Source organism: Acinetobacter lwoffii (assembly GCF_019343495.1).
GTDB lineage: Bacteria > Pseudomonadota > Gammaproteobacteria > Pseudomonadales > Moraxellaceae > Acinetobacter > Acinetobacter lwoffii_P.
The window spans coordinates 692059-749729 of the sequence record NZ_CP072549.1 but is presented as its reverse complement, the minus strand read 5'-3'; the positions used below and the strand labels follow the sequence as shown (position 1 = coordinate 749729).

The 57671-nt window shown below is 43.6% G+C and carries 46 protein-coding genes and 1 pseudogene (1 of these 47 running past the window's edge); 14 read left to right on the top strand and 33 right to left on the bottom strand.

The features are described from left to right. Positions 1–148 precede the first annotated feature (148 nt). Entirely contained in the window at positions 149–985 is an 837-nt protein-coding gene (locus J7649_RS03525; RefSeq protein ID WP_004280319.1) for an IclR family transcriptional regulator, read from the top strand. Between the two features lie 223 nt (positions 986–1208). Beyond that, complete coding sequence (locus J7649_RS03520; protein WP_004280320.1) at positions 1209–2921, top strand: electron transfer flavoprotein-ubiquinone oxidoreductase; 1713 nt, start codon at positions 1209–1211, stop codon at positions 2919–2921. A 259-nt stretch (positions 2922–3180) separates the two neighbouring features. Here the strand turns inward: J7649_RS03520 and J7649_RS03515 are convergent, their stop codons facing one another. The 6 genes from J7649_RS03515 to betI all read right to left on the bottom strand — a co-directional run bounded on the left by J7649_RS03515 (position 3181) and on the right by betI (position 11207). Further along, positions 3181–5382: an OsmC domain/YcaO domain-containing protein gene (locus J7649_RS03515; protein WP_219309403.1), complete on the bottom strand. Its 2202-nt coding sequence runs from the start codon at positions 5380–5382 to the stop codon at positions 3181–3183. Between the two features lie 341 nt (positions 5383–5723). Continuing rightward, complete coding sequence (locus J7649_RS03510; protein WP_219309401.1) at positions 5724–6494, bottom strand: TorF family putative porin; 771 nt, start codon at positions 6492–6494, stop codon at positions 5724–5726. A 27-nt stretch (positions 6495–6521) separates the two neighbouring features. Then, positions 6522–7273 (bottom strand): IS5 family transposase gene (locus tag J7649_RS03505; protein ID WP_411800830.1). Its coding sequence is split into 2 segments (ribosomal slippage): positions 6522–7039 and positions 7039–7273, totalling 753 coding nucleotides; the frame shifts between segments, so codons are not numbered across the junction. Between the two features lie 191 nt (positions 7274–7464). Then, complete coding sequence (gene betA, locus J7649_RS03500; protein ID WP_219309398.1) at positions 7465–9120, bottom strand: choline dehydrogenase; 1656 nt, start codon at positions 9118–9120, stop codon at positions 7465–7467. Positions 9121–9131: 11 nt separating this feature from the next. Next, complete coding sequence (gene betB, locus J7649_RS03495) at positions 9132–10607, bottom strand: betaine-aldehyde dehydrogenase (protein WP_219309397.1); 1476 nt, start codon at positions 10605–10607, stop codon at positions 9132–9134. A 21-nt stretch (positions 10608–10628) separates the two neighbouring features. Beyond that, positions 10629–11207: a transcriptional regulator BetI gene (gene betI, locus J7649_RS03490; protein ID WP_005266375.1), complete on the bottom strand. Its 579-nt coding sequence runs from the start codon at positions 11205–11207 to the stop codon at positions 10629–10631. Between the two features lie 270 nt (positions 11208–11477). On the opposite strand from betI, the gene J7649_RS03485 reads away from it, so the two are divergent. Together J7649_RS03485 and J7649_RS03480 are read left to right on the top strand one after the other, a co-directional pair. Continuing rightward, positions 11478–13514, top strand: a complete 2037-nt coding sequence (locus J7649_RS03485) for a choline transporter (protein WP_005246314.1) — start codon at positions 11478–11480, stop codon at positions 13512–13514. Positions 13515–13542: 28 nt separating this feature from the next. Further along, positions 13543–14151, top strand: coding sequence for a MarC family protein (locus J7649_RS03480; protein WP_004646981.1), 609 nt, complete (start codon positions 13543–13545; stop codon positions 14149–14151). A 77-nt stretch (positions 14152–14228) separates the two neighbouring features. Here J7649_RS03480 and J7649_RS03475 read toward each other — a convergent pair. From J7649_RS03475 to J7649_RS03460, 4 genes and pseudogenes are all read right to left on the bottom strand, one after another. Continuing rightward, positions 14229–14994 (bottom strand): IS5-like element ISAba31 family transposase gene (locus J7649_RS03475; RefSeq protein ID WP_228738660.1). Its coding sequence is split into 2 segments (ribosomal slippage): positions 14229–14261 and positions 14263–14994, totalling 765 coding nucleotides; the frame shifts between segments, so codons are not numbered across the junction. Positions 14995–15075: 81 nt separating this feature from the next. Further along, entirely contained in the window at positions 15076–17241 is a 2166-nt protein-coding gene (locus J7649_RS03470; RefSeq protein WP_219309396.1) for a TonB-dependent receptor family protein, read from the bottom strand. A 501-nt stretch (positions 17242–17742) separates the two neighbouring features. Next, positions 17743–18660, bottom strand: coding sequence for a LysR family transcriptional regulator (locus tag J7649_RS03465; protein WP_219309395.1), 918 nt, complete (start codon positions 18658–18660; stop codon positions 17743–17745). Between the two features lie 196 nt (positions 18661–18856). Further along, positions 18857–19622, bottom strand: a pseudogene (locus tag J7649_RS03460) (IS5-like element ISAba31 family transposase). A 228-nt stretch (positions 19623–19850) separates the two neighbouring features. Between J7649_RS03460 and J7649_RS03455 the strand changes: the two are divergent. After that, the gene (locus tag J7649_RS03455; protein WP_005100295.1) at positions 19851–20018 is read left to right on the top strand and encodes a hypothetical protein; all 168 of its coding nucleotides are present in this window, start codon (positions 19851–19853) and stop codon (positions 20016–20018) included. Positions 20019–20178: 160 nt separating this feature from the next. Here the strand turns inward: J7649_RS03455 and J7649_RS03450 are convergent, their stop codons facing one another. The 3 genes from J7649_RS03450 to J7649_RS03440 form a co-directional block, all read right to left on the bottom strand. Beyond that, positions 20179–20376 (bottom strand): hypothetical protein, encoded by a 198-nt coding sequence (locus J7649_RS03450; protein WP_044110922.1) that lies wholly within the window; start codon positions 20374–20376, stop codon positions 20179–20181. Between the two features lie 253 nt (positions 20377–20629). Continuing rightward, the gene (locus J7649_RS03445) at positions 20630–22360 is read right to left on the bottom strand and encodes a bifunctional protein-serine/threonine kinase/phosphatase (RefSeq protein ID WP_219309394.1); all 1731 of its coding nucleotides are present in this window, start codon (positions 22358–22360) and stop codon (positions 20630–20632) included. A gap of 66 nt (positions 22361–22426) precedes the next feature. Continuing rightward, positions 22427–23236, bottom strand: a complete 810-nt coding sequence (locus J7649_RS03440) for a formate/nitrite transporter family protein (RefSeq protein WP_219309393.1) — start codon at positions 23234–23236, stop codon at positions 22427–22429. A gap of 286 nt (positions 23237–23522) precedes the next feature. Between J7649_RS03440 and cynS the strand changes: the two genes are divergently transcribed. Beyond that, complete coding sequence (gene cynS, locus J7649_RS03435; RefSeq protein WP_219309392.1) at positions 23523–23972, top strand: cyanase; 450 nt, start codon at positions 23523–23525, stop codon at positions 23970–23972. 302 nt (positions 23973–24274) lie between these two features. On the opposite strand, the gene J7649_RS03430 is transcribed toward cynS, so the two are convergent. The 13 genes from J7649_RS03430 to nirB all read right to left on the bottom strand — a co-directional run bounded on the left by J7649_RS03430 (position 24275) and on the right by nirB (position 40162). After that, positions 24275–25624: an MFS transporter gene (locus tag J7649_RS03430; RefSeq protein WP_219309391.1), complete on the bottom strand. Its 1350-nt coding sequence runs from the start codon at positions 25622–25624 to the stop codon at positions 24275–24277. 328 nt (positions 25625–25952) lie between these two features. After that, positions 25953–26594, bottom strand: coding sequence for an ATP-binding cassette domain-containing protein (locus J7649_RS03425; protein ID WP_219309390.1), 642 nt, complete (start codon positions 26592–26594; stop codon positions 25953–25955). 1 nt (position 26595) lies between these two features. Continuing rightward, positions 26596–27279 (bottom strand): molybdate ABC transporter permease subunit, encoded by a 684-nt coding sequence (modB, locus tag J7649_RS03420; RefSeq protein WP_219309389.1) that lies wholly within the window; start codon positions 27277–27279, stop codon positions 26596–26598. Positions 27280–27285: 6 nt separating this feature from the next. Further along, complete coding sequence (modA, locus tag J7649_RS03415) at positions 27286–28050, bottom strand: molybdate ABC transporter substrate-binding protein (RefSeq protein ID WP_219309387.1); 765 nt, start codon at positions 28048–28050, stop codon at positions 27286–27288. Between the two features lie 47 nt (positions 28051–28097). Next, positions 28098–29339: a molybdopterin molybdotransferase MoeA gene (locus J7649_RS03410; RefSeq protein ID WP_219309385.1), complete on the bottom strand. Its 1242-nt coding sequence runs from the start codon at positions 29337–29339 to the stop codon at positions 28098–28100. Next, positions 29336–30259: a bifunctional molybdenum cofactor biosynthesis protein MoaC/MoaB gene (gene moaCB, locus J7649_RS03405; protein ID WP_219309382.1), complete on the bottom strand. Its 924-nt coding sequence runs from the start codon at positions 30257–30259 to the stop codon at positions 29336–29338. Before moaCB ends, J7649_RS03410 begins: the two co-directional genes overlap by 4 nt. A 69-nt stretch (positions 30260–30328) precedes the next feature. After that, positions 30329–30871 (bottom strand): molybdenum cofactor biosynthesis protein MoaE, encoded by a 543-nt coding sequence (locus J7649_RS03400; RefSeq protein WP_219309380.1) that lies wholly within the window; start codon positions 30869–30871, stop codon positions 30329–30331. Position 30872: 1 nt separating this feature from the next. Next, positions 30873–31139 carry a MoaD/ThiS family protein gene (locus J7649_RS03395; protein WP_219309378.1) on the bottom strand — a complete coding sequence of 89 codons (267 nt, stop codon included), beginning with the start codon at positions 31137–31139 and terminating at the stop codon, positions 30873–30875. Between the two features lie 2 nt (positions 31140–31141). After that, positions 31142–32167 carry a GTP 3',8-cyclase MoaA gene (moaA, locus tag J7649_RS03390; RefSeq protein WP_219309376.1) on the bottom strand — a complete coding sequence of 342 codons (1026 nt, stop codon included), beginning with the start codon at positions 32165–32167 and terminating at the stop codon, positions 31142–31144. A gap of 230 nt (positions 32168–32397) precedes the next feature. Continuing rightward, a complete protein-coding gene (mobA, locus tag J7649_RS03385) occupies positions 32398–33024 on the bottom strand; it encodes a molybdenum cofactor guanylyltransferase (protein ID WP_219309374.1) in 627 nt (208 codons plus the stop codon). Further along, positions 33021–35798: a nitrate reductase gene (locus J7649_RS03380; RefSeq protein WP_219309373.1), complete on the bottom strand. Its 2778-nt coding sequence runs from the start codon at positions 35796–35798 to the stop codon at positions 33021–33023. The genes mobA and J7649_RS03380 overlap by 4 nt, the downstream gene beginning before the upstream one ends. A gap of 182 nt (positions 35799–35980) precedes the next feature. Then, complete coding sequence (nirD, locus tag J7649_RS03375) at positions 35981–37591, bottom strand: nitrite reductase small subunit NirD (protein ID WP_219309372.1); 1611 nt, start codon at positions 37589–37591, stop codon at positions 35981–35983. A 24-nt stretch (positions 37592–37615) separates the two neighbouring features. Further along, positions 37616–40162 carry a nitrite reductase large subunit NirB gene (nirB, locus tag J7649_RS03370; RefSeq protein ID WP_219309371.1) on the bottom strand — a complete coding sequence of 849 codons (2547 nt, stop codon included), beginning with the start codon at positions 40160–40162 and terminating at the stop codon, positions 37616–37618. Between the two features lie 503 nt (positions 40163–40665). On the opposite strand from nirB, the gene J7649_RS03365 reads away from it, so the two are divergent. The 7 genes from J7649_RS03365 (at position 40666) to J7649_RS03335 (ending at position 46643) form a co-directional block, all read left to right on the top strand. Then, entirely contained in the window at positions 40666–41244 is a 579-nt protein-coding gene (locus J7649_RS03365) for an ANTAR domain-containing response regulator (protein WP_070154220.1), read from the top strand. A 10-nt stretch (positions 41245–41254) separates the two neighbouring features. Then, a complete protein-coding gene (locus J7649_RS03360) occupies positions 41255–42271 on the top strand; it encodes a CmpA/NrtA family ABC transporter substrate-binding protein (RefSeq protein WP_219309370.1) in 1017 nt (338 codons plus the stop codon). 245 nt (positions 42272–42516) lie between these two features. Then, the gene (locus J7649_RS03355; RefSeq protein ID WP_005100255.1) at positions 42517–43461 is read left to right on the top strand and encodes an ABC transporter permease; all 945 of its coding nucleotides are present in this window, start codon (positions 42517–42519) and stop codon (positions 43459–43461) included. Continuing rightward, positions 43461–44342 carry an ABC transporter ATP-binding protein gene (locus J7649_RS03350; RefSeq protein WP_064096740.1) on the top strand — a complete coding sequence of 294 codons (882 nt, stop codon included), beginning with the start codon at positions 43461–43463 and terminating at the stop codon, positions 44340–44342. The genes J7649_RS03355 and J7649_RS03350 overlap by 1 nt, the downstream gene beginning before the upstream one ends. A gap of 77 nt (positions 44343–44419) precedes the next feature. After that, positions 44420–45427, top strand: coding sequence for an isopenicillin N synthase family dioxygenase (locus tag J7649_RS03345; RefSeq protein ID WP_219309369.1), 1008 nt, complete (start codon positions 44420–44422; stop codon positions 45425–45427). Then, positions 45424–46305, top strand: coding sequence for a hypothetical protein (locus J7649_RS03340; RefSeq protein WP_219309368.1), 882 nt, complete (start codon positions 45424–45426; stop codon positions 46303–46305). Before J7649_RS03345 ends, J7649_RS03340 begins: the two co-directional genes overlap by 4 nt. 8 nt (positions 46306–46313) lie before the next feature. Continuing rightward, entirely contained in the window at positions 46314–46643 is a 330-nt protein-coding gene (locus J7649_RS03335; protein WP_004280373.1) for a DMT family transporter, read from the top strand. A gap of 269 nt (positions 46644–46912) precedes the next feature. On the opposite strand, the gene J7649_RS03330 is transcribed toward J7649_RS03335, so the two are convergent. From J7649_RS03330 to J7649_RS16890, 4 genes are read right to left on the bottom strand one after another with little or no spacing between them, the layout of a single operon-like run. Further along, on the bottom strand, positions 46913–47935 hold the full coding sequence (locus J7649_RS03330; RefSeq protein ID WP_219309367.1) for an ABC transporter substrate-binding protein: 1023 nt from the start codon (positions 47933–47935) through the stop codon (positions 46913–46915). Further along, positions 47932–49740, bottom strand: coding sequence for an allophanate hydrolase (gene atzF / locus J7649_RS03325; protein ID WP_219309366.1), 1809 nt, complete (start codon positions 49738–49740; stop codon positions 47932–47934). The genes J7649_RS03330 and atzF overlap by 4 nt, the downstream gene beginning before the upstream one ends. 11 nt (positions 49741–49751) lie before the next feature. After that, positions 49752–50195 carry a CopG family ribbon-helix-helix protein gene (locus J7649_RS03320; RefSeq protein WP_219309363.1) on the bottom strand — a complete coding sequence of 148 codons (444 nt, stop codon included), beginning with the start codon at positions 50193–50195 and terminating at the stop codon, positions 49752–49754. Continuing rightward, positions 50188–50319, bottom strand: coding sequence for a hypothetical protein (locus J7649_RS16890; protein ID WP_004647016.1), 132 nt, complete (start codon positions 50317–50319; stop codon positions 50188–50190). Before J7649_RS16890 ends, J7649_RS03320 begins: the two co-directional genes overlap by 8 nt. A gap of 613 nt (positions 50320–50932) precedes the next feature. Here J7649_RS16890 and J7649_RS03315 point away from each other — a divergent pair. After that, positions 50933–52819 (top strand): AAA family ATPase, encoded by a 1887-nt coding sequence (locus tag J7649_RS03315; RefSeq protein ID WP_219309361.1) that lies wholly within the window; start codon positions 50933–50935, stop codon positions 52817–52819. 72 nt (positions 52820–52891) lie between these two features. Here the strand turns inward: J7649_RS03315 and uca are convergent, their stop codons facing one another. The 3 genes in view from uca to J7649_RS03300 are tightly spaced (at most 11 nt apart) and all read right to left on the bottom strand, a layout consistent with a single transcriptional unit that may run on beyond the window. Further along, on the bottom strand, positions 52892–56512 hold the full coding sequence (gene uca, locus J7649_RS03310) for an urea carboxylase (protein ID WP_219309359.1): 3621 nt from the start codon (positions 56510–56512) through the stop codon (positions 52892–52894). Between the two features lie 4 nt (positions 56513–56516). After that, complete coding sequence (locus J7649_RS03305) at positions 56517–57167, bottom strand: urea amidolyase associated protein UAAP2 (RefSeq protein ID WP_219309356.1); 651 nt, start codon at positions 57165–57167, stop codon at positions 56517–56519. A gap of 11 nt (positions 57168–57178) precedes the next feature. Next, positions 57179–57671 carry the 3' portion of an urea amidolyase associated protein UAAP1 gene (locus tag J7649_RS03300; RefSeq protein ID WP_219309354.1) on the bottom strand. 245 nt of this gene lie beyond the right edge of the window, so 493 of the gene's 738 nt are visible here — the last part of the coding sequence; the start codon falls outside the window, past its right edge; its stop codon occupies positions 57179–57181.

Genomic DNA, 57671 nt, shown 5'->3' with positions numbered 1-57671 from the left:
TCTTCAAAGTTGGGTAACAGGATTCTTTTCGACCACAAATAATTTCGGCACTTTTTCCTATATTTTATCTTTTGTAGAAGTGTTTTATTTTGTATCGTGAAATTATGTTGCTATCATATTCATTAATTTAACTTTAATTGCCCTGACCATGACAAAAAATAAAACTGGTGAAATTCCCAACTTTGATGAAATCCGTTTAGATCCGATTTCACATATTCATAGAGAAAATAATCCTCAATTTATTGCGTCTATTGCGCGTGGATTGGAAATCTTACGTTGCTTTTCAGCGACCAATCAATTGCTTGGCAATCAGGAAATTGCACAATTAACCAACTTACCCAAGCCAACTGTGGCCCGTATTACCAGCACCCTGGTTTCTTTAGGTTATTTAAAACAACTACCGAATACCACGAAATATCTGTTGGATGTTGGCGTATTGGCTTTGGGTTATGCAGCTTTGAGTAATATTTCTGCGCGGACTCAGGCTTATCCGTTTATGGAAGAAATGTCCCGTTATTCCCAAGCCCCTGTGGCAATGGCTACCCGTGACCGTTTGAGCATGATTTATCTGGAAGTGGTACATACAGAATCGACGCTAACCATGCGCCGCCCTGTCGGTTCGACTTTACCGATTCATAGCAGTGCCATGGGACGGGCCTGTCTGGCAGCGATGGATGTGAAGGAACGCGAATATTTATTTGATGCCATCAAGAAAAGAAACGAAGATCAGTGGCCAACCATCAAGCGTAATCTGGAACGTGCAATCCGTGATTATCAGGATTATGGCTACTGTCTGTCTTTAGGTGACTGGGCTAAGGATGTGAATTCCGTGGCAGTTCCGTTGGTTCACCCCAAACATGGGATATTAACGTTTAACTGTGGTGCCCCAAGTTATCTGTTAAATCAGGAAAAACTGGAAAATGAAATTGGACCGCGTCTGATTCACATGGTGAATAATATTGCAATGAATCTCAATAACATATAAAAAATTAATTATCAGAGCGACATTAAGTCGCTCTTTTATTGAATACCCAATCTACACATCTTCTTCCTTTATCCAGAATTCTCAGCAAACCTTTTTAATGCTGCGAAATAGATAAGCTTTAAAAAAGATAAATTCCTATTCCAAATAAAAAGATCAAAAATAAGCTTCATAACCGATTTAGATAATGCTATAAATATCGTATAGCGAAATTGGATTTTATATTATGGAAGATATAACAAGAGAATCGATGGAGTTTGACGTCGTCATCGTAGGCGCAGGCCCTGCGGGTCTTTCTGCTGCGATCAAAATCCGTCAACTTGCAATTGAAAACAACTTAAACGATTTGTCCGTTTGTGTCGTAGAAAAAGGCTCCGAAGTCGGTGCACATATTCTGTCTGGTGCGGTACTTGAACCGCGTGCCATGAACGAGCTGTTCCCGGACTGGAAAGAACAGGGTGCCCCGCTAAATGTCCCAGTGACTGAAGATAAAACCTTCTTCCTGCTGTCAGATGAAAAATCACAGGAAGCACCACACTGGATGGTACCTAAAACCATGCATAACGATGGCAACTATGTCATCTCGCTCGGCAACGTGGTGCGCTGGTTAGGCCAGAAAGCCGAAGAACTGGAAGTGTCGATCTTCCCAGGCTTTGCAGCCTCGGAAATTCTGTATCATGCCGATGGCACAGTCAAAGGCATCCAGACCGGTGACATGGGCATTGGTAAAGATGGCGAACCGACGCATAACTTTACCCCGGGTTATGAACTGCATGCCAAATACACGTTATTTGCTGAAGGTTGCCGCGGTCACTTAGGTAAGCGTTTAATCCAGAAGTTCAACCTGGACAAGGACGCTGATCCGCAACACTACGGTATCGGCATTAAAGAGTTGTGGGAAATCGATCCTGCCAAGCACAAACCGGGTCTGGTGATGCATGGTGCCGGTTGGCCACTTTCTGAAACCGGTTCTTCAGGTGGCTGGTGGTTGTACCATGCCGATAACAACCAGGTGACCTTGGGCATGATCGTGGATCTGTCTTACACCAACCCGCATATGTATCCATTCATGGAAATGCAGCGCTGGAAAACCCATCCGCTGATCAAGCAGTATCTGGAAGGCGGTAAGCGTATTTCTTATGGTGCCCGTGCTGTGACCAAAGGTGGTTTTAACTCACTACCAAAATTCACCTTCCCGGGTGGCTCTTTAATTGGTGATGATGCAGGCTTCCTGAACTTTGCCAAGATCAAAGGCTCACATACGGCGATGAAATCCGGCATGCTCTGCGGTGAAGCGGTGTTTGAAGCGATTGCTGCCGGTGTAGAAAAAGGCGGTGATCTGGCGGTGGCACGTGTTGTGGAAGGCGAAGATTTCTTTGTTAAGGAACTGACTGCTTATACCGACAAGTTTAACAACAGCTGGCTCAAAGAAGAGTTATACAACTCACGTAACTTCGGCCCGGCGATGCACAAGTTCGGCCAATGGATCGGTGGTGCCTTTAACTTTATCGACCAGAACGTGTTTAAAGTGCCTTTTACCTTGCATGATCTGGTTCAGGACCATGCTGCGCTAAAAACCCAGGCAGCTGAAAGCTTCAAGCCGACCTATCCAAAACCGGATGGCAAGCTGACCTTTGACCGTCTGTCTTCAGTATTTGTCTCGAATACGGTCCATGAAGAGAACCAGCCAGCGCACTTGAAACTGACCGATGCTTCGATTCCGGTGGAAGTAAATCTACCGAAATGGGATGAGCCTGCGCAGCGTTACTGCCCGGCGGGTGTCTATGAAATTATGGAAAATAATGACGGTTCCAAGCGTTTCCAGATCAATGCAGCCAACTGTGTACACTGCAAGACCTGTGACATTAAGGATCCGTCCCAGAACATCACCTGGGTAACACCGGAAGGTGGTGGTGGTCCGAATTACCCGAATATGTAAGGTAATTCCTGTGAATGAGAAAAATACATCTATTTCTCACATTCACATACCCAATCTTGAAGCAGTTAATATTAACACTTCACTTTAATTTTTTAGGTAATCCCAGTTCCCGAGGGAGCTGGGATTAATAAATTTTCAAATAGAAAAATAGAAAAGATTGCATATAGGGTCAGAGATAAAAATGGCCTACTCGAAACCGAGTAAGCCATCTTTAATATTTAAAACAAATGACGAAAACTTTTAGTCATTCATCTATGGATTATTGCTGAGCCACAAACTTTGCACGCGCCGCATGCAGTTTCTTGTAACTGTCAATCAGGCGCAAATGACGATCCAGCCCTTCTAGCTGCATGTTGGTTTCGGTCAAACCATAGAAACGAACTGTTCCTTCGATTGAACCTAGAACGACATCCATACGGGCATCACCAAACATACGACGGAAGTTGTGTTCATAATCTTCCAGTTCCATTTCATTATCCAGAATGACTTCCAGAACGACATTCATGCACTGGTAGAACAGGCCACGTTCAACGGTATTGGTATTGAACTGCAGGAACTGCTCAACCAGATCTTTAGCTTCTTCAAATTGCTGTAAAGCTACATAAATCAGAAGTTTCAGTTCCAGAATCGTCAGTTGGCCCCATTCAGTATTTTCATCGAACTCGATACCGATCAAGGTTTTGATTTCGGTATAGTCATCCTCATCTGCTTCTTCCAGACGCTCAACCAATGCTTCCAATTGTTCATCATCCAGACGGTGCAGATTCAGGATATCTTCACGATATAACAAAGCCTTGTTGGTATTGTCCCAAACCAGATCTTCTACCAGATAAATTTCCGAATAGCCCGGTACCAGAATACGGCAAGCTGTTGCACCTAGATGCTGATACACCGCCATATAAACTTCATGGCCCATGTCTTCCAGAATCGTGAATAATTCCTGAGCTTCGTCCGCATTCGAATTTTGACCGTTATTAGTGAAATCCCACTCGACAAAATCATAATCTGATTTCGCGCTGAAGAAACGCCAAGACACTACACCGCTCGAGTCGATGAAATGCTCGACGAAGTTATTTGGTTCAGTCACGGCATTACTGCTAAAGGTTGGTTTTGGCAGATCATTCAGACCTTCAAAACTACGGCCTTGCAATAACTCAGTCAGACTGCGTTCTAATGCTACTTCAAAGTTAGGATGGGCACCGAATGAGGCAAATACACCGCCGGTACGCGGGTTCATCAAGGTAACGCACATGACCGGGAACTGACCGCCTAGTGAAGCATCTTTGACCAGAACCGGGAAGCCCTGTTCTTCCAGACCTTTAATGCCTTCAACAATTTTTGGATATTTTGCCAGAACATGTTCAGGCACATCCGGTAGTGCCAGTTCACCTTCCAGAATTTCGCGTTTTACCCCACGTTCGAAAATTTCAGACAGACATTGTACTTGCGCTTCAGCCAAGGTATTGCCGGCACTCATCCCGTTACTTAAGTAAAGGTTTTCGATCAGATTCGACGGGAAATAAACGGTTTCACCATCAGACTGACGTACAAATGGCAATGAACAGATGCCACGTGCTTTATTACCAGAGTTGGTGTCGTAAAGATGGATACCCAATAATTCATCTTCAGGATCATAAATTTCACGGGTATGTTCATCTAAAATTTCTGCAGGTAGTTCGCCATTTGGACCTGGCTGGAACCATTTTTCATCTGGATAATGCACAAATTCGGCATTGGCAATATCCTCACCCCAGAACTGGTCGTTATAGAAAAAGTTGCAATTCAGACGCTCAATAAATTCGCCCAAGGCAGATGCCAGCGCACTTTCTTTGGTCGAACCCTTACCATTGGTAAAGCACATTGGTGACTGCGCATCACGGATATGTAGCGACCACACATTCGGCACGATATTACGCCAAGACGCGATTTCAATCTTCATGCCAAGGCCTGCCAGAATGGCAGACATATTGGCAATCGTTTCTTCCAGCGGAAGGTCCTTACCCGGAATGAAAGTCGTATGGTCAGAAGCCAGACTTGGCATTAACAAGGCCTGAGCATCTGCATCGATACTTTCTACTTCTTCAATGACAAATTCAGGACCGGTTTGAATTACTTTTTTGACGGTACAACGGTCGATCGAACGTAAAATTCCCTGGCGGTCTTTTTCAGAAATATCAGCCGGTAGTTCCACCTGAATTTTAAAAATCTGTTTATATCGGTTTTCAGGATCAACGATATTGTTTTGAGATAGGCGGATATTGTCGGTCGGAATATCACGTGCCGCGCAATAGACTTTGACAAAATAAGCCGCACATAAAGCTGAAGATGCCAGAAAATAATCGAATGGGCCGGGTGCCGAACCATCGCCTTTATAGCGGATCGGCTGATCGGCGATTACCGTGAAGTCATCGAACTTGGCTTCCTGACGAAGATTATCGAGATAATTGACCTTAATTTCCATGTGGATACCTAAATATTCTTATGTGCCGTCACGGACAGATAAGATGCTGAATCTGAATATACAAGCCGGTTCACGGAGGAGAACTTGAATGAAAAATAGAAAATGGTCAGGTTATACCATTTGACGAAGTGTCTGGATAACGCTGCCGAGAATGGGCGCTATTATAGAATTATTTTATGAAATTGATAATATTTGTCTGAAATTCTGGCAGATTAAACCAGATCCTCAGTCTTTCCTGAGCTGCCGGAGCATGAATCAACTTCAAGTCATGGCTTATACTATTAATCAAAGTTGCAGATAAGGCAGATTTTCACCCGCCTAGTCTGAATGATTTCATAATTTTAAAAATCATAACTCAGTGCAAATACTGCAAGATTACGCTGCTTGTCATCATAGCGGTCATAACCGCCAAAGATATATTCACCTGACACACTCAACTGCGGTAAAAGCGCATAACTGAGTCCGGCAGAAGCATAACGAAAGGCAAACTGCTTTTCGGTATCGCCCAGTTCACCGCCCTCATATTTGCCTTCATCGTTAAAATAGCTTCCCGCTGCCGTAACGCTGGCATTCAGGCGATCATTCAACTGATGATTCAGGTTAAGCGTATAAAAAGTATCGCCCTGATTGGCATAAGCCACATCATACAGATAGGTCGATACACTGGCGCCAATACTGATCTGATCATTCAATGCACGACTTATATTTAAACCCAGCTCATTTCCGGTAGTATGCTTGCCGCCCGGATAATAATAGGTTGCGTTCCATAGATCCCAATCATAATTTTCGCCGCTATGGGTATAACCCAGCAGAAAGTTATGCTCGAATTTGTCTGAACGATGTCCCTGACGCCCCTGCACTTCTGCATAAGAGTATCCAAGCGTAGATCCCCAATATCCGACATAAAAATTACCATAAGCCAGATTCAATGCAGCCTGTACAGCAACATCATCATTTTCAGGCGCATTGGTCAAACCGCGGGAGACGTATTTGGAGACCACACTCAAGTTTCCGCTTGCTTCTATTTGTTTTACTTCCGCATCATCGGCATAACAGTAAAAACTTGAAACAGCAGCACAGCCAAACAGCACTGTTTGATTGAATATTTTCATAAAATATAAATGTATTAGGGTGTGTCCTCATTTGGCTTTGCACCAAATAAATATACAGGCTATACGAATCATAGATTTATAATTGCGTGCCAGTTTATCAAATCGAGTTGCAATAGCACGGAAATGTTTTAATCTCGAAAATGCATTTTCAACTAAGTGTCTTAATTTATATAGATATTTATCAAATTCCTTATTCGATCTCTTACTGTTTGATCTCAATGGAATAATGGGAATCATATTCTTGTTCTTGGCATATATTCTAATGTACTCAGCATCATACCCCTTATCAGCAATGAGATAAGTTGCCTCGTCTACCGTATCAATCAGTTGTTTTGCAACTTGACTGTCGTGGACGTCACCCCCAGTGATTTTAAAATCAATCGGTAATCCATTCGCGTCGGTTGCAAGATGTATTTTTGTTGTTCGTCCACCACGTGATTGTCCAATTGCTCTTTCGAAACCATGCCGAGCTCCACTTGCATGTTGATGCACGCGTATGTAACTTCCGTCAATGAATACCCATTCTTGATCCAAGACGCCTCGTAATCTAAAAAAAATTTATCCCACAATCCCTTGCTTGCCCAACGATTAAAGCGATTGTAAGCAGTTTGCCAAGGACAAAATTCTTGGGGAATATCACGCCATGTGGCGCCTGTACGCAGTTTCCATAAGATCGCTTCCATGATATTTCTACTATTCTTTGAACAGTAACAACCGTGTAATCGCATAGTATCTTGAATTTGCTGCCAGATATCATCGGTGAGAAGAGTACGTGCCATTGAAAAAATATAGAAATCAAAAGAGCTTAAAGGAGGATTTTAAGTATTTAAAACCAATTTTTCAAATGAGGACACGCCCTAAGTAAAGCGGAGATAAAACCGAAAGCAGTCGAGGTTTTATCTCCGCTTTGGGACAAAATTGAAATTCGCTTTACTCCTGCTTTGCTAGGCGGCAGGAATAAAACCATAATTTAAGCGCGAGGCGCCTTGTAAAAAGGTGCAGATGAAGGCGCAAGAGCAGGTTTGCCACGAATATGGTCTGCCAGTTTTTCAGCGATCATAATCGTAGTTGCATTGAGGTTACCGGTAATGATCAAAGGCATAATCGAGGCGTCAATCACACGCAACCCCTGCATTTCATGTACGCGTCCATAACCATCGACAACCGCCATGTCATCCTCACCCATTTTACAGCTACATGATGGATGATACGCGGTTTCTGCATGATTACGAACAAACTCATCAATTTCAGCATCTGTTTGTAGATGTTTTCCCGGACTGATTTCTTCACCACGATAGGGATCCAATGCCGGCTGATGCATAATTTCCCGGGTAATCCGGATGGCATCGCGGAATTCACGCCAGTCCTGCTCGGTACTCATATAGTTGAACAGAATACTTGGATGCTCAAAGGGGTCTTTGGATTTCAGACGGACACGGCCACGTGACGGTGAACGCATAGAGCCCACATGTGCCTGAAAACCATGTTCATGAATGGCATTGGTGCCATTATAATTAATCGCTACAGGCAGGAAATGATACTGGATATTGGGCCAGTCAAATTCGTCTGAGGAGCGGATAAAACCACCGGCTTCAAACTGGTTACTGGCCCCAATACCTTTACCTAAAAACAGCCACTCCGCACCAATCATGGGCTGGTTATACCACTTGAGTGCCGGATATAAGCTAACCGGTCTTTTGCACTTATATTGCAGGTACATTTCCAGATGGTCCTGCAGATTTTCACCAACGCCTGGCAAATCCTGAACCACAGGAATATCCAGACTTTTTAACAGTTCGGCTGGACCTACACCGGAGCGTTGCAGGATTTGCGGTGAGGCAATCGCACCACCACATAATAAAACTTCACGATCCACAAAGACCTGAATCGGCTGTAAGGTATTTTGTCCTTCAAAATATTCCACACCAATTGCCTGATTACGATTAAACAGAATCCGGTTGGTCATAGCGTGGGTAATAATCGTGAGATTATCCCGGTCTTTGGCCATATCCAGATAACCACGTGCTGTACTGGAACGACGGCCTTGCGGCGTTACGGTACGGTCCATCGGTCCAAAACCTTCCTGCTGATAGCCATTCAGGTCATCAGTACGTGGATAGCCGGCCTGTACACCTGCCTCGACCATGGCATGGAACAGTTCATTATTGCCATTTTTAGGTGTTGCCACCGAAACCGGTCCAGAGTCACCATGATAATCATTGCCGCCAATATCGCGCGTTTCAGCTTTTTTATAATATGGCAGACATTCAGCATAGCTCCAGTGTTCTAGTCCCTTAAGGCTGGCCCACTGTTCAAGATCCATAGCATTACCACGAATGTAACACATGCCGTTAATTAACGAAGAACCGCCCAGACCTTTTCCGCGCCCGCACTCCATACGACGATTATTCATATGAGGTTCGGGGTCGGTCAGATAGGCCCAGTTATAGCGTCGTCCTTGTAATGGATAAGCCAATGCAGCCGGCATTTGTGTTCTGAAGTCTAGACGATAATCCGGCCCACCCGCTTCCAGCAACAGAACTTTCACATCCGGATCTTCAGTTAAACGCGCTGCGAGCACATTTCCTGCCGAACCTGCGCCGATAATAATATAATCGTACTTCATCCAATCCTCCCTTATGCGCTAAATACAGACTGGAAAGGACTAAGTTCGACCTGAACTGACTTGGTCTGGGTATATTGCTGTAGTGTGACAATACCGTTTTCGCGACCGACACCTGAATGTTTATAGCCACCAACTGGCATTTCTGCCGGTGATTCGCCCCAAGTATTAATCCAGCAAATGCCGGCTTCGATTTGATGAATAATACGATGCGCACGTGCCAGATTCGGTGTCACGACACCAGCTGCCAGACCATACTCGGTGTCATTGGCTCGACGAATCGCCTCTTCTTCTGAGTCATAACTTAGAATACTCATGACCGGACCAAATATTTCGTCACGGACAATCGTCATGTCGTCACGGCAATCGGTAAATACCGTTGGTAGCACATAAGCGCCTTGGGCAAATTGCTCATCTTCGGCACGGCCACCACCACACAATAAGCGTGCACCTTCGATCTTGCCCTTTTCAATATAGCCCAGCACTTTTTCCATATGAGAGAAGCTGGATACTGGACCAAAATTGGTCTCAGGATCGAGTGGGTCCCCCATACGAATATAAGGAATACGCTGCAGAATCTTTTCTTCGAATTCGGCTTTCAAGGCTAAAGGTATAAATACTCGAGTACCATTGGTACAGACCTGACCGGAACTATAGAAGTTGGCCATCATGGCAATATCTGCCGCCAGATCCAGATCGGCATCTTCACAGATAATCAGCGGGGATTTTCCGCCCAGCTCCATAGTTACTTCTTTCAGACTGGAATGCGCAGCTTGGGCCATGACTTTTTTGCCGGTCGCGACACCACCGGTAAATGAAACTTTGGCTATGTCCGAATGTGAAGTCAGATAGCCACCAATTTCACCACTGCCGGTCACCACATTGAATACGCCATGCGGCACACCTGCTTCAGTATAAATTTCTGCCAGTTTTAACGCACTTAAAGGCGTTATTTCACTGGCTTTAAAGATCATGGCATTGCCTGCTGCCAGTGCAGGTGAAGATTTCCATAAGGCGATTTGAATCGGGTAATTCCATGCACCAATCCCGGCAACCACACCCAAAGGTTCACGGCGAGTATAAACAAACGAACTACTTCTGAGCGGGATTTGCTGGCCTTCTAATGCTGGCAAAATACCTGCATAGTATTCAAGTACATCTGCACCTGTCGCAATATCGACGGTGGATGTTTCACTGAAAGCTTTACCACTGTCGAGACTTTCTAAACGTGCCAGCTCGTCATTACGTTCACGGAGGATGGTAACCGCCTTGTTCAAAATACGGGAACGTTGAATCGCCGTCATTTCTGCCCAGACTTTTTGTCCTTGCTGTGCCGATTCAACAGCGCGATCGATATCTTTTCGCGTACACACTTGCACGTCTGCCAGAACTTCGCCTGTTGCAGGATTAATCGTTTGAAACGTGCTATTGGACGTTGCATCGACATATTGTCCATGAATATAAGGACGTTGCAGTTTGAATGTTGTCAATGGAATTTCCTCGCAGGTGGGTTATTTGAGTTGTTGCCGGATATATTCACTACACAGTTCAATCGGCAGTTCTGGGTCAATTTCGCCATTTACCAAAGCACCTCTTAACCAGAATCCATCAATCAATGCTGCCAAACCTTGAGCGGCTTTCTCTGCCTGGTCTTTATTCAACTTTTTCATGAATTCATATTTAAGGTTGGAATGTAAGCGGTAATGATTGATCTGCTGTAACCGATGTAACTCAGGTTGATGCAAACTGCTAGCCCAGAACGCCAACCAGACTTTCATGGCCGCCTTGTCGGTTTGTGGAGCAGCAAAATTACCACGTACGATCGCCAGTAAGCGCTGCTCCGGTAAGTCATCAACCTGTATCTTTATCTGTGCAACAGATTTACCCAATTGCTGCAATAAGTAACGCATTGTGGCTTCAATCAAGCCATTTTTACCTCGAAAGTAATGACTTATGATGCCGGTTGAGACACCTGCTCTCTGGGCAATCTGACTAATTGAAGCTTCTGCAAAACCTAGCTCATTCACTGCAGCTAAGGTGGCATCGATCAGTTGCTGACGACGGATCGGTTGCATACCAACTTTGGGCATAGGACTAACCTGAATAACGGATGTAACAATAAAAAATCACTCTGCTAAAGCAAATAGCTGAATGATGTAACAATTCATAAACGCTTTTTTAATTGAACGTTCAATTAATAAAAATTATAGTGCCAGCTCACCCTTGATGTACAGCGCAGTTTGTTTTGGATTTGCAAAAGTTTGTAATTCACGAAAACAAGGAAGCTTTACCGCAGGCTTTTGCTTTTAAATCACACTGCACTGTAGATCATCCGGCAACAACACGATGGTCATGGATTTATGCAAAAGAAAAATGAAGAGATGCAAGATGGTCTGAATAAAGTAGTTTTTTATTTTTCGGCGACACTTATTCTGCTGTTTTCTATCATTACCATTTTATTTAATGAACAAGCCAATCAAGTCATTATCAATATTTTAAACTGGGTCAGTCGTACCTTTAGCTGGTATTACCTGCTAGCGGCAACGCTGTATCTGGTTTTTATCGTCTTTATCGCCTGTTCCCGTTATGGCGAGATTAAATTAGGCCCCAAACATTCCAAGCCAGAATTTAGCCTGTTGAGTTGGTCGGCGATGCTATTTTCTGCCGGAATCGGGATTGACCTGATGTTTTTCTCAGTGGCGGAACCGCTTTCGCATTATATAAATCCGCCTGTAGGCGAAGGTGAAACCTTCGAAGCTGCGCGCCAGTCCATGGTATGGACCCTGTTTCACTACGGTTTAACCGGCTGGAGTATGTATGCACTGATTGGGGTCGCGCTAGGTTATTTCAGCTATCGCTATAATTTACCGCTCACCATCCGATCAGCACTCTATCCTATTTTTGGAAAAAAAATTAATGGTCCAATTGGCCATACTGTGGATACGGCTGCAGTACTCGGCACGATTTTCGGGATTGCCACCACCTGCGGGATTGGCGTTGTGCAATTAAATTACGGCCTGCATGTATTGTTTGATTTACCAGAAAATATCTGGATTCAAACTGCACTCATCGCCGTTGCCGTGATTATTACTATTATTTCAGTCACTGCCGGTGTCAATAAAGGCATCCGGATCCTGTCTGAAATTAATATCTATGTATCAATTGGGCTGCTGCTATTCATTCTGTTTGTAGGAAATACCGAGTTTTTATTAGCCGCCTTGATTCAAAATTTTGGTGACTATATCAGCCAGTTCCCGAAACTTTCTTTAACCAGTTTTCCTTTTGAACAACCGAAAGAGTGGATGAATAGCTGGACCCTGTTCTTCTGGGCATGGTGGATCGCCTGGTCACCTTTTGTTGGTCTGTTCCTGGCCCGTATTTCCCGTGGTCGTACCATTCGCGAATTTGTCACCGGGACTTTGGTTATTCCTCTGTTATTTACCCTGACCTGGTTGTCTATTTTCGGTAACAGTGCTTTATACAGCGTGATTTTTGATGGTAATACTCAACTTGCTACGACAGTTTTAGAAAATCCGGCACATGGTTTTTATGATCTGCTGGCGCAGTATCCAGGCTTTATGTTTACTGCAGGTGTCGCCACCATTACCGGCTTACTGTTCTATGTGACCTCAGCGGACTCGGGGGCATTGGTATTGGGAAATTTCACGACCAAATTCACTAATATTGAACATGATTCACCGCGCTGGCTGAGTGTGTTCTGGGCCATTGCCATCGGTTTGCTGACTTTGGCAATGCTCATGGCGAATGGCGTAACAGCATTACAGAACACCACGATTATTATGGGCCTGCCTTTTAGTTTCGTGATTTTCTTTGTGATGGCCGGACTGTATAAGTCCTTGCGTCTGGAGGATTTTCGGCAGGCCAGTACCAGTCTGAATGCTGCGCCTGTGGTCGGTAATGTGGATATCCTGAACTGGAAGAAGCGTCTGAGCCGGGTCATGCTGCATCCAAGCCTGTCCCAGACCCGGACCATGCTGGATAATGTTTGCAAACCAGCCATTGAGGCCGTTGCAACCGAGTTAATTGACAAAGGCATTCAAGTCAATATTCAGGAAAAATCGCTTGAGGAAGAACCTGAACTGTATCACCTGGATCTGACCATTCAGCTCGATGAAGAAGAAAACTTTGTCTATGAAATATGGCCGGTACGCTATGACACGCCAAATTTCAGTTCACGTGGTAAACGAACCAAACGTTATTACTATCGTCTGGAAAGTTATCTGTTTGAAGGCTCTCAGGGCAACGATCTGGTCGGTTATAGTAAGGAACAGGTGATCAATGACATCCTGGATAAATATGAACGCCATATGATGTATCTGCATATTAACCGGATCAGCCCAGGTAAACGTCCGCTGTTCCCGGACCGTGAAATCTAGGATATCTCAACTACGGAAGGACTGAATGATGTCAGAAAGTTTGAATGCATTTGCCCTGTTTTTCTCCCTGCTCAACCCTTTTCTGATGAGTATTTATATGCTCGGAATTATCCGTAATTCCGACGCAAAAGTATTCAACATGGCATTGATTCAGGGCAGTCTGATCAGCTTTATTGTGTTCATCATTTTTGCAAAAACCGGTGAAGCCTTCTTTAATGAAGTCTTGCATGTACGGTTTGAGTCCTTCCAGATTTTTGGCGGTATTATTTTTCTGGTGATTGGCTATCGTTATGTCTTTGAAGGTGCTGATACGATTGGTGTGATGCGTGGAGCGCCCAGTCATCTGGCGGGTACGATTGCCATGCCGTTTATGATCGGTCCCGGCACCATTTCGGCTTCCGTGATTACCGGGATTCAGCTCAGTTTAATGCAAACCATTCTGGTGATTTTCTTTACCCTGTTTCTGACCTGTAGCTTGCTAATTCTGATGAAATACCTGCATGATCATTTACAGCATAAATATTCCAACTACATTGACCTGTATGTCGATATTGTCGGTCGTGTTGCAGCGCTTCTGATTGGTACGATTGCCATTGATATGATTGTCACAGGCGTTACCGGAATTTTGGAAACCTGATAAATCCTTTCTATCAATAAATAAAAAGAGCGGTTTTTACCGCTCTTTTTTTGATTTTAAATAGGGTCTGTTGACATTTACTGTTCATAATTAACCCTATAAAGGTAGCCACAAAAATATACAGGCTAAAGCAACAGAACTTTGATAATTTCTTTTGAGCTTGTCATATCGAGTAGCTATTCCTCTAAATTGCTTTAATCTACAAAACATATTTTCAACTAAATGCCTGATTTTATATAAACACCAGTCCATATGGTCATTGTTCGATTGGCTATTTGTTTTCTTTGGTATATTCGCTTTAGTCCCTGTTTTCCTGATCTGTTCACGCAGTGGTTCTGAATCATAGCCTTTATCTGCACATACCACTTTTGTCTCTTTTAAATCTAATGTTGATATTAAATCAGGTGCAACTTTAACATCATGTGTGGTTCCATCGGTAATCATGAAATCAATAGGATTGCCATGTGCATCAACAATCAAATGTATTTTTGAGGAGTTTCCTCCTACACTTTTAGAAATAGATTGATTCGCTATGCCGGCAGAATGTTGATGAGCACGTACATGAGAGCCATCAATAAAAATCCACTCCATATCGGGGCATGAGGCTAGTAATTTGAATAATCTAAGTAACTTACCGCTGCTTGACCAACGATTAAAACGTTTGAAAATAGAGTTTGAATGACCAAAACAACAAGGAATATCTCGCCACGGACAGCCTGTTCTAATTCTATAGAGAATAGCTTCAATAAAATTGCGTAAATTTGAGTTGTGGTGAATGGATAAATTACGCAGAATAACTTTCAACTTTTGCCAGTGTTGATCTGTCAGCATGGTACGAGGCATAGCGAATAGTAAAATTGGGTTTGGCGATTTGATTTTACTACTTCGCTATTTTTTTAAGCTAAAAGTGTCAACACACCCTAATTAAAATTTAAATGACACACCGGCATAAGTAGAAAAACCTTCACCTGGCGAAGATCGCGCTACATCAGCGCCTTGATCATTTAAACCAGGAATCACGACCGCAGCATATTTTTCATCGGTGATATTTTTAAAGTTGATCCAAGTTTTCCATGATTGATGTTCTGGTGCATAACCCAAGTCAATGCCCCAGATCTGATAGTCGTCACTGAATCGGCTATTGGCATAATCATGTGCCATTTTGGATGCATATTCGGTATTCAAACCAATATAGAGGCCATTATTCAAGGCATAACTTAGTTGAGCCTGATACAGATGTTTAGGGATTCCTGGCAACTGGTTCTTGCCAAACAATGGATCATTTTTGTACTGGAAATCGCTAAGGGTATAAGCCTGTTGCAGACGCAGTTCGCCATATTGGGATTCATGCAATGGCGTATCTAGACTTAGCTCCACCCCTTGATGAATCGTTGGCGTGGCATTCGATTCAACAGCAATTGGCTCTGAAGGTCGATTCGATCCATCTTCATAGGTTTTAATCATTTCAGAGGTTAACAATTCATTTTTCACTTTGGAATAATAATAACTCAGTGCCCAATCTCCAAAGCCTGATTGTCCACGTCCACCCAGTTCAAAGCTATTGGCGGTTTGCGTGTCCAAATAGATTGGCGCGCGCACCCGGCCAGAAGCGACACCACTGTCAAAATAATACGGTGAAGACCAAGCCATCGCCCAAGGATGTGCTGGCTCAATGCTGCGGCTTAAATTGGCAAACCATTGCACAGACTCATTCGGCTGATAGGTCAAACCAAGTCGTGGTGCAAAATTCCATTCATAACGGCTGACTTCAGGACTCGCCACAGGATAAGTTACTTCACTTTCCCGATGGGTATACACCGCTGCCAGTCCCAAATTTAATTTGAACTGATCATTTAATGTGGTTTCCTGATCAAATTGCAGGACGTTGTCTGAACCGCGATAGGTATAACGGCGGGTAACGGTATCTGCCGGATACAAAGTTCCATCAATAGTCGTATCACGTCGGATGGTTTCCGTTACACCACTGTCCGGACGATGAGTCGTGCTGCGCAAGGCAATACGCCCCTGATGCTCCAGACCTAGAAACTGGTAAGGTTTTTCATACTGGAAGCGCGCTGTAATATCTTCATAATCGACATTGGTACGATAACTGCTTTCACGTAAATCCAGCGGATAATGATGATAAGCCAGACTGCCAGTCAGTTTTGCATCATCCTGTAAATTCCAGGTCGTGGTATTGGCCAGCCAAGTACTGCCCGGCTGAATCCGTTTGGCATCTACCGCTAAATTAAAGCTATTCGCTGCTTCAGGATCATTTTTGAGCTGTTCTTGTGTAATCCGTCCTGGAGTTAAATGCTTGCTCTCACGGTAACGAGCATAAAAACGGGTTTCGATATCCGGACTGATCTGATAGCCCAAATTAAAAGCCAGACCCTTACCATCGCCTTCAGCATGATCCTGAATTCCATCAAACTGGGTACTCGTCAGCGCCAGATAATAATCCATCTGATCCAGCTTTCGGCCGGTACTAAACTGATATTTTTGATAACCATGGCTGCCCATTTCATATTTGAGTTCAGAGCCATCCTGATCTGCGCCGGTCTTGGTTCTATAGTTGATTGTTCCACCTAAGGCCAGTCCGCCTTGCTTAAAGCCATTGGCTCCGCGATAAACCCCGACATGATTAATCCACCAGGGTTCTAGCAGTTCATACGCTGTACCGCCCGGCCCGGTAAATGGAATATCGTCAATCAGGACGTGCGTACCGGATGCGTGTGCACCTGAAGTCCGGTTGATTCCTGAGCCACGGATCGATATTTTTGCACCTTCATTCCCTGCAGACTGGGCATAAATTCCTGGCTGTAAACGGAACACATCGGCTGTGGTTGCAAGTCGCTGCTGTTCTAATTGCGGCTCACCAATGAAATTCGTTCCTCCTGAAACCTGAGCCAGCTCTTTCTGATATTGCTGCTGCGGATTGGCATTTTGCTCAGCGCTGATCACAATAGTATTCAGCTGTTGAACATTGTCCGGTTCTACGGCAGTTTCAGCATAAAGATGACCTGAGACAATCGACAGAATCATGAGGCTCAGCGAGCTTTTCTTAAGAGGAATTTTTGTCATGTGCATGGCGAGTTTATACAGTCCTGTATAAGTGATTCCGTTTTATGAAAGGAAATCAGTTTAAAATTTATGCTGTAGCATAGATCAACATTGTTATTTTCAGGAGTTATTTTCTGCCAAAAAATTGACTGATCAGCGTATGTTTTTTCATTTTATTTAATCTTTTTATTAAAAATCAACTTGCAAGATCAAAACCACATCCTCACAAGTTCCAAGAACTTAATTTTTAAGTAACTGATATTTAATAATATGTAATTTAATTCTGCACAGATGTATTTCCACCTGGCAAAATGTGATAAGTAGAAAAATTTATAATCGACCAAACCAGTTCTTTAATTTCGAAAGTTGGCCGAAGTTGTATATTTTCTGATTTAAAGTAGACAAGATTAACCTCATCACCTTATAGAAAAATTGAAATCCTTGAGAGAAAAACAATCAATTTTTAAAAATCCTGACGATGCAGGATTTTTAAAAATAACGGACTAAATATATTTAACTATTCGCAAATTAGCTGTAATAGACCTGTCTTTTCTTGGAAAACCGATCCAGCTGTTTCAAGAAGCCTTCAAAATAATCTTTCTGTTTTTCTTCTGTGCGATAGCCGGCGTATAAAGTTCGACGTAAGCCTTCAGGCGCCACACAGTCGAGGCGGCGTGAAGTGACCCAACCTTTCTGCTCATATTCATTTACCACCCAATCAGGTAATGCACCAATCCCGCGACCACTTGCCACCAGCTGAATCAGCATTTGGGTCAAGTCGGTGGTACGAATGGCTTTTGGTAGAATATTAGCGGGAATAAACAAACGCGACATGATGTCCAAACGGTGTTTATCCACCGGATAAGTCACCAGCGTTTCTTCAGCAAGTTCCTGAACAGTAATCTCTTTCACACGTACCAGTGGATGAGTGTTGGATAAAACCAAGCGTGATTCGTATTCAAAAATCGAAAAATATTCAATGCCTTTAAGCGCAATCGGATCAGCCGTAATCAGCAGATCAAACTCTCCAGTTTGCAATAATTCATGCGGATTCGATTCAAAACCTGAGGCAAAATCCAGGTCTACATCCGGATATTGCATCCGGTATTGATTGAGTAGTGGCATCAACCAGTCAAAACAGCTATGACATTCAGAGGAGAAAACTATTCGCCCGGTCTGGCCATGCACAATACGGCTGATATCGCTCTGTGCAATTTGAACTTGCGGTAATATTTCATCTGCCAGTTTTAACAACCGCTCCCCAACATTTGAAAAACTTACGGGACGACTACGCCGATTCACTACTTCAACCCCGAACCATTGGTCGAGTTCACGTAGCTGATGTGATAAGGCTGATGGGGTTAAACATAAATCACTTGCTGCTGCAACCAGAGAACCATGCTCCCGCAGAGCAGTTAAAGTTCTTAAATGGCGGAGTTCTATCATGGAAAATACCGGAAATTTCAAAAGAAGGATGACACTTAATTTGTCTTAAGCATAACCCATTTCTCTTATTTTATTTAGTTTTTCTCATTTTTAAATCATAATAATGAGATATATTCACCTATTGGGTTTATAGGTTCGAATTGCTATTCCCTTAATTTTTATTAATTTTATTTTATTGATTAGGGTCTGTTGACATTTACTGTTCATAATTAACCCTATAAAGGTAGCCATAAAAATATACAGGCTAAAGCAACAGAACTTTGATAATTTCTTTTGAGCTTGTCATATCGAGTAGCTATTCCTCTAAATTGCTTTAATCTACAAAACATATTTTCAACTAAATGCCTGATTTTATATAAATACCAGTCCATATGGTCATTGTTCGATTGGCTATTTGTTTTCTTTGGTATATTCGCTTTAGTCCCTGTTTTCCTGATCTGTTCACGCAGTGGTTCTGAATCATAGCCTTTATCTGCACATACCACTTTTGTCTCTTTTAAATCTAATGTTGATATTAAATCAGGTGCAACTTTAACATCATGTGTGGTTCCATCGGTAATCACGAAATCAATAGGATTGCCATGTGCATCAACAATCAAATGTATTTTTGAGGAGTTTCCTCCTACACTTTTAGAAATAGATTGATTCGCTATGCCGGCAGAATGTTGATGAGCACGTACATGAGAGCCATCAATAAAAATCCACTCCATATCGGGGCATGAGGCTAGTAATTTGAATAATCTAAGTAACTTACCGCTGCTTGACCAACGATTAAAACGTTTGAAAATAGAGTTTGAATGACCAAAACAACAAGGAATATCTCGCCACGGACAGCCTGTTCTAATTCTATAGAGAATAGCTTCAATAAAATTGCGTAAATTTGAGTTGTGGTGAATGGATAAATTACGCAGAATAACTTTCAACTTTTGCCAGTGTTGATCTGTCAGCATGGTACGAGGCATAGCGAATAGTAAAATTGGGTTTGGCGATTTGATTTTACTACTTCGCTATTTTTTTAAGCTAAAAGTGTCAACACACCCTAAATTAATTTTATTAAATTGGTCTATAAAATAGCGCTTAAATTTACAGCAGCAACAAGATAGAAAACTAACTCCGGTATAAAAGTCACAGAATAATTTTGCTGCATTCATACAATAAAAATTAGAAAGTATTTTAGAGGATGAAAGACTATGTCCAATCCAACCGACCGAAATGATGATGAACTCACTGAAGAGCAACTTGATCCGCAAGAAAAACAGGATCGCGAGATCCAGCGAGGTCAATTAGGTCTTCATGATCCACAGCGACAACGTGATCAACTGCGTCAGGAAAGACAGGACGAAGAACAGAATCAATAAATTTTTCAAGGATTCAAAAATACAAAAACTCCCCGTTCTTAAAAATGGATGGGGAGTTTTTTTTCAGTATTAAAAAGTTAGGGACTAGTTTTCGCATCACAACATCTTATACATCTGATCTAACCTGAACAGCTCACCTTCTTGGATGAGTGCTGTTTTACTATTTCGCTTCTGTAGAGGCTTTTGCTTGTAGTGGCTGCGCCTGTGTTTCTGCCGTTTTTTTCTTGGCCTGAATTTGTGCCGCTATTTCCTGATTTTTCTCAGCAAAACGCAAGCCACCATCTCCGGCGAGACTTGTTTGGCTCATCACCATGCTGCTGCCCAAGATTAAAATCAGCTTAAAAAATTGAATTTTCATGTCTCATCTGCCTTTTTATTCTAATGGTATTAAAAATAAGCAATTATTATTCCAATGTTTTTATGCTTATTTAGATTTTAACTGCACTTGCTATTTTATAGGGATAATCTTCAAAAATACAAAGTCAATCATCGTAAAAATATAAAAATCTGCAATAAGAATAAATAGATATTTTGACTACATCTCAACTTAAATCACTATTGATTTTTTATTTAAATCAAAAAAATCGTTCAACAGCTTATTTGGATTATTTTCATTGGCTAAAATACAGTGCAAATACCCAGAGCAATAACAAAAACAGAATCGCTGTGCAGGATTTCCAGAAAGTGACTGGATGCTTTTCAAGCATAGGGCGTGAAACTGATTTTTTAAATTTGAGATCTGGGTGTTTCAGATCATATATAAAGGCTGAAAGTGCTTCATAGCGCTGCTCCGAGCGAATGGAAAGCGCTTTTTTAAAGATGGCGTCCAAGCCATGCGGCAGATCCGGTCGATACTCATAGAGTGGATGATATCGAACCTGCTTTAAGGCCTTTTCGGTCTTGCAGCGCGCGAGGTCCGTCCCATAAGGCAACTGTCGGGTTAATAAATAATAACTCATCACCGCCAGCGAGAACTGATCTGATTTTACTGAGGGTGAACGTCCAATAAAATACTCAGGTGCCATAAAGGCCAAGGTTCCCAAAGGAACATCTGCGTGTTTGGGATTCAGTTCAACCAGACCTCTGACCGCAGTCGATCCATAATCAATCAGTTTCACTTTCAAGGTATCGGCTGGTTCGAGCAGCATGACATTTTCTGGTCGTACATCCTGGTGCAGCATTTCAAGACGGTGCATGGCATTCAATGCTTTGGCCACCTGCTCAATGATCGGAAGCAACTGCTGTAAAGTTAAAGCAGTTTTATGACGGTGCAGCCATCGGTTTAGGCTTTCCCCTTGTAAATATTCATAACTTTGAAATAAAAACTTCTTGCTGCCCTTATGTGGATAGCATTGCAGCAGATTTTCATGTTTTAAGCGTTTCGATACCCAGTCTTCCAGCTGAAATTGTTCCATCGCTTGCAGGTCATCCTGCACATCGACAGACAAGGTTTTAATGACCAGCTGATTTTGTGTTGCTTCATCATGCGCCAAATAGAGGCTGCTGCGATGATTTTGGTGCAGGATTTTATCAATTCGATAACCTTCAAACAGGTCGCCATGACTCAGCTGTTGCGGAAATAAAACATGACTCTTGATATGAAAGGATTCCTCATCAGGCAACTGTTCCACTTTAATGATTTGAATGGTGAGATTATCATCACTACCCCGCTTTAAGGCCAGTTCGACTATAGACTTGGCAATGATATCCAGATGTTGTTGCTGTTGCAGCATCTCCGATATGAGCTGCATATCAATAAACTCATAGACACCATCCGTCATCAAGATAAAGAAATCATCTTCACATAATTCAAGCTGCTGATAATCGACATCGATACGATGGTCGGCACCCAGTGCACGACTTAAATAATGTTCTGTTGATGACAGGCAAACGCGGTGATCAGCCGTCAACTGTTCAATGGCTTGTGTCTGAATGCGATAAATCCGGCTATCGCCTGCATGAAAGATATGTGCCCTATTTTGTTTCAAAATCAGTACACTAAAGGTGCAGATATAACCCCGGTCTTTATCAAAACGTCCGCGGCTTTGCTGGGTTTGTGCATACAACCAGGAATTGGTCGCACGAATGACCCGTGCTGCCGAAGTTTGGGTGCTCCATGCTTCCGAAGTCGAGTAATAATCCGATAAAAAACTGCTGACTGCAGTTTCTGCTGCAATATGACTGACATTGCTGCTGCTGATCCCGTCTGCTATTGCACAGGCAATGCCCTTACTGCTAAGCGCGTGACCTTCAGGAATATAGACCCCATGGAAATCCTGATTCTGTGCTTTGATTCCAGTGGAAGAATATTGCCCGACACTGATCTTTAATTTTTTATTCATTTTAAATACTCAAAAAGGGATCGAATTGATCCCTTTAATCTCAAGACATAAATCATCATGCTCAGATTAGAATTCTTTTTTATCGCCAGTACGTACATGCGTGGTATAGAGCGCCAGACCTGTCAGTGCCAAACCGCCCACCAGATTCCCCAGTGCCACTGGTAATTCATTCCACAAGAAATAGTCTGTAATCGAGAAATCACCGCCCATCATCATGGCAAATGGGAAGAGGAACATATTTACTACTGAATGCTCAAAGCCCATGGCGAAAAACAGCATGATTGGCATCCACATCGCGATGAATTTGCCACTGACCGTGGTTGACATCATGGCACCAATTACACCGAGTGATACCATCCAGTTACATAGCATGCCGCGGATAAAAATTGTCATCCAGCCAGCAAAACCATATTCGGCATAGCCCAAAGTCCGGTCTTCCCCAATATGGGCAATTTTCACCCCAACCGCATTCGGTTCAGCGGCGAAACCCATGGTATAGACCGCGGCCATCAACACGGCCACGGTTAAACATCCGGCAAAGTTACCTAAAAAAACCAGTCCCCAGTTTTTTAAAATACGGGTCCACGTTACCCCAGGACGTTTGTCTAACCAGGCTAATGGAGTCAATACAAATACCCCGGTCAGCAGGTCATAGCCCAATAGATACAACATGCAGAAACCGACTGGAAATAGCAGCGCACCGATCAGCGGCACCCCTGTTTGTACCGCAATCGTCACGGCAAATACTGCTGCCAGCGCCAGAATTGCGCCTGCCATAAACGCACGGATTAAAACATCGCGCGTTGCCATATGAAGTTTTGCCTCACCGGCATCGACCACTTTTTTTGCAAACTCTGCAGGAGCAAGATAAGCCATATTTTTATCCCCTTTATATAAATTACTTACCTGTTTGCAAATAAAAAACGCCTAAGGTCTATTTCAACCTTAGGCGTCTTTGCCTTGTATTATTCAAACAGATCAATCGTGTCATGGCGCCGTTGCCATATTTAATATAGATTAAAGCAAATAGCATGCCATATATTTTAAATGTCTAATGAAAATCATATAAATTATTTTAAAATTTCATCCTTATAATTATATTGGCACAATCTCTGCATTATCTATAGCGGTCATTTTTTAAATATAGCTATTGGAGAAGATTATGATTAGCCATCGTCAACAAGTGACAGACATGATTATTTCAGCGAAAGTTTTAAAGTCTATCAAATGGGCAGATGTCGCTGAAACAATAGGCCTTTCTAAAGAATGGGTGACAGCCGCATGTTTGGGTCAGATGGCTTTTAATAAAGAACAGGCAGAAAAAATTGGTGAAATATTTGGATTGACTGATGAAGCCATCGCCTGGCTGCAAATCGTACCCTATAAAGGTTCTCTGCCAACTAGCGTGCCGACAGATCCGCTGATTTATCGCTGGTATGAGGTTGTCAACGTCTATGGTATGACTATTAAAGAACTGATCCATGAAGAATTTGGTGATGGAATTATGAGTGCAATTGATTTCAATATGGATATTCAACGTGAGAATAATCCAAACGGAGATCGGGTGAACGTCGTATTATCCGGAAAGTTTTTACCTTACAAAACCTATTAATTTATCATTCTAAAAATAAAAGCCATTTTGAAAATGGCTTTTATTTTATCTGCACTTATTAAATTCATTTATTTTTTTAAAAATCATTATTAAAATATATATAATTTTTTCATCTCAAATTAAACATATAAACTATAAATGATTTTACTTTTATTCGATAAATTCAACCATTCTGTACTTTTTAAATAATATTTTCCTATCCTGAATATATAGCTCATCATTTTATTATTGCGTTAGCAAAAACAACAAAAAGGATATTGCTATCCTTTTTGTCAATTCATTTTATATCAGGGCGTGTTGTGTTATTGCTGTACTTCCGCCAGATGACGTTCAGTCACGGCCTGTTCATATAAACGCTGTTCTTTTTCTTTATGCTCGACAGAGAAACGGATCATCAACACACAACTTGCAGCAATCACCACCAAGCCACCCAGTACCATCAAAGTGGTTTGAATATCCAGCATGCCTTTTAACAGGAAACCCGCAGCCACCGCGCCGACATTGCCACCTGCTCCAATAATACCGGCCACACCACCCAAGGCATCACGGTCGATAAAAGGCACTAGTGCATAGGTAGCCCCACATGCCATATGAGTAAACAAGGCAAAGATGGTCATTGCCATGATCGCCAAGGTTGCGCTGTTCATTTGCGAGAATAGAATAAGAAACAGACCTTCCAGCATGATCAAGGCAAATAGGACTTTGGTTCGGCCATCTAGACCTTTTTGAATCGCAACTTTGTCTGAAACAATACCGCCTAAGGCGCGGGCAAACAATGCCAGTAAACCAAAAATCCCGGCAGCCATCCCCGCTTCTTTTAGACCGAACTGGAAATTGTCGACAAAGTACAAGGCAATAATATTATGGATGAAAATTTCAATACCAAAACAGGCTGCATAAGCGCCAAACAGAATCCACACACGGTAGTTACGTGCGGCATGCATTAAGATGGCAAGGCCGCCTTTTTTATCGCTACCGACAGAAATACCTTGAGCACGGAGTTCTTTAAAATTACCTTGTGGACAGTCTTGGGTGAATTTCCAGTACAGTACACCGACAATGATCATCAGAATACCTGGAACCAGAAGCGCAATTCTCCAACCCATTGCCTGTTCTACACCGAACATCACCAAAGCAGCCAGCATTAACGGCATCAGGGCTTGAGTCGCACCGCCACCGGCATTACCCCAGCCTGCTGTAGTCGCATTTGCCGTTCCCACCACATTTGGCGCAAACATAATACTGGTATGATATTGGGTAATGACAAAACTGGCACCAATTGCGCCAATCAATAAACGGAAAAACAAGAAAAATTCATAGCTGTTGGCCGAGGCCACACCAAACACCGGAATACTGCCAATAATCAGTAAGGCAGTATAGGTTTTACGCGGACCGTATTTATCACACAATGGCCCCACGATCAGACGCACCAGAATTGTAATAGCGACTGCGGCAATATTGATATTGGCGATCTGCTCTTTGGTCAGGCTGAATTCACCGGCAATCACTGGCATTAACGGTGCACAGGCAAACCACGCAAAGAAACAGACAAAAAAAGCGAGCCAACTCATATGGAAGGCCCGCATCGCTGAACTACTGAAGTTAAATAGACTTATTTTTGTTGCTTTATTGAGACTTGTATTTGAAGACATAGCCATTTCCTTACCAGAACTGAACGTATTTAAGTCACTGTGATGCCGAGGCATATCAGTAACGATCAGAACGGACGTCATTGGCCGTCATACAAATGTAGAGTCTTCTTTGACTTTAATCAGATATATGCACAGGTCATGCCAGATTAATTTTAAAATAAAATAAGATATTGTTTTATATTAACTAATTTATATTCAAGCTCTTAAATTAGATGTTTCTTTCTTAAAAATAGAGAAAAAATAGATATCTTCTGAGGCATTATGAGCAAAACAGCGAGAGGATGACCTGCTCGGAGTCATGGCTGGTTTAAATCGGTGCAGTGCTGGATCAAATAATTTTTCCCTTTTCAAAATGCAGCAGCTGCGCCTGTAAATACGCCACTTCATCTACATGATGGGTCACATAGATCATGGGTAAATCTGTTTGATGAAGCACAATTTTCAGAAAGGGTAAAATCTGGTTTTTCAGCTTTTGATCCAGTCCATTTAAAGGCTCATCCAAAAGTAATAGGTCGGGAGAAGATAAAAGTGCACGACCGATAGAAACGCGCTGTGCCTGTCCACCAGAAAGCTGATGCGCCCGATACCGAAGCAGTGGCTTTAATTCAAGTAGCTCAACGATATCTTCGAAAAGAAATTTTTGCTTACCTTTATTTTTTATGTTTAGCTGTTCTGCATATTTTAAATTCTGCATGACATTCAGATGCGGAAACAGTAGGGCTTGCTGAAAAATCAGGGCAATTTTTCTCTGATGAACAGGAATATTCAGTTTCTGCTGATGATCAAATAATATTTTTTGCTGAAAATGAATAAAGCCTTGTGATGGTTTTAATAGCCCTGCAATGTTTTTTAAAAAAGTGCTTTTTCCACTTCCCGAGGCCCCCACAATACCAATCAATTGTGTCTGCATATCCAGATTGGCCTGTAGCTGGAAATTTGCGTAATTAAACTGAAAATCACACTTCAGCATCTTAAGCCTCCAATTTACGTTGATACTTCTGCATGATCCAGTAATTTGCAATCAAGGCTGAAAAAGCCAGAATCAGAGATAAAATGACCAGACGCATGGCCATGCTTTCTCCATCAGGCTGCTGTAACAGGCTATAAATGGCGATAGGAATCGTGCGGGTTTCCTCGGGAATATTACCGACAAAGGTAATGGTGGCACCAAATTCTCCCAGACTGCGGCTGAAACATAAAATGCTGCCGATTAAAATTCCAGGCAAAGCCAGAGGCAGGCTAATGCTACAGAACACCCGCCATGGTGCAGCGCCCAGAGATCCTGCCACCTGTTCTAACTGCCGGTTGATCATTTGAAAAGACAAGCGAATGGGTTGAACCATTAAAGGAAATGCCACAATCATTGCTGCCAGTACCGCACCTTTCCAGTTAAATATCAGCTGAATTCCCCATGCATGCAGATATTGCCCTAACATCCCCTGATGACCAAACAGCAGGAGCAGAAGATACCCCAGTACCACCGGCGGTAGCACCATGGGCATCTGCAATATCGCCTCTACAAGAAATTTGGCCCTGAATTCATAACGCGCCAGTAACCATGCTACGGCGATAGCAAATGGCAGACACACCGCTGTGGCAAAGCCCGCTACTTTGGCTGAAAGCGCTAAGGCACTCAGTTCTTCTGGTGTAAGCATGAGCAGTTAGCCTACCTTAAGCTTAAAGCCATATTTCTGGAAAATCTGTCTGGCCTGTGCGCTCGTCTGGATAAATTCAGAAAATTGGACTGCTGCCTGATTTTTCTGGCCTTGCCGGGTTAAAGCAATCGGATACACAATCGGACGATGTGTACTGGCTGGAAACACTCCCGAAATTTTAACTTTTTTACTCATCAAGGCATCAGTTCTATATACAATGCCGACCTGACATTCGCCACGTTCTACAAATGCGAGAGTTGAACGGACGCTATCCGTCCCAACTACTCTGCCCCGAAGCGGTTTCAACCAGCCCAGCCGGGTTAAGCTTTGCTGGGCATATTTTCCAGCAGGTACCGATTCCATTTGTCCGGTACATAGATAGCCTTGAAAGGCTTTAGCAAAATTAAAGTCGGCTGACATTTTAAAATTATTTTTTTGCTGGATAGGACTAATCAATACCAGCTCATTAAACAGAACAGGTTTACTCTGCCCCACCTGGATTTTTTGTTTCTCGATCAGATCATTCATCCAGTCCAGGTCTGCAGAGAAAAATAGATCACTGCTGGCTCCCGCCGCAATTTGTTTCGCCAATACCGAAGACGCAGCAAAAACCGGAACGATCTGGATGTCCCGATGCTGTTGCTCATATAATCTGGAAATATCAGTAAGCGCATTGGTCAGGCTGGCCGCAGCATAGACTTTGACTGTCTCGGCATGCAGCATTGTGCTGCTCAGCAGCATAGAGGTCAGTAGAATTTTAGATACATTCATCTGTCTACTTCTGCGTAGTTCGAATATTGAAAATTGCGACAGGCATTTCAAATCAGCAAACCCTGTACCACTTGCCCGGCTTGGATTTCTGTTCCGGCCGGAATACGCACCAGACAGTTGGCCTGCATCAGATTACTCAACATATGCGACTGCTGTTTTGCCAGGCTTTTGAGCTTTAAAGTGCCCTGATCAAATTCGGCAGTCATTCTTAAAAATCGTTCGCGTGCATCTGCTTTCAAATCATGCGTCATCACCGCACTGAGCCATGCAGGTGACTGCTTTTGCCCTTGTAAGGCATTCAGTAAAGTTGCCGTATAGATTTGCATCCCGACATAAACGGCAGCCGGATTCCCCGGTAAGCCCAAGAGATAACAGTAATCTTGATCATCTCGACGATACTTGGCAAATAACATCGGTTTTCCAGGCTTCTGCTTCACTTTCCAGAAAATCTGCTCAAAACCCTGCTCCAGGGCAACAGGACGAATGAAATCATAATCACCCACCGAAACCCCGCCTGTGGTCAAGATGACATCATATTGGTGTTTGAGTCGGTTCAGTAATAATTGCAGTTCGGACTCACAATCGGGCACATACAGAATATCTACGTTTTGACCCTGTGACTGAAACCAGGCCTGAATCAGCGGAGCATTGGCGTCAAAGATTTTTCCGGAATTCAGGTCTTCAATGCTGGAAGCCACTTCATCTCCAGTAATCACAACGGCAATTTTAGGATAACGATAGACTGAAACCTGCTTTACGCCTGCCATACTTAAAGCTGCAATTGCACCTACATGCAGTTTTTGTCCTACATCTGCCAGACGTTGTCCTTGTGCGATTTCCTCGCCTGCGTCACGTATATCCGTATGAGGTTTTAGGTCTGTTGTGATGATGATTTGATTGGCATGGCATTCGACAATTTCCTGACGGGCGACTGTTGTAGTTCCTGCCGGAATCCTGGCACCGGTAAAAATCCGAACCGCCTGACCTGGACGCAGTTCAATTTCAGTACTTTGCCCTGCCCGAATCTCTCCAATGAGTTCAAAAGTGCTGTGAGCACTAACATTTTCTGCACTACAAAGCGCATAGCCATCTAAAGCACTTTGTGAAAACAGCGGCAATGGAATGGCCGAATCAATCGCTTTTGCCAGATAGCGATTCAGAGTCTGAGCAAGCGGCAGGCTTTCAGTTGCCAGAATATGCGTCTGCTCAAGTATCATCTGCAGTGCCTGATCAACAGAAATCAGTCCCGGCTCAGCACCGCAGGCTGAATACGATAGTGCCTGATTCATTGATAACCTCCCGCATGTGGGATATTTTTTTGCACATCAAACAAGTGCACCAAAGCCGGAAGTACCGCGATCAGAGATTCTTTCGCACCCTGACGACTTCCCGGCAGGGTCATCACCAAACTGTTCTCAATATAGCCAGCCACGCCACGGCTTAATGCCGCATAAGGGGTACGTTTCTGTCCAAAACTACGTGAAGCTTCCATCAAGCCGGGAATTTCCCGTTGCAGCAAAGGTTGCAGGGTTTCGACTGTCAGGTCTTTAGGACCCAAGCCAGTGCCCCCCACAGTTAGAATCAGCGGATACTGATTTTTCTGCTGTTCAATCAGGGTCAAGAGCTGTTCTGGGCTATCGGGAATGACCTGATAACTAATAGAATCAAAATTGGCTTCTTTTAAAATTTCCAGTACGTTTTGTCCGGCAGTGTCCGGCTTTTTGCCGGCTGCAACCGTATCGGACAGTACAATAACTGAAGCGGACAGACTCTCTTTAAGTACGCGGGTAAAATGTGATTTTCCACCTTTTTTCTGCTGCAACCTGCATTGATCCAGCGACAAATCTTCCGGTTCACAATGCGGCTTCAGCATGTCATATAAGGTCAGACCTGCCAGACTGACCGCTGTCAAAGCTTCCATTTCCACACCGGTGGGTCCAATGGTTTCAACGGTAGCAATAATTTCGACATGCGCATCACACAGTTCATATTCCACATCGGCACGATAAATCGGCAATGGATGGCATAAGGGAATCAGCTCATCGGTCCGTTTGGCACCCAGAATGCCGGCAATGCGTGCTGTCTTCAGGGCATCCCCTTTTTCAGTATTGCCATTACGCAGCAACTCAACGCAATGTGGCGGTGCATGCAGGATTCCAGTGGCAATTGCTGTACGATAACTTTCTGCTTTCATCCCTACATTTTTCATGATTCATCCCAGGCTAATTTTAAAATCTGTTTTAAAGTGATTCATCTTATGCATCCTCATTAGACGCATTTAATTAGATGGTGATTGGCAAGCGTGTGGTGCTACATGGTGATGGTGACAATGCGCATCTTCTGCATGATGAGAGTGATCCGTTTCAGGTCTATGATCTTTTCGGATACAACAGCCCTCTACATACTGGCTGCTACCATCCATATAAAACTCTTCTTTCCAGACCGGAACCTCATGCTTCACCCTTTCCACAGCTTCCTCACAGGCCGCAAAAGCCTCACGACGATGGGCGGCATAAGCCATAGCAATAATGGCTGTTTCTCCAATCCCCAACTCACCAATCCGATGCACCACCCGCACATAAGACACCTCGTATTTGGTCTGAATCTGCTGTTCAATTTCACGAATCATTTTTTCAGCCACAGGTGCATAGGCGGTATATTTCAGGGCACGCACAGCTTTCCCCTGATGATGATTACGTACTGTTCCGACAAAGATGCCGATTCCACCACATTCCGGAAAGTGCTGAATACCATCAAAATCCTCCAGCCTAAAAGCAGTCTGCTGGATTCGGGCAAATTGTTTTAATGGTTTGAGTTGCATCTCAGCCTCCTGTTACCGGCGCTAACAGCACTAGCGTACTGTCCCGATTTAAAATGTTCTGTCTGGAAATAATGTCTTCACCGATTGCACAGGCGCAGCGTTCCAGCATGGGCTGTATATCAGGATAGATTGATAGCAACTGGTTCAGGACTTCAGAAACCTGAATTTCAGACTCGCATTGCAGACTCAAATCTGCGGGGATTTGTCGTTCAATCGCACCGAAGGCTTCTATTTTGATATGAATTAATTTTTGCTGAGTGAGAGACATATTTATCCTCCAATGCGGTGCATACTGATTTTTCGGATCGGCTTTTGTATTGGTGATTGCTGGATCGCATGAAAACCGGCCTCTTTATGCCAGATATAAGCGCGTAGCTTGTGCTGAAGTGTCTGTGTGGCGAAATGATCCAGCGCCAGTTGTTCGATATCTGCCTTAAGGTTGAGGCCTTGTCTGGCAAATAAACAGTTATAAAATTCACCTTGGGCATTTAAACGCAGACGGTCGCAATCGCCACAAAATGAATGGGTAATCGTGGAAATAATCCCCAAAGGCTGCCCATTGACCAGATAACAGCGTGCCGGATTAGCACCTTGACCTTGAGATACCCGGACATCAAATTCGGTTTTCAGTTGATCCAAGATATCTTGCTCACTGATGACATCAGACGGATTCCATTTCTGATCGCCATCGAGGGGCATAAACTCAATAAAACGCAGTTCTACGGCCTGATGCTGTGCCCATTTCACGAGAGGAATAATCTGATTGTCATTGTTGCCTTTGATGAGCACACTATTGATCTTGACGGACAACCCTGCCTGCTGCGCGGCGGCAATGCCTTGAAGTACAGGCTGTAACTGTTTTTGGGTCAGTTGCTGAAACTGCTTTGGATCAAGACTGTCCAGACTGATATTCAGATCGTCTAGTCCTGCCTGTTTAAGCGGCTGGGCATAATCTTTTAAATAATGGCCATTGCTGGTCATGGAAATACGTTTCAGGCCAATAGCTTTCAGCGTCTGTAAGCGGGCAATAAAATGAACAATACCTTGACGCATCAACGGTTCGCCCCCCGTCACCCGGATCTGCTCAATCCCGTGTCGCACCATAAACTCGCAAAAAGCATACAGGGCCTCAAAACTAAGCAAATCTTTTTTGTTCATCCATTCCGGATGTTCAGGCATGCAATAACTGCATTTGAAATTACAACGGTCAGTTACTGATATCCGCAACTTACGTTTCTGGCGTCCAAACTGATCCTGAAAGATACTGCGAGATGCTAAAGCTGTCATGCTGTTCATTGCTGTGGTCCATGATGAGATCTGCATGGTTATTTAACAGTCTTGATTTACTGCCCCATTTCTTCACAATGAATGAGCAATAAGTGTTCCAACTTTGCACAAATTTATTTTTAATGAATGTTAATGGATAATATTTGTTCTTTTTTAGTCCGAAAGTTTGCTCGTAAAATAAAAAAAGCAATATTTTGGTGAGCCAGAATAAAGTGATTCGGCTTTTAGCATTTTAAATGCTAGAGAAAGTTAAGCTGTTGATGCTGCTGTAGCTCATCAAATGAATTAATGCTGTGGAAAAACAGGGCACGATTTTTAAAACTTGCCCGCTGCATGTGCATGTCAGCAAAACAGATTTTTAAACTGTGCTGATCCTGTTCAAGGTGTTGGATAAGAGTGGGTAAGCTGCTGCGTTTCATCAGACAGAATGGAAACAATGCCTTTTCATTGATTTCAACCACCGCCACTTCAGATAAAGGATGTCGTTGCAGGGCCTGATGTAAACGTGAAATGACCTTTTTGGGAATATAGGTCACATCACAGGGTACGAACAGCACATAATCAGATTGTACATGTGACCAGGCACTCTTCATGCCCATCAATGGTCCCTGAAAACCGGGTTCATCGTCCTGATAAAAGTCGATTGAAGGAATCATCCGTTTATAAATGGAGTGATCCCGATGGCTATTGACCCAGACTTTGCTTGCTCGGGACTTCAACTGCTGATGGATTTTAATGAGCTGGATTTCATCATCAAATTTGTGCAGCAATTTATTGATGCCATTCATGCGCCGCGCTAAACCACCGGCCAGAATTACCACATCAGTTTCCGGATAAGATACCGTTTTCATCACTCTTCTTTTCATTCTATGCACTCCGTCTGGCAGGCTTTAATCAGGCCTCTAATTTCTGGCAAACATGAACCGCAATTTCCTCCGGCTTTTAGACATGCAGTCACCTGTTTTTCATGCGTGATATTTTTATCTTTAATGGTTTGAATAATTCGGTTCTTGCCGACTTTAAAACAGCTACAGACCAATGGCCCTTCACTATTTCCCATCGACATGGCCTGACCTGCCAGCAATGCTTTACGATGCAATGCACTCAGACGTTCACGTCTAAACAGGCCTGCCACCCAGTCACGATCTGGCAATAGTGCTGCCGGTGCGATATAAAAACTGGCAATTAACTGGCCATCCTGAAGCACCACACTATGACTGATATGCGCCGTTTGATCTTCAAGATTCAGCCATTCAAAGCTTTCATCATCAAAGGCTAACAGGCTCTTGATCTCCCCGGTGATGTCAGAAAACCTGCGCCGGTCTGCCAGTTCATAACGGATGGCCTGAGTGGTTTGAATTTTGCTCCACCACACCGTCTTTTTAATCATGGTCTGGATCTGCTGTTCAAAGCCTTCCCGTACATACAGCACGCCCCACCACTGAGTATAAAATGGCTGGATCATGACCGGAGTATGCTTAAATTCTGGCTCACCAGAAATCGGATCAACTACCGGATTCACTACTTTGCCAATCCGCGCATCGGACGCAAACTGGTCGTTCCAGTGAATCGGTGCAAAAATCTGGCCACGTCGCATATTTTGTGAAAATTGCACACGGAGTACACAACTTCCCCAAGCAGATTTCACCTCGACCAGCTCGGCATCTTTCAGGCCATATTTCAACGCATCTTGCGGATGCAGCTCACAATAAGGCTCGGCACGATGCTGGGATAAACTGGCAGATAATCCGGTACGGCTCATGGTGTGCCATTGGTCGCGAATGCGTCCGGTATTCAGGATCAGGGGATATTCAGCAAAAATAGCATGTACCGGATCGGCTGCAACTGTCGGCACCAATCTGGCTTTGCCATCTGCATGGCTAAACTGGCCTTGACTAAATAGTTGACTCACCTGATGAACTTCTTGCTTATCCCAGACCGGCCACTGGATCGGTGCCAGATTCTGATATTCAGCAAAACTGAGATGAGTAAAACCTTGCAGGTTGAAATAGCGGAAATTTGGCGTATCTTCACGTTGCGAAAGTGAATTATTCTGATAGGCAGATAAACGGGCATGTTCCAGAAAAATGTCATGGCTAGTGTTAAAGTCAAAACCGCGAAAACCTAAAGCTTTAGCCACCCGGGAAATGGCCCACCAGTCTGCTTTGGCTTTACCCGGAGTCGGCAAAAAAGCCTTTTGCCGGGAAATACGACGCTCCGAATTGGTGACTGTGCCATCTTTTTCGCCCCAACCTAGGGCCGGTAATAGTACATCGGCATATTGCGTGGTATCGGTGTCGAGACAAATATCGGAAACCACCACAAATTCACACTTTTCCAGAGCACGTTTGACCTGATCTGCATCGGGCAAACTCACGATCGGATTGGTGGCCATAATCCAGATGGCCTTGATTTTCCCGCTTTCCACCGCTTGAAATAAATCTACTGCTTTTAATCCGGGCTGCCGCGCGATGACCGGGCTTTGCCAGAAATCCTGCACCAGTTGCTGATGCTGCGGGTTATCCAAATCCAGATGACTGGCCAGCATATTGGCCAGCCCACCGACTTCCCGTCCGCCCATCGCATTCGGTTGTCCGGTCATAGAAAAAGGTGCCGAACCGGGTTTGCCTATTTTTCCTGTCAATAAATGACAGTTGATAATGCTATTGGCCTTGTCTACTCCTTGAGAGGATTGGTTTACACCCATGGAAAACAGGCTCATAATTTTTTCGGTCTGGGCAAATTTCTGAAAAAATAAGGTTAATTTTTCAATAGCAATACCAGTACGCTTTGCCACGCTTTCAAGTGATGACTCTGTCGAGCTGCTGGCAAGTGCCTGCTCCAGACCTTGGGTATGTTGTGTAACAAAATCCAGATCAGTATAGCCATTTTGCTGAAGATACTGTAACAGGCCATTAAACAGCGCGACATCCTGACCCGGTAAAATCGGCAAGTGTAAATCTGCCGCTTCACAGGTTGCGGTAAAGCGGGGATCAATCACCACCACAAATAAATCCCGCTCTTCTTTAGCTTTCATGATGCGCTGATAAAGCACCGGATGGCACCAGGCGGTATTGGAACCGACCAGAACCACCATTTCTGTCTGCTCAAAATCTGTGTAGCTGGCCGGTACCAGGTCTTCGCCGAAAGCCCGTTTATGTGCTGCCACAGCAGATGACATGCACAGCCTTGAATTGGTATCAATATTGGCAGTACCGAGATAGCCTTTTACAAACTTATTCACCACATAATAGTCTTCAGTCAAAAGCTGGCCGGAGACGTAAAAGGCGATGCTGTCACGTCCATACTGATCAATACATTGCTGAAATTTATTGGCAATACTTGAAATGGCATGATCCCAAGTGCTTATTTGCCGCTGCTCTTTTCGCCCTGTCATCGGATGCAGAAGCCGGGTTTTTAAGCCAAGTGTATCGGCAAGATGACTGCCTTTAATACACAACTTGCCCAAGTTCGCCGGATGCTGAACATCGCCTTCAATCTGAACCTTTTCACCCATCGAGGTTTGGCTTACGTGCGCGATGACACCACAGCCTACTCCACAATAAGGACAGGTCGTCTGAGTGGTTTTTATTTGGGATTCAGTAGAGCTATGTAGTTCCATAACCGGAATACTATTCATTGCTGCTGCGCTCCTTAATCATCCAAATTCACTTGTTTCACCAAATCTCTGATATCTAGCTTTTACAGGTTTGATTTAAATTTTTTCTATGTCTCAAAAGCTTTAATCCTCCCCAACCCTCCTTTAATAAAGGAGTGAGGGTCCCCTTTTTTCCAAAGAGGGGTTGAGGGAGATTGATCCGATTACCCTGCCTTTTTTAATGCAAAATCCCGACCAAAAAGCAGTTTGCTGCGGATATTACTAATCGGTGTCTGATCTGCAATCAGTTCTGCATACCAAGCTCCATCTTCGGTATCGCCAAATAGCACCGCACCAATGACCTTGTCCTGCTGGATAATGATCCGTTTATAGATTTGACGTTTTTCATCATTCAGCACGATATCTTCAAAATCATCCTGAGGTTCAAAATTGCCGGCAGAGAAGACATCACATCCGCTAACCTTGAGCTGGGTCGGAACAGTCGGTGCCTTAAAGGTCAGTCGGCCATGTTCAGCCAGATGCGTCGCACAGATAAAGGCCTGTCCCCATAATGGCTCAACCAGTCCAAAGGTCTGACCACGATGCTCAATACATTCACCCACTGCATAAATACTCGGGTCATAGGTTTGCATGGTGTCATTCACCAGCACCCCACGATTGCAGCGCAAGCCAGCCTGTTCAGCCAGAGTTTTATTTGGTCGAATCCCGACGGCAAAGACCACCAAATCGGCATCCAGCACTGTCCCGTCTTTTAAACGCAGTTGAGTCACGTGACCATCCATACCGAGCAGCTCTTCGGTATTGGCTTCGGTGATGATCCGGATACCTTTATCTTCTATTGATTTTTTCAGCATTTGACTGGCTTTCATATCCAGCTGACGATCCATAATACGGTCCATCAGGTGCAGCACAGTCACATTCATTCCCTGCTGCTTCAGTCCATAAGCTGCTTCCAGTCCCAGCAGACCGCCCCCAATCACGACGGCGTTTTGCTTGGTTTTGCAGTAATCCAGCATGCGACTAACATCCTGAATATCCCGGAAGCTAATCACGCCTTCAAGTTCAGCACCTGGAATTGGCGGCATAAAGGGTTTGGAACCGGTCGCGAGGATCAGACGGTCATAAGCAACGACTTCGCCTTTTTGGGTATGAACCTGCTTACGTGAACGGTCGATAGAGCTGGCAGCATCTCCAGCGATGAATCGAATGCCTTTTTCGGCATACCAGTCGGCTGAATGCAGCATAATTTCGGCAAAACTTTTCTCACCAGACAATACCGGTGACAACATGATCCGGTTGTAATTGCCCCACGGCTCTTCCCCAATCACGGTAATGTCATAACGATCTAGTGCCATATCCAGCAAGTCTTCCAGACAGCGCATACCCGCCAGCCCATTCCCGACCAGTACCAGTTTTAAGCGCTCTGTGTTTTGACCATTACTGGAAATATAAGTCTTTTGTGCGGTTGGACTCACCAGAACTTTGCCATTTTCAATTCGGGTTGGAAATACCAGTAATTTCTGGTCTTGTTCTTCCAGACAACGACCGGTCACCAGACTGAAATGCTGCTTGTAAATTGGGGATGCGACTACACGCTCACCTTGCAGATCACCCAGAATGCCACGTGCCATGACATTGGCCAGACTAAACGGATCCTGATTGCTGAGTGCATAAACCCGCTGTTCCTGACCCACGCGAAAAATTGCAATCTGCTGACCTTCAATCAAGGCTGCAACACCGGTATTCGGAGTGATCTCATCCAGATTGCAGACTTCGTACCAGTTCAGTTCGTTCATGTCTTTTAAAATTGTCATTTTCATTCTCCCTGACTGTGGTATTTAGGCTTCAACCACTGGAATACGGTTTAAATCACGTTCAGCTTCTGTCTTTGGACGAATCTGGCCACGCACAGGCGCAAACTGAATATGCGGGTCATTCTGCTCGGCTGCTTTGGCATTGATAAAAGTCTTAAAGCGTTTGCGCACTTCAGGATCTTCAATCGCGCTGCGCCATTCATCCTGATAAGTGCCAATCACATGCTGCATACGACTTTCCAGTTCAGCAGCAATACCCAGTGAATCATGCACAATGACATCTTTCAGATAGTCCAGCCCACCTTCCATATTGTCACGCCACACACTGGTGCGCTGCAGACGGTCTGCTGTCTGGATATAGAACATAAAGAAGCGGTCGATATATTTGATGAGTGTGGGAGTATCCAGATCCGAGGCGAGCAGTTCAGCATGGCGCGGTTTCATGCCGCCATTTCCGCATACATATAGATTCCAGCCTTTTTCCGTGGCAATGACACCGACATCCTTGCTCTGTGCTTCTGCACATTCACGGGTACAGCCGGATACTGCCATTTTGGTTTTATGGGGTGAACGCAGGCCTTTATAACGATTTTCCAGGAAAATCGCCAAGCCGACAGAATCATCGACTCCAAAACGGCACCAGGTACTACCCACACAAGATTTCACCGTACGTAAGGATTTGCCGTAAGCATGTCCGGACTCGAAACCGGCATTGATCAGTTTTTCCCAGATTTCAGGCAGTTGATGTACCTGCGCACCAAACATGTCAATTCGTTGTCCGCCCGTGATTTTGGTATATAGACCATAATCTTTGGCGATCTGACCGATGGTAATCAGACCATCCGGGGTAATCTCGCCGCCTGCCACACGTGGCACAATCGAATAGGAACCATCTTTCTGGATATTGCCGAGGTAGTAGTCGTTGCTATCCTGCAAACCGGCATGACTTGGTTTCAGAACAAAATCATTCCAGCAGGATGCCAGAATATTGGCTACAGTCGGTTTGCAGATATCACAGCCCATGCCGTGCCCATGTTGCTGAATCAGGTCAGAGAATGTCTTGATCTCATGCACACGAACCAGGTGATACAGTTCCTGACGTGAATAGGCAAAGTGTTCGCACAGGTGATTGTTCACCGTGACACCCTGACGTTGTAATTCAGATTTGAGAACCTGCGTTACCAGTGGCGCACAGCCACCGCACGCCGTTGCAGCCTGGGTGCATTTTTTCAGTGCACCCAATGAAGTTGCACCGCCATCAATGGCTGAACAGATATCAGCTTTGGAAACGTTATTACAGGAACAGATGGTCGCACTGTCAGGCAATAAATCGATGCCACTACCACCCGATTTGGAAGTTGACTGATCAAAGCCCGGCATGATCAGGCTTTCCGGTTGCTCTGGTACAGACAGACCATTCAGCATCATTTGTAAAAGATCGCTATACTCTTTGGCACAGCCCACCAGTACCGCACCCAGCAGCCTGGTCTTATCTGCTGACACCACGATTTTTTTATAAACCTGCGCGGCTTCATCAGCATAGAAATAGCTCAAGGCACCTGGGGACATGGCATGTGCATCACCAATAGAAGCAACATCCACGCCCATCAGTTTGAGCTTGGTACTCATGTCCGCACCAGCGAATGCATGACTTTCTTGGCCTAGGACATGTTTTGCCGCGATCCGCGCCATGTCATAGCCCGGTGCAACCAGACCATAAATTTTATTGTCCCAAAGTGCACATTCACCAATGGCATAAATGTCCGGATGTGAGGTCTGGCAATAATCATTAATGATGATGCCGCCACGCTCACCAATCAGTAAACCACTTTGGCGCGCCAGTTCATCACGCGGACGAATACCGGCCGAGAACAGGATGATATCGGTTTCAAGCACCGAACCATCTCCGAACTTCATTACATGCTGAGTGCTGTCACCATCTTCAATACTTGACGTGGCCTTTTGAGTATGTACCTTGACACCAAGGTCTTCAATTTTAGAGCGCAGTACCCGGCCGCCCAGATCATCAATCTGCACCGCCATCAGACGCGGAGCAAATTCTACGACATGGGTTTCCAGATTCAGATCTCGCAGGGCTTTCGCTGCTTCCAGCCCTAGCAAGCCGCCGCCAATCACTACGCCAGTTTTTGCATTCAGGCTAGCTGCACGAATGGCATCCAGATCTTCAATGGTACGATAAACAAAGCAATTCTGACGGTCATTGCCCGGGATTGGTGGCACAAAGGCATAAGAACCGGTAGCGAGAATCAACTTGTCAAAACTCAGCACATCACCCTGGTTGGTGGTGACGGTTTTATTGAGCTGATCAATTTCAACTGCTTTGGTATTAAGACGCAAATCAATGCCATAGGCATCGGCAAAATCACTACGACACAGACTCAGATCCTTGACCGACTTGCCGCTGAAATATTCAGTCAAATGTACCCGGTCATAAGCTAAATGTGGCTCTTCTGCCAAAATGGTCAGCTCAATGTCATCACCGGCCTGTTCCAGTACAGATTCGATGAATTTATGCCCCACCATGCCATGCCCAATCATGAGAATTTTCATATCTGCACTCCAACTATTGTTTTTTTAAAGATGATAAAAAGCCGCATATCACGTCTAGGCATTGATATGTCTGCTGATTGAATATGTTGTAAATACCGCAACCCAGCGCTTTGTAATGCTGGAGGAAGGGTTGAAACGCTTGTGCGTTTTGTATTGCTGAACAACTGACCATGTCATTTATCCTGTGCTGAACGAAATACCAATCACACTCCTTGAAAGTGCAATTACGATCAGAACGGACATCGTTGGCCGTTGTTAGTATTGAAAGTCATCTTTGACGATTTAATAAATGCAGAAATCGTGCCAACTTTTCCAATAAGAAAACGCCTTATTTCAGGCAGATGATCTACCTAAACGCTTCATTTTGATCAGCCATCAGCTGAAATCCCTAAAGCTATGCACTAAATTGAACAGAAAAACGAAATTTTATGCACCAATTTAATGGCATGTTTTTTGCTTTAATCCTGCTTGAATATTCCTTAGGCCTTACTTGAAAATATTCCATGTCCAAATTACGAATTGCTCTTATTGATGATGATCTGGAGCGTGCCCAATTCATCCAGGAATCCCTGCTTTTACATGATTTTCAGGTGGTGGCCTGCTTAATCCTGAATGACCTGAATATGGTACATGTCAAAGGCATTCATGCAGATGTGATCCTGTTGAATATGGATCATCCGCATCGGGATATTATTGAAAGTTGTGTCAGCCAATATGAACTCCCGACCGTGCTGTTTACCCAGAACTCCAATAAAGACACCATCAAGAGTGCGATTGATGCCGGAATCACGGCTTATATTGTCGATGGTATTGATCCCACCAAACTAGAAAGCATTCTGGAAATTTCAATTGAACAATTCCGCAAACATAAAAAGCTGCTGAACGATTTAAAAGAAACCCAGGACAAGCTGATTGACCGTAAAGATATCGATAAAGCCAAAGCCCTGCTCATCCAGCTGCATGCCTTAACGGAAGAGCAAGCTTTTGCTTTATTGCGTAAAAATGCCATGAGTCACCGGATTACCATTGGTGAAATGGCCAGACGCTTACTGGATGCACAGAAGCTGTTATTGGGCCAATAAGGAAAAGCATATGTCCACATTAGAAAAAACTGAACTCAATATTGGCTATATTCCTTTACTTGATTGTGTCGCCATTCTCTGGGCCGAAAAACAGGGGTATTTTGCTGAGCAAGGATTAACCATCAATTTAATCCGTGAAGCCTCCTGGTCTAGTTTGCGTGACCGTCTGGCCTATGGCTTTCTGGATGCTGCACATTGCTTGTCTGCCATGCTGCCCGCTGCTGCCCTGGGTACAGACCAGTTACAGGTGGCTTTGCAAACCCCTCTAGTACTGAGCGTGAATCAGGCTTTTATTAGCCTGCGCCAGGATTTGTGCTATGAACTCGGCATCCAGCCTGGGGATGATGAACAGAATACCTCAAAGAAACTGGTACAGGCTTTACAACAGAATCATTCCATCAATCTGGCCTATGTTTATAAATATTCAATTCACCATTACTGTTTAAAAGAATGGTTGGCGCTGACTGATCCACAACTGGCCAAGAATATCCAGCTGATGACCTCTCCACCGCCTTCCATGGTAAAAGGAATTTCGGAACAAGTATTCGATGGTTTTTGTGTGGGAGAACCCTGGAATATTCAGGCCAAACTTGAAGGCTATAGCTTTATCGTTGCGGCGAGCCAGAATGTCATTCCAAAAGTTGCCGATAAAGTCTTGGCCATGACCCAGGAATGGGCAGAACAGCATCCATTTACTGTAGAGGCAGTGGTCAAGGCAGTACAAAAAGCGCAGGATGATTTAAAGCAGCGCCCTGATCTTTCCGAAGTCTGGGATATGTTAGTCGATTATCAGATTATTCAGTTTGAATGTTCCGCCCAGCGGCATGTCTATGACTTTTACAAGATCAAGAATATTATCCGGAATTTTGTTGGGGAAAGTGCCCAACCGAAAGTTGATGATTTTATCTGGCTCTTGCAGCAGATGCAGAAATGGGAAAATATTGAAATGACCGCAGCCGAGAAAAAACAGATTGCGCAGCAGTGCATCTATAGCTTGCAAAACCAGCATGCAGATATTATTGGCTAAATGATGTTACTGAAAAAAGAGGCCTGATTTTTCAGGTCTTTTTTATTGAGTCTATTTTCCAGAAAATGATTAAAAATCTCTGCATTCTGATCTAACTTCTTGAATATGATTAAAAGTTGTCTGCTAATTTTTTCTATAAAAATAAATCCTTTTAAGAGTCATTTCATGATTTTGGATGAAATGGCATCCATTTTGCTTAGTCAGTATTACGTTTTATAAAATTTGTAATATTGAGGGGCAACACTATGAGTTACGTTGCACGTGAACTCAGTCAAAGAAATAAATTGCTGTTTGGCTTGGGGTCTTTTTTAATACCAATTCTGATTTGGTGTGCAGTCAGCTATTTGCCATTTATCTGGCATCCACAAGTCCAGATTACTGATTCAGGTAGTGTTGCCTATTTACAGGTCGAGAGTCGTATTGATAAAGACCAGTTTTTTTCTGCTGCGCAATCTGCAGTAGATCAAGGTCTGGCTCCGCCGCAGGGTATTCTGGTCAACCCGATTTATCTGCCTGCACCGCATCAAGTGGCAATTGCACTGATCACAGCTTTTACCACGGAGCCGGCTCAGGCCAATGCGCCCTGGTTTCATGAAAGCCTGTGGCACAGTATCAAGCTGGTCTTTACCGCGTTCTTTATTTCTTCCTTAGTTGGTATTCCACTCGGTATTTTATGCGGGTTTTCCAATAAAATTTCCCAGCTGACCGAGCCCTTTGTCGAATTTTTTCGTTATTTGCCTGCTCCGGCCTTTGGTGCACTGGCAGTCGCAATTCTCGGAATCAATGATGCACCCAAAATTGCCATTATTGTGATTGGAACCCTGTTCCAGCAAATCCTGATTATTGCCAATACCACACGTCTGGTGGATCGCAGCCTGATTGAAGCCGGTTTTACTCTGGGCACAAATAAACTCAAAAGTCTGTTACATGTGGTGATTCCTGCCGCCCTGCCTGAAATTTACCGCAATCTGCGTGTGTTGCTGGGCTGGGCATGGACTTACCTGATCGTAGCAGAACTAATCGGCAGTACCTCCGGAATTACCTGGTTTATTACCCAGCAAGCCCGCTATCAGAACTTTGATAATGTCTTTGCCGCGATCCTGATTATCGGTGTGATTGGTCTGCTGTGTGATGTGATTTTAATGAAACTGGGACAACGCTTATTTAAATGGAAACCGGGAGCCAACTGATGCAAAACACTGAATTTAATACCCGCGAATACTTTGACAAGATTTATAGCCGTCCGGTGATTCTGGAAGCGAAGCAATTGACGCAAAAATTCAGTCATGGCAAAACCGAGCGTACGGTTTTAAATGCACTAAATTTGAAAATTCATAAGCGGGAGTTCATCTGTGTGATTGGGCCTTCCGGTTGCGGCAAGTCAACCTTTAGCCGTGTAGTCGCCGGTCTGGATCCTTATAGCAGTGGTGAGATTCTGGTGGATGGTCAGCCGATTACCGGCCCAAGTCCAGAGCGTGGCATGGTGTTCCAGGGCTATACCCTGTTTCCATGGAAAACCGTCAAGGAAAATGTCATGTTTGGCCCGCGCATGAAAGGCCAAAGTAGTGCAGCGGCCGAAGCGCAGGCACGTGAATGGATCAATATCATTGGTCTGGAAAAGTATGAAAACCAGTATCCGCATGAGCTGTCTGGCGGGATGAAACAGCGTGTCGCGATTGCCCGGGCTTTGGTCAATGAACCGAAGATCCTGTTGATGGATGAACCCTTTGGAGCACTCGATCCGCATACCCGGCAAAAAATGCAGCGTCATCTGATGGATCTTTGGCAAAACATTGATATCACCATCATTTTTGTGACTCACGATATGGATGAAGCCATTTTACTGGCCGACCGTATTGTGGCGCTGAAAGCCAATCCGGGTGAAATCAAGGAAATTATCGAAGTTGATCTACCTCGTCCACGCCATCCAGACGTCATGCTTAGTCCTGAATTTAAACAGTTAAGACAACGTGTCGATTATCTGGTGCATGCTGAAGAAGATGAACTGGATCCGGCACTGGCAGAACTGCCGGTCATTCCGCGTATGACCAAGGTCAGCAGCAATAAATAATCTTATCCAAAATGCCTTTGGGACGACCCGAAGGTTTTAATCGCTGTGTTGGACGACCAACATTAGAGGTGATTATCATGCAAGCGCAATATGTACTCCCACTGGTTGATATTTCAAAATTACAAAGTCCGGATTTAGCCGATCGTATTGAGGTTGCTCATGCTCTGGATCATGCCTGTAAAGAAGTCGGATTTCTTTATCTGCAAGGTAGCCAGTTTAATTCTGATTACGCCAAAGCCTTGATTGAAATGGCCCAGTCCTATTTTTCTCAGGATCTGGACACCAAAATGCAGCACTATATTGGCAAATCAAAAAACCATAGTGGCTATGTGCCGATTGGCGAAGAACAGTTTGCCGGCAACAGTTATGATTTAAAAGAAGCCTATGATGTCAATTATGATTATCAGGGGGTAAGAAAAGACTGTCCTTTACTTGGGCCCACCTTATGGCCAGACCATCCGGATTTCAAGTCTATTGTCAGCCAATACTATAGTCATCTGCGTGAGATCAGCCGGCAGATTTTTTCTGCCTTTGCACTGGCGTTGGGCGTTCGTGAGGACTTTTTCGAAAGAAAAATTACTGATGCACCAAGTCAGCTACGCTTGATTCATTATCCCTATAATCCGGAAGTGCAAGATGCCGAAGGCATAGGTGCACATACCGATTATGAGTGCTTTACCTTGCTGTTACACACCGCGCCCGGCTTACAGGTTTTAAATAAAGCCGGTGAATGGATCGATATTCCACTGATTGAAAATACTCTGGTGATGAATATCGGTGACATGATGGAAATTCTGTCAAATGGTAAATATCTCGCCACCAAGCACCGCGTGAAAAAGGTTTCGGAAGAACGTTATTCATTCCCGCTGTTTTGCGCCTGCAATTATGACACCGTGATTGAACCGGTTATTCACACTGAAAATTCCAAATATTCTGCCCTGATCGGGGGCGAGCATTTATTTAATCAGACCGCCCAGACCTTTCAATATTTAAAACAACGCATTGCTAGCGGTGAACTGGTCTTAAAAAATGCTGTACCACTTTCCTCTTTTGGACTTGAAGAACAGGCGGAGACAGCATCATGAATCTGTTTGAAGTAATTAAAACGTTAAAGCCCACTACCCCTCAGCCAGAGATTATTCCTGACTTTTTATATGGGGCATTTCGGCGTAAAAGCATCAGCTTTTTTAATGGTCTGACCGATGAAAATACCATTGTGTACTGGTTTCAGTCGCGCAGTTTTACCATTGATCTTCGTTTAAAAAGCCAGATAGAAACTGCTGTTCAGGAACGCCAAGGCTGGATTGGCAATACGCTTTGGGATAGCACCAACCAGTTATTGTCCTGGGAGGTGAAAGACTACGCCAATTACCAGAATCATGTGCAGTGGCCGGAACCAGCCAGATTACATGCGATTGGTAACTGCATTCTGGAATTTTCTCCAAGTAATGTCTATGTCGAAGACTGGCGCCAGCAGGTACAGCACGGTTTATTTTTAGGCTTGCGACTTCAGTCTGCACTTGATCTTCAATCTGGTCAGCATCTGGAAATGGATGGTGGCCTGATTATTTGTGATGACTATATGGCCTATGCCCTGACGCGTTTACCAGAAGTACAAAATGCAGTCGCTCAAATGGACTTTAAAGCTGTTGATCCGACCGTGTTTGCCTTGTTAGAAAGTTTTGAGGTCTCTATCGGGACTGATGGTCAAAGCAAAACTTACAGCACCCGCAGCAGTGAAACAAACAAAACCTTTAACCTGGAAAATTTTGAAGTTCTCAATGAGAGCAGTCTGGTTCAGCACGTCATTTTAGATGGTCGCGATATTGACCTGATTTTTGAGCTGGACATGTACCAGCCGGATTACCAATTTCAATATGCCACCCCCACGACTACACAAGCTGAAAGCTGGCTGAAGTCAGAACAGGATCACCTGATGCAGCATGCAGAACGGGTGTTATAGGGAGAAATATGTCTTTTTTATATCTGTCGATTGCCATTATTGCAGAAGTCATTGCAACTTCTGCATTGAAAGCTTCCAATGGTTTTAGCGTGCTCTGGCCTTCACTTGCCACCATTGCCGGTTATGCCGTTGCCCTGTTTTTCCTGTCATTGACCATGAAAACCATTCCGATGGGCATTGCTTATGCAATCTGGTCCGGTGCCGGCATTATTCTGATTTCAACGGTGGGGCTACTGGTGTTTAAACAGCAATTGGATCTTCCCGCGCTGATTGGTCTGGCGTTTATGATTATTGGCATTATTTTTATCAATGTCTTTTCTAAAAGTACGCAGCTTTAATTTTTAAATATTAGCGTTCTTTCATAAATCAAAAATGATCATTCTATTCATATTTAAATGGATATTGAAAGTTCCTTTCTCCTCTGGAATGAGAAGCATTGCTTCGTAAGAGGATGAGGGGATTTCTTAGAAAGAACCTCTCCCTAACCCTCTCCTACAAGGAGAGGGAATTTTATTTGTAGTGATTCAAAATAATTTATGAAAGAACCCTATTTATCTGACAATAAAAAATCCCCAGACCGGGGATTTTTTATGCAAGAGATCAGGCTTTATTGCAGCTCTTGTACCAGCGTTGGAACAATCACGCCATCCACGTTCATTTCAGTCGTATAAATGCCGTTAGCCACATTGAACTTGTTCACATGATAGCTAGAACCATAGATCGAGTCGAAACCATTACCTTTGGTAAAGACTTTCTTGTTGGCGGCCAGATCAAGTAAATGCGTACCATCAATGAACTGCATATAGGTTTTCGCATCGACACCAACACGTTTGGCCATGATCTGTGCGGCATCTTCACGAGTCGCCGGGTCATTGATGTATTTGACGGTTTTATCCCAAACCTGAATCACCTTTTTCCATTGCTCTTTATTGGCTTCCAGATGGGCTGGATTCACGGTCAAGGTATCGTAAATTAATCCCGGCTTGTCTTTAGAGGTGAAAATAATCTTGGAACCGGCCACCGCGGATAAAGCCTGATTCGCCACTGGCTGCCATACCGCAATCGCATCAATATCGGGAGTGGCAAACACCTGTGGCAATTCATTGGTCATGGTATTGACCAGTTTAACTTCATTCAGTTTAACCTTGGCATCATCCAGTGCAGTGGACAGTAACAAGTGATCAACGAGGCCTTTTTCAGTCGCGATTGTTTTACCGCGCAGATCCTGAATCGAATTAATGCCATTCTTGGCAATAATCACGTCATTTCCAGCTGAATAATCAGTCGCCATGATCATCACACCCTTGGTACCGCCAGAGCCAGTGACCAGATTATCACCATTAGTGACCATGACCGCATCCAGCTGGTTGGCAGCAAAAGCTGAAAGTGAGGCTGAATAGTCAAACCATTTAAAATCAGCATTGACTCCAGCTTCCTCTAACCAGCCTTTTTCAATCGCAACTTGCCACGCAACCCAACCCGGCCAGTCGCTATAACCAATCCGGATGGGTTGAGTATTTACAGTACCTTCAGCCTTGGCATTTGGTTCAGGTACTTTAGCGGTATTGTCACAACCGCTTAAAAGGATTGCAGACAGTACGGAAACTGACATCAGTGCTTTTTTGATCATTTTGCGACTTCCCCTATGCATTCACATTTAAATTTGGTATTTGAAAGTTGTTTAGATTTCATAAATTCGCGCCAGCCACCGAAATGACTAATATCTGTTGCATCCTCAAGTGCATAGCCTTCACAGATAAAGCCTTTGACCCAAGTGCCATCAATCAGCTGGACATTGCCGATCCCCAAAGGTGCCGGAACTTCTGCAACAATGTCTCCGAACAGTGCACGCGGAATGTCCCAGACCTCTACTTCAATTGAAAAACCTTTCGCGTTGTATTGCAGGCCAGGTTTTGGCGGTGTCGTATTTTTTAAAGCATAGAGTTTGTAATGCGAAGCAGTCCGGGTCTGCTTCATCAGGGTGCCACTGCGTGTGGTCAGCTGAAAATTCAGTGGCATACCGGTCAGATGTGCTCCGACGACAGCCAGTTTGACGCTGTGCCCCGATGAGATTTCAGTTGTTTTTTCATAGCTAAGTTCAGAGGTGCCTAGCTTTAACTGGCTCGATTGCTGCCATTTTTGCCCGAATTTGGCCAGTGCTTCATCCATCCAGGCTGGCGCAATAAAGGTCACACCCGTTGGAAGACCATCAGCACGAATGCTATTTGGTAGCGCCAAAGCCGAAAGATCGGCAAAATTGACAAAATTGGTATAAGCGCCCATGTGGCTGTTTTTTACCAGAGGATCGGCTTCTACTTCTGCAATGCGATAAATGGTGGGTGCAGTAGGCACCATCAAGGCATCATAATCTGCCAGTGTATTTTGAATAACACGGCTCAGGTGGGCACGTTCATATTCATCCTGCATGACATCGACCGCATTGAACCGGTCTGCCTGCGCAATAATCTGGCCAATGACCGGATGGGTCTGCTCGCGTTGCACCATTTTTTCCACGGCACTGGTACGTTCAGCCACCCAAGAGCGGTTATACAAGGCCGCTGCCAGTTGTTGAAATGGAGCAAAATCAATCGGCTCAACCGTATAACCCAAGCTTTGTACACGTGCGATCGCCAGCTGGAATGCTTTTTCAGTTTCAGCATCGCCATAAAATTCCAGTGTATCCGGAATGCCAATTTTCCCTTTTGAAAATTGGCTCGGTACATTCTGAGGATGTACTCGGGAATAATCATCACTAGCATCATAGCCTTGCATGACTTGCGCTACCTGCCAAGCATCATCCACCGTTAAGGCAAAAATCGAAATCACATCGATGGTGCGGCAAGCTGGAATCAGGCCTGTAGTCGAGAACCAGCCTTTGGTCGGTTTGAGTCCGACAATGTTATTGTGCCCTGCTGGTACACGTCCTGAACCTGCAGTATCTGTACCCAGACTGAATGGTACTTGTCCATTTGCTACAGCAACACTTGAACCGGAACTCGAACCACCACTGATATATTCAGGATTAAAGCTGTTCTTCACCGCGCCGTATGGTGAGCGCACCCCGACCAGACCCGTTGCAAACTGGTCCAGATTGGTTTTACCCACGACAATCGCGCCGGCAGCTTTTAATTTGGCTACTGCGGTTGCATCGGAAGTCGCCAGATAGGCTGCTTCTTTACATGCTGCTGTGGTATAGAACCCTGCAACATCAATATTGTCCTTGACCGCAAATGGCACCCCATAAAGTGGCAAGCTTGCACTATCTGCACCAGTCAATGCATCAATTTGTGCCTGTAATTGTGCTGCCGTCGCAATTGATATCCAGGCATGATCGTCATTATTCAACCCGGCAACATACTCAATCAGGTCACTAAGCTGGATATTGTTATTCTGGTAGGCGTGTTGCCAGTCCTGTACAGTCCATAAGTTGTGCACAGCTGTTCTCCTTAAGTGTGTTCGGTATTTTGTGGAATAGGCGGCATGACAGCATCCATCAGTTCGAGATGCCCTTTAATCACGCCTTTCAATGCAATAAATTGTTCGCTAATTTCTTTCAGGTCACTGCTCACGCCCTGCATCAGCATGACTTGCAGAATTTTTTCATCATCCAGCTGGATATGAAGCGAATTGATCACTTGTGCCAGATACTGCTGCTGCAGATCGACCAGCTGACTGCGCAGCGGTTTCAAGCTGACGTCATAGAGCAAGGTAAGCGTGCCAACCATGACTTCATCGCGAATCACCAGATCATCAATCAGGTGGCGGTTAATCATATCGACAATGGCCTGCGAGCGGCTTTCATAGTGCTGCTCGACAATTTTTTGATCCATCGCATGTAGCGTTGTTTCTGGCACGGTAATACTGATCCGTGCCAATTTTTGTTTAGGCACGATGTTGATCCTTGGGTTGATATTGGGAAGACTGTTTAATGTGAAAGCCTGCACGTACGCTGAGCAGCTCAACCAGAAAGTGAAGCCATGGATGCATTTTTTTATTTGATGTCGGATTGTTCATGTGCATCTCCTAGGGATATTACAAAACCAGAATTTCGTATTACTTAGGAAAATGCAGAAAGCGTGCCAATTTTTAGTTATTTGGATGAGGTAAATAAACTTGCTTAAAAGGGCGAAAAAAAGCCCCATAACATTGAAATGGGGCTTGTTCTAAAGCAAAAGTAAGTTTTGTATTTCACCGGTTTATTCCATTTTGATTGCTCATGTCCTTGCTATTCTTTTTATACATGAATGGTTAACCGATGTTTGTGATTATGAGTGATCAAGTGTATTGCTCTCCTCTATTTATGTTGTATATAAATAAATGCATTAAGCGTGCCACAATATAAAATAGAATAGATTTAAGCAGAATGCTTGGAAAATTAATTACATACGCAAATAGAGGCAAAACAAGAATGATTTATTTTTTAAGTATGCCTAAAAAATAGCCCATTTTGCACCATTGGGGTTCGAGGGTGCATCAAAGTGTGGCTGAAAGATGTTCAGGCAACTGTATGCCTCTGCTTTTTATATTTGAAACTAAGATTACTAAACTTGAATCAATCACTATTTCATAACTCATTTGAAAAGTAATGAATTACTGCTAAATTAGCTCCCATATTTGGGGGCTTTTTATGACAGAAAAACTATATTACTGGGCTGAAAATCTAGAAGGCTATAGTTCCGACAATGATACAGAAACTAATTATGATGAAGTCTTGGAAATAAAAAGACTTAATTTTTTTATTGGTAAAAATAATGCTGGGAAAAGTAGATTTTTACGTGAGTTATTTAGAATGTATTCTGGGCAACATCTATATAATTCATTACAATTCAGAAAATTAAAAGGTTTTAAGAAACAACTAATTATAAATCTCCAAAATATACCATTAAAAAACAACCCTAACTACAAACATTTTATTAATAGTGAATCATCTCTTGTACCTGAAAATGTAGGATCAATTATCCAAATATTTGAAAATTGTTTGAACTATTTGGGACAGTTCAATCAACTGCAAGATTTATACTCAAATAACAATATTCCACAAGCTAAGGCTAAATTTATTAAAGAAATTGAGGAAAATATAAATAAAATTTTTCATAATAAGAAATTTTATATTCCAATATTACGTGGGATGCGCCCTGTAACCGATTTAGACAAAAAATATCCTTATATTGAACGTGCCCAGAAAGACTATTTCAAAGATCCTAATAAATTTAATAAAGAAAATATCGTTACTGGTGAACGTCTATATCATGAATTAAAAATTCATCTATTAGGTAAACCACAACAGCGCGAGCTAATAAAACAATATGAAGAAAAGTTAAGTCAGTACTTTTTTGATAATGAAACCGTTACTCTAATTCCATACATTGGTAAAGATGATAACGGTCATGACAATGATGTTGTACATATTAAACTTGGTGAGGATGATCAATTTGCCATTCATAAATTAGGTGATGGTTTACAACAAGCGATCGTTTTGACATATGAAGCATTTATCAAAAAAGATGAAACACATGCTTTCTTCATAGAAGAACCTGAACTTCATATGCATGCAGGTATGGTTCGCCAGTTAATGAATTTCTACTTAAACGAAACTTCCCATTATTACTTCTTTACTACGCACTCAAATCACTTACTCGATATGGCGGATGAGTCTGATCAAGTGATAATTCAGAAATTTGTAAAGCTACCCAATATAGATAATCCAAGTAAATTTGATTTTAAAATTTATCGTTGTGACCGTGATCGTGACCTACTTGCCTCACTAGGTGTACGTCCTTCTTCTGTTTATTTAGCTAACTGTACGATCTGGGTTGAAGGTATTACAGATCGTCTGTATATCACAAAATATATGGAAAAATATTTAGCCGAATTAGAAAAATCTAATAATGAACTTTATAAAAAGTATCGTCGCTTTATGCCGAATTATCACTACACGTTTGTAGAATATGCAGGAAGCAATTTAGTCCATTGGTGCTTTAGTGATACCTATGCTGATCAGTTGGAAGATAAAGGTTTAAGTGCTAAAGCTGTCGCAAGTGAAATGTTACTCATTGCAGATGGTGATATTCAAAATAAAGCTGATCGTGTGCAAGTTTTAAAAAGTGAGTTGAAGAAAGATAATTATCTGATTTTAGAATGTAAAGAAACTGAGAATACTCTTCCAAAAGACTCTATAGTTAGAGTTGCACAGAAGAAGTTTAGCAATATGAAAGCTAAAACTAAGCAAGGGTTTACTATAGAAAATCTAGATTCAATAACTGCATCTGATTACTTTGATCATAAAGATTATGGAATAGGAAAACTATTAGACGATCAAATACGAAATACCAGAACATCAACTGATAAAACTGCATTTGCTGATGGTAAAGGTGTAGGTACAATAAAATATAAACTAGATTTCTGCCGAGAAATCATCAAAGATTTCGATGAAAAACCTGATTGGGAACTTACACCAAAAGCCAAAGCGTTATGTGAACGAATATTTAAGCATATCGAAAAATGTAATTCTTAAATCTCCCCTAACCCCTCTTTAATAAAGAGGGGAAATTCCCTCCTTTGAAAAAGGAGGGTTAGGGAGGATTCTTTAAGCCACTGGTGCTAACGTAAACAACACTTGCCCCGTTTTTACCGTTTGCCCTTTTTCAATGGTAATTGCATCAACACGCATACGCTCAGGCGCAATAATGGGAATCTCAATCTTCATCGCTTCAATCACGGCAAGCGTTGCACCTTCTTCCACAATATCACCCGAGGCACATTCAATTTTCCAAATTGAACCCGGCATATGCGATTCCACCGCACAACCACCTTCAGGTACTTCAACACCTTCACCATCATCCACAGCATCCAGACTTTCAGAGACATATTCCGCAAGACCCGCTTCATGCCAGCGACGACGTTCAGCATCAAAGTTGGCTTGTTGCACCGCTTTAAATGCAGAAATAGACTCTTGGTTTTCGGTTAAGAAGTCATTGTATTCTTTTAGGTTGAGTACACCTTCTTCAATATGAAGTTTTAAACGACCTGCTTTAAAGTCCTCACGCATCTGCATCAGTTCATTTTCAGAAACTTCATAAAACTTAATCTGGTCAAAGAAGCGCAGTAACCACGGCATACCTTGTTCAAAGTCAGGGTTCTTACGGTAGCGCGACCACATTTGCGACGTACGACCGACAAACTGATAACCGCCTGGACCTTCCATGCCATACACGCACATATATGCACCGCCGATCCCCACAGCGTTTTCAGGTGTCCATGTCCGTGCAGGGTTATATTTGGTGGTGACTAAACGCTGACGCGGATCAAGTGGCGTTGCTACAGGTGCACCCAAATACACATCACCCAAGCCCATGACCAAATAACTGGCGTTATAGACCACATCTTTCACGGCTTGTTTGTCTTTTAAGCCATTAATACGACGGATAAATTCGATATTGTCCGGACACCACGGCGCATCAGGTCGTACCGTTTGCATATAACGCTCAGTGGCAAGTTGAGTTTGTGAATCTTCCCACGCAAGCGGTAAATACACGGTACGTGATGGCACTTGCATCTCGGTGACATCAGGCAGTTGCTCTTCTGCCACTTGAAGCATCCGCAATAAATCAATCTGATCGAGTTGGGTCGAATCAAAATGAATTTGTAGTGAACGAATGCCCGGTGTCAGGTCAATAATGCCTTGAATATTTTGATCTTTGACCCATTGCATCAGCGCATGAATACGGAAACGCAGGTTTAAATCTAAAACCAACTCGCCATATTCAACGAGCATATAGTTATTGCCGGCAGGACGATACACCACATCAGGCGTACCATTTTGACCTTTTAAGGTGTCTAAAATGGCAGATTTTAAGGTGCTGATTTCAGGATAGAACGATTTATCAAAAGTAACCGCTTGTGTATCTTGGGCAGTTAATTGAACATGATATTTTTCATTCAGCAATTTCGCTTGATGGTAGCTGACAGGTACAAACTTGACTTTATCGCCTGCTTTAAGCTGACCCAATTTCCATAGTTCAGAGTTAATCACCACCGCAGGACAGACAAAACCACCTAGGCTTGGACCATCTGGACCCAAGATAATTGGCATATCACCGGTGAAATCAATCGCACCAATAGCATAGGCATTGTCATGAATATTGGATGGATGCAGACCCGCTTCACCACCGTCCTGACGTGCCCATTCAGGTTTTGGACCAATCAAACGGATACCAGTACGGCTTGAGTTAAAGTGAATTTCAAATTCGTTAGCAAAGAAAGTATCAATATCGTTTTTGGTAAAGAAATCAGGCGCGCCATGTGGACCATACATCACCGCAATTTCCCAAGTATTTGAGAATGTTGGGATTTGATCTTCATTTAATGCTTTCACTTCATCGGATGTAAATGCCGTGATTGGAAGCATATCGCCAATCAATAAATTACGCCCTGCATGACCACCAAACTGACCTAAGGTAAAAGTCGCTTGTGAGCCTAAATATTCAGGTACATTCAGACCGCCTTTAATGCCAATATAAGTACGGCAACCTGTGGCGATCTTGCCACATTTCAGCGTCTGACCTTTACGCACATTCACAGTTTGCCACATTGGGACAGCAACACCATCCAACGTCGATGGCATATCGCCACCTGCCAAGACAATTTGGCTATCGCAATGGAATTTTAAACTTGGTCCTTGGAGTGTACATTCTAGCCCTGCGGTATTCGGTGCATTGCCCAACAATTGGTTTGCGACATTCAAAGACAGCGGATCAATCGCACCTGATGGCGGAACACCAACATCCCAGTAACCTAAACGTCCTGTCACATCTTGCACTGCGGTTTGAATGCCCGCTTGTAGCACTTCAATTTTTTGAGTTTTCCACTCAAAGGTATTTAAAAAACGTGTGGTTTGCGTACCGGCTTTAAAGACATTGCAGTCGATAATGTTTTGTAGATATTCAAGGTTGGTTTCAATGCCCGCCACTTGGGTTTTAGCGAGCGTAACTGTCATGGCTTGAATTGCAGAATCACGATCATCCGCAGTCACAATAATTTTGGCAATCATTGGATCATAAAAAGATGAGACGTTTGAACCTGTTTCTACCCAAGTTTCATTACGCGCGTTGGCATCGAACTCAACATGCGTCAAAAGTCCTGCACTTGGTTGGAAGTTTTTGATTGGATCTTCGGCATAAAGACGCACTTGAATTGAATGTCCTTGTGACTCAAGTTTTGATGTTGGTGCAACCCAATCGCCACTGCCTAAAGTCACCATCCATTCAACAAGATCGACACCAAAGACTTGTTCAGTCACGCCATGTTCTACTTGTAGACGGGTATTCACTTCCAAGAAATAGAATTCTTGCGTGTCAGTATCCATCACAAATTCAACCGTACCTGCCGAACGGTAATTCACCGATTGCATTAATTGAATCGCAACATTTTGGATGTAGGCACGTTGTTCATCGTTTAAGTGTGGTGCAGGCGTTTCCTCAATGACTTTTTGGTTACGACGTTGCACCGAACAATCACGCTCGCCCAGTGCTAGAACTAAACCGTTGCCATCACCAAAGATTTGCACTTCGATATGACGAGCATTTTGTACGAATTTTTCTAAGTAAAGGCCTGCATCTTTAAAGTTGGCTTGCGCTAAATAAGACACGGTTGCATAAGCTTCTTTCAGCTCCTCCGCATTCCACACCAAACGCATGCCAATACCACCACCACCTGCGGTACTTTTCAGCATCACAGGATAGCCAATACGCTCAGCCTCAAGCAGGGCTTCAGCTTCATCAGCCAATAATTGGCTACCTGGCAATAACGGTACATTGGCTTGAATCGCCAATTCACGTGCAGTGTGTTTCAGACCAAATGCTTTCATTTGCTCGGCATTTGGGCCCAAGAACACAATGCCTTGTGCTTCACAGAGATTACAGAATTCGGCATTTTCAGACAGGAATCCATAGCCCGGATGAATCGCTTGCGCACCGGTATGTTTGGCCACTTCTAAGATTTTATCGACATTCAGATAGCTTTGGCTTGCAGGTGCATCACCAATAAAGACCGCTTCATCAGCTAAAGTCACATGCAAGGAATCACGATCTGCTTCCGAATACACCGCAACCGATTGGATGCCTAATTTTTTAAGGGTACGGATGACACGACAAGCAATTGCACCACGGTTGGCGATGAGAACTTTATTAAACCCATATTTTAAAGTCATAGTCTTATACCTCGCCTTCACGGACAATTAGTTGAATTTTTGTTGGGTTATAGGCATTACATGGGTTATTCAGTTGTGGGCAGTTTGAGATCAACACAATCAAATCCATCTCAGCTTTAATTTCCACATATTTGCCCGGTGCAGAAATCCCATCATCAAATTTCAGGTGACCATCTGAAGTTACAGGTACATTCATAAAAAAATTAATATTTGGACCGATATGGCGCACATTCAGACCATGCTTTTTCGCAATCGGATGTTGTGACAATGCAATCATGAAATTGTTACGGCAACTGTGCATTGGATATTTATCATGCGCATAACGAACCGTGTTACTTTCACATGAACATGCACCGCCTAAAGTATCGTGGCGACCGCAGTTGTCATCATGAATACTCGCAATTTTATTGCCAAAGTTGGTATATAAAGTCGTACCTTTTTCTAGATAAATTTGACGGTTCATCGCCAAAGTATCGGTTGCGCTATAACGCTCTTCAGGATTCTGTGCGGAAATAAACAAAGTATCCACCGCTTGGTTGCCTTCAAGGTCTACAATGCGGAAATATTGGCCTTTTTTGACTTCGCACATCCACGCTTCGCCAGCAGGACATACTTCACTAAGGATTGATTTTTCTAGATTTACGAGTGCAGTCATGATCATTCCCCTTAAGCAGTTAAAGCGTAGTAGCGGTTATTATTTTGAAACGCACGCTGATTTTGCGGGCATGAGTCACGGCAGACATCGGTGTCGCCTAAAGGCAGTGCTTTAAAGAGTGAGAGCTGAATATCGGCTGGTGCATATTCATTAGAATTGTCGAGTGCATGTGGTGCGCTGGATAAAAACACCAAACAATCCATTTCAAAGCGTAGTTCAATCACTTGATCGGTATTATCAGATACGACATAAGACAAGTTGCCGTTGTCATCCGGTGCAACTTTTGAAAATAGGTTTAAGCTACTACTAAGATCCGTCGCCGATAAGCCAAATTTGGTCATCTCTAAAAGCAAGCTGTCTTTACCGTTGCGGTACATGTCGTTACGCGCATCTTGGAAGCTTTGCTTGCCAAACTGTTGTTCGATTTGCTGTGCGGTACTTGGCGCACAAAAGGTATCATTCCAACCATGGTCATCTTTAACAATCGAGATCATCGCACGACCT

Excerpts from the sequence above, each read along its gene's own strand:
- J7649_RS03395 (WP_219309378.1), bottom strand. The coding sequence starts at position 31,139 with ATGTCTCTCACTCAGCAAAAATTAATTCATATCAAAATAGAAGCCTTC.
- J7649_RS03470 (WP_219309396.1), bottom strand. The coding sequence starts at position 17,241 with ATGCACATGACAAAAATTCCTCTTAAGAAAAGCTCGCTGAGCCTCATG.
- J7649_RS03400 (WP_219309380.1), bottom strand. The coding sequence starts at position 30,871 with ATGCAACTCAAACCATTAAAACAATTTGCCCGAATCCAGCAGACTGCT.
- moaCB (WP_219309382.1), bottom strand. The coding sequence starts at position 30,259 with ATGAAAAATGTAGGGATGAAAGCAGAAAGTTATCGTACAGCAATTGCC.
- J7649_RS03410 (WP_219309385.1), bottom strand. The coding sequence starts at position 29,339 with ATGAATCAGGCACTATCGTATTCAGCCTGCGGTGCTGAGCCGGGACTG.
- J7649_RS03315 (WP_219309361.1), top strand. The coding sequence starts at position 50,933 with ATGACAGAAAAACTATATTACTGGGCTGAAAATCTAGAAGGCTATAGT.
- J7649_RS03305 (WP_219309356.1), bottom strand. The coding sequence starts at position 57,167 with ATGACTGCACTCGTAAATCTAGAAAAATCAATCCTTAGTGAAGTATGT.
- J7649_RS03340 (WP_219309368.1), top strand. The coding sequence starts at position 45,424 with ATGAATCTGTTTGAAGTAATTAAAACGTTAAAGCCCACTACCCCTCAG.
- J7649_RS03355 (WP_005100255.1), top strand. The coding sequence starts at position 42,517 with ATGAGTTACGTTGCACGTGAACTCAGTCAAAGAAATAAATTGCTGTTT.
- J7649_RS03425 (WP_219309390.1), bottom strand. The coding sequence starts at position 26,594 with ATGCTGAAGTGTGATTTTCAGTTTAATTACGCAAATTTCCAGCTACAG.
- nirD (WP_219309372.1), bottom strand. The coding sequence starts at position 37,591 with ATGACAATTTTAAAAGACATGAACGAACTGAACTGGTACGAAGTCTGC.
- J7649_RS03465 (WP_219309395.1), bottom strand. The coding sequence starts at position 18,660 with ATGATAGAACTCCGCCATTTAAGAACTTTAACTGCTCTGCGGGAGCAT.
- J7649_RS03480 (WP_004646981.1), top strand. The coding sequence starts at position 13,543 with ATGTCAGAAAGTTTGAATGCATTTGCCCTGTTTTTCTCCCTGCTCAAC.
- J7649_RS03345 (WP_219309369.1), top strand. The coding sequence starts at position 44,420 with ATGCAAGCGCAATATGTACTCCCACTGGTTGATATTTCAAAATTACAA.
- J7649_RS03520 (WP_004280320.1), top strand. The coding sequence starts at position 1,209 with ATGGAAGATATAACAAGAGAATCGATGGAGTTTGACGTCGTCATCGTA.
- moaA (WP_219309376.1), bottom strand. The coding sequence starts at position 32,167 with ATGAACAGCATGACAGCTTTAGCATCTCGCAGTATCTTTCAGGATCAG.
- J7649_RS03455 (WP_005100295.1), top strand. The coding sequence starts at position 19,851 with ATGTCCAATCCAACCGACCGAAATGATGATGAACTCACTGAAGAGCAA.
- J7649_RS03365 (WP_070154220.1), top strand. The coding sequence starts at position 40,666 with ATGTCCAAATTACGAATTGCTCTTATTGATGATGATCTGGAGCGTGCC.
- J7649_RS03510 (WP_219309401.1), bottom strand. The coding sequence starts at position 6,494 with ATGAAAATATTCAATCAAACAGTGCTGTTTGGCTGTGCTGCTGTTTCA.
- cynS (WP_219309392.1), top strand. The coding sequence starts at position 23,523 with ATGATTAGCCATCGTCAACAAGTGACAGACATGATTATTTCAGCGAAA.
- J7649_RS03335 (WP_004280373.1), top strand. The coding sequence starts at position 46,314 with ATGTCTTTTTTATATCTGTCGATTGCCATTATTGCAGAAGTCATTGCA.
- J7649_RS03380 (WP_219309373.1), bottom strand. The coding sequence starts at position 35,798 with ATGAATAGTATTCCGGTTATGGAACTACATAGCTCTACTGAATCCCAA.
- J7649_RS03330 (WP_219309367.1), bottom strand. The coding sequence starts at position 47,935 with ATGATCAAAAAAGCACTGATGTCAGTTTCCGTACTGTCTGCAATCCTT.
- betA (WP_219309398.1), bottom strand. The coding sequence starts at position 9,120 with ATGAAGTACGATTATATTATTATCGGCGCAGGTTCGGCAGGAAATGTG.
- modB (WP_219309389.1), bottom strand. The coding sequence starts at position 27,279 with ATGCTTACACCAGAAGAACTGAGTGCCTTAGCGCTTTCAGCCAAAGTA.
- J7649_RS03525 (WP_004280319.1), top strand. The coding sequence starts at position 149 with ATGACAAAAAATAAAACTGGTGAAATTCCCAACTTTGATGAAATCCGT.
- J7649_RS03445 (WP_219309394.1), bottom strand. The coding sequence starts at position 22,360 with ATGAATAAAAAATTAAAGATCAGTGTCGGGCAATATTCTTCCACTGGA.
- J7649_RS03440 (WP_219309393.1), bottom strand. The coding sequence starts at position 23,236 with ATGGCTTATCTTGCTCCTGCAGAGTTTGCAAAAAAAGTGGTCGATGCC.
- J7649_RS03485 (WP_005246314.1), top strand. The coding sequence starts at position 11,478 with ATGCAAAAGAAAAATGAAGAGATGCAAGATGGTCTGAATAAAGTAGTT.
- mobA (WP_219309374.1), bottom strand. The coding sequence starts at position 33,024 with ATGAAAAGAAGAGTGATGAAAACGGTATCTTATCCGGAAACTGATGTG.
- J7649_RS03360 (WP_219309370.1), top strand. The coding sequence starts at position 41,255 with ATGTCCACATTAGAAAAAACTGAACTCAATATTGGCTATATTCCTTTA.
- J7649_RS03450 (WP_044110922.1), bottom strand. The coding sequence starts at position 20,376 with ATGAAAATTCAATTTTTTAAGCTGATTTTAATCTTGGGCAGCAGCATG.
- modA (WP_219309387.1), bottom strand. The coding sequence starts at position 28,050 with ATGAATGTATCTAAAATTCTACTGACCTCTATGCTGCTGAGCAGCACA.
- J7649_RS03350 (WP_064096740.1), top strand. The coding sequence starts at position 43,461 with ATGCAAAACACTGAATTTAATACCCGCGAATACTTTGACAAGATTTAT.
- betI (WP_005266375.1), bottom strand. The coding sequence starts at position 11,207 with ATGCCCAAAGTTGGTATGCAACCGATCCGTCGTCAGCAACTGATCGAT.
- uca (WP_219309359.1), bottom strand. The coding sequence starts at position 56,512 with ATGACTTTAAAATATGGGTTTAATAAAGTTCTCATCGCCAACCGTGGT.
- J7649_RS03430 (WP_219309391.1), bottom strand. The coding sequence starts at position 25,624 with ATGTCTTCAAATACAAGTCTCAATAAAGCAACAAAAATAAGTCTATTT.
- J7649_RS03515 (WP_219309403.1), bottom strand. The coding sequence starts at position 5,382 with ATGGAAATTAAGGTCAATTATCTCGATAATCTTCGTCAGGAAGCCAAG.
- nirB (WP_219309371.1), bottom strand. The coding sequence starts at position 40,162 with ATGAAAATTCTCATGATTGGGCATGGCATGGTGGGGCATAAATTCATC.
- J7649_RS16890 (WP_004647016.1), bottom strand. The coding sequence starts at position 50,319 with ATGAACAATCCGACATCAAATAAAAAAATGCATCCATGGCTTCACTTT.